At 62.8% G+C, this 55,457-nt stretch carries 55 protein-coding genes and 1 tRNA gene (2 of these 56 running past the window's edge); 28 read left to right on the top strand and 28 right to left on the bottom strand.

Annotated elements, in window-relative coordinates:
- The 4 genes in view from ACQ3C8_RS09095 to ACQ3C8_RS09080 are tightly spaced (at most 14 nt apart) and all read left to right on the top strand, a layout consistent with a single transcriptional unit that may run on beyond the window.
- Positions 1-583, top strand: the 3' portion of a protein-coding gene (locus ACQ3C8_RS09095) for a Bug family tripartite tricarboxylate transporter substrate binding protein (protein WP_428851353.1). The gene continues 380 nt to the left of window position 1, outside the view; only the last 583 of its 963 coding nucleotides appear in the window; the start codon falls outside the window, past its left edge; its stop codon occupies positions 581-583.
- Entirely contained in the window at positions 580-1,746 is a 1,167-nt protein-coding gene (locus tag ACQ3C8_RS09090) for a CaiB/BaiF CoA transferase family protein (RefSeq protein WP_428851352.1), read from the top strand. Before ACQ3C8_RS09095 ends, ACQ3C8_RS09090 begins: the two co-directional genes overlap by 4 nt.
- 14 nt (positions 1,747-1,760) lie before the next feature.
- On the top strand, positions 1,761-2,531 hold the full coding sequence (locus tag ACQ3C8_RS09085; RefSeq protein ID WP_428851351.1) for an enoyl-CoA hydratase: 771 nt from the start codon (positions 1,761-1,763) through the stop codon (positions 2,529-2,531).
- Entirely contained in the window at positions 2,528-3,466 is a 939-nt protein-coding gene (locus tag ACQ3C8_RS09080) for a LysR family transcriptional regulator (RefSeq protein ID WP_428851350.1), read from the top strand. The genes ACQ3C8_RS09085 and ACQ3C8_RS09080 overlap by 4 nt, the downstream gene beginning before the upstream one ends.
- Positions 3,467-3,521: 55 nt before the next feature.
- On the opposite strand, the gene ACQ3C8_RS09075 is transcribed toward ACQ3C8_RS09080, so the two are convergent.
- Positions 3,522-4,616: an FUSC family protein gene (locus ACQ3C8_RS09075; RefSeq protein WP_428851349.1), complete on the bottom strand. Its 1,095-nt coding sequence runs from the start codon at positions 4,614-4,616 to the stop codon at positions 3,522-3,524.
- A gap of 197 nt (positions 4,617-4,813) precedes the next feature.
- On the opposite strand from ACQ3C8_RS09075, the gene ACQ3C8_RS09070 reads away from it, so the two are divergent.
- The 5 genes from ACQ3C8_RS09070 to ACQ3C8_RS09050 all read left to right on the top strand — a co-directional run bounded on the left by ACQ3C8_RS09070 (position 4,814) and on the right by ACQ3C8_RS09050 (position 9,947).
- Positions 4,814-5,719, top strand: a complete 906-nt coding sequence (locus ACQ3C8_RS09070; RefSeq protein ID WP_428851348.1) for a LysR family transcriptional regulator — start codon at positions 4,814-4,816, stop codon at positions 5,717-5,719.
- A gap of 201 nt (positions 5,720-5,920) precedes the next feature.
- Entirely contained in the window at positions 5,921-6,769 is an 849-nt protein-coding gene (locus ACQ3C8_RS09065) for a class II aldolase/adducin family protein (RefSeq protein ID WP_428851347.1), read from the top strand.
- 192 nt (positions 6,770-6,961) lie between these two features.
- The gene (locus ACQ3C8_RS09060) at positions 6,962-7,522 is read left to right on the top strand and encodes a TRAP transporter small permease (RefSeq protein ID WP_009521268.1); all 561 of its coding nucleotides are present in this window, start codon (positions 6,962-6,964) and stop codon (positions 7,520-7,522) included.
- Positions 7,523-7,540: 18 nt separating this feature from the next.
- Complete coding sequence (locus ACQ3C8_RS09055; RefSeq protein ID WP_428851346.1) at positions 7,541-8,824, top strand: TRAP transporter large permease; 1,284 nt, start codon at positions 7,541-7,543, stop codon at positions 8,822-8,824.
- Between the two features lie 109 nt (positions 8,825-8,933).
- The gene (locus ACQ3C8_RS09050; protein ID WP_428851345.1) at positions 8,934-9,947 is read left to right on the top strand and encodes a TRAP transporter substrate-binding protein; all 1,014 of its coding nucleotides are present in this window, start codon (positions 8,934-8,936) and stop codon (positions 9,945-9,947) included.
- A 95-nt stretch (positions 9,948-10,042) separates the two neighbouring features.
- On the opposite strand, the gene ACQ3C8_RS09045 is transcribed toward ACQ3C8_RS09050, so the two are convergent.
- Both ACQ3C8_RS09045 and ACQ3C8_RS09040 read right to left on the bottom strand, forming a co-directional pair.
- Positions 10,043-11,245 carry an MFS transporter gene (locus ACQ3C8_RS09045; protein WP_428851344.1) on the bottom strand — a complete coding sequence of 401 codons (1,203 nt, stop codon included), beginning with the start codon at positions 11,243-11,245 and terminating at the stop codon, positions 10,043-10,045.
- Between the two features lie 205 nt (positions 11,246-11,450).
- Positions 11,451-12,782: a D-amino acid dehydrogenase gene (locus ACQ3C8_RS09040; protein WP_428853055.1), complete on the bottom strand. Its 1,332-nt coding sequence runs from the start codon at positions 12,780-12,782 to the stop codon at positions 11,451-11,453.
- Positions 12,783-12,839: 57 nt separating this feature from the next.
- On the opposite strand from ACQ3C8_RS09040, the gene ACQ3C8_RS09035 reads away from it, so the two are divergent.
- Both ACQ3C8_RS09035 and ACQ3C8_RS09030 read left to right on the top strand, forming a co-directional pair.
- Positions 12,840-13,337 carry an Lrp/AsnC ligand binding domain-containing protein gene (locus tag ACQ3C8_RS09035; RefSeq protein ID WP_009521263.1) on the top strand — a complete coding sequence of 166 codons (498 nt, stop codon included), beginning with the start codon at positions 12,840-12,842 and terminating at the stop codon, positions 13,335-13,337.
- An 83-nt stretch (positions 13,338-13,420) separates the two neighbouring features.
- Complete coding sequence (locus ACQ3C8_RS09030) at positions 13,421-14,533, top strand: PA0069 family radical SAM protein (RefSeq protein WP_428851343.1); 1,113 nt, start codon at positions 13,421-13,423, stop codon at positions 14,531-14,533.
- Positions 14,534-14,565: 32 nt separating this feature from the next.
- On the opposite strand, the gene ACQ3C8_RS09025 is transcribed toward ACQ3C8_RS09030, so the two are convergent.
- The 3 genes from ACQ3C8_RS09025 to ACQ3C8_RS09015 all read right to left on the bottom strand — a co-directional run bounded on the left by ACQ3C8_RS09025 (position 14,566) and on the right by ACQ3C8_RS09015 (position 16,971).
- On the bottom strand, positions 14,566-15,042 hold the full coding sequence (locus ACQ3C8_RS09025) for an NINE protein (protein ID WP_037029200.1): 477 nt from the start codon (positions 15,040-15,042) through the stop codon (positions 14,566-14,568).
- 169 nt (positions 15,043-15,211) lie between these two features.
- Positions 15,212-15,628, bottom strand: a complete 417-nt coding sequence (locus tag ACQ3C8_RS09020) for a hypothetical protein (protein WP_428851342.1) — start codon at positions 15,626-15,628, stop codon at positions 15,212-15,214.
- A 200-nt stretch (positions 15,629-15,828) separates the two neighbouring features.
- Positions 15,829-16,971 (bottom strand): PQQ-dependent sugar dehydrogenase, encoded by a 1,143-nt coding sequence (locus ACQ3C8_RS09015; RefSeq protein ID WP_428851341.1) that lies wholly within the window; start codon positions 16,969-16,971, stop codon positions 15,829-15,831.
- Positions 16,972-17,230: 259 nt separating this feature from the next.
- Here ACQ3C8_RS09015 and rpsP point away from each other — a divergent pair, with 259 nt between their 5' ends.
- From rpsP to ACQ3C8_RS08985, 6 genes are all read left to right on the top strand, one after another.
- Positions 17,231-17,482, top strand: a complete 252-nt coding sequence (gene rpsP / locus ACQ3C8_RS09010) for a 30S ribosomal protein S16 (RefSeq protein WP_009521258.1) — start codon at positions 17,231-17,233, stop codon at positions 17,480-17,482.
- 32 nt (positions 17,483-17,514) lie between these two features.
- Positions 17,515-18,189: a ribosome maturation factor RimM gene (gene rimM, locus ACQ3C8_RS09005; RefSeq protein WP_428851340.1), complete on the top strand. Its 675-nt coding sequence runs from the start codon at positions 17,515-17,517 to the stop codon at positions 18,187-18,189.
- Positions 18,190-18,288: 99 nt separating this feature from the next.
- A complete protein-coding gene (gene trmD, locus ACQ3C8_RS09000) occupies positions 18,289-19,056 on the top strand; it encodes a tRNA (guanosine(37)-N1)-methyltransferase TrmD (protein WP_428851339.1) in 768 nt (255 codons plus the stop codon).
- 112 nt (positions 19,057-19,168) lie between these two features.
- A complete protein-coding gene (gene rplS / locus ACQ3C8_RS08995) occupies positions 19,169-19,552 on the top strand; it encodes a 50S ribosomal protein L19 (protein ID WP_009521255.1) in 384 nt (127 codons plus the stop codon).
- A gap of 100 nt (positions 19,553-19,652) precedes the next feature.
- The gene (locus tag ACQ3C8_RS08990) at positions 19,653-20,333 is read left to right on the top strand and encodes a CoA pyrophosphatase (protein ID WP_428851338.1); all 681 of its coding nucleotides are present in this window, start codon (positions 19,653-19,655) and stop codon (positions 20,331-20,333) included.
- An 86-nt stretch (positions 20,334-20,419) separates the two neighbouring features.
- The gene (locus ACQ3C8_RS08985) at positions 20,420-21,391 is read left to right on the top strand and encodes a CobD/CbiB family protein (protein WP_428851337.1); all 972 of its coding nucleotides are present in this window, start codon (positions 20,420-20,422) and stop codon (positions 21,389-21,391) included.
- 153 nt (positions 21,392-21,544) lie between these two features.
- Here the strand turns inward: ACQ3C8_RS08985 and rsgA are convergent, their stop codons facing one another.
- Together rsgA and ACQ3C8_RS08975 are read right to left on the bottom strand one after the other, a co-directional pair.
- On the bottom strand, positions 21,545-22,501 hold the full coding sequence (gene rsgA / locus ACQ3C8_RS08980) for a ribosome small subunit-dependent GTPase A (protein ID WP_428851336.1): 957 nt from the start codon (positions 22,499-22,501) through the stop codon (positions 21,545-21,547).
- Positions 22,498-23,748 (bottom strand): M48 family metallopeptidase, encoded by a 1,251-nt coding sequence (locus tag ACQ3C8_RS08975; protein WP_009521251.1) that lies wholly within the window; start codon positions 23,746-23,748, stop codon positions 22,498-22,500. Before ACQ3C8_RS08975 ends, rsgA begins: the two co-directional genes overlap by 4 nt.
- Before the next feature lie 124 nt (positions 23,749-23,872).
- Here ACQ3C8_RS08975 and orn point away from each other — a divergent pair, with 124 nt between their 5' ends.
- Positions 23,873-24,514 (top strand): oligoribonuclease, encoded by a 642-nt coding sequence (orn, locus tag ACQ3C8_RS08970; RefSeq protein ID WP_428851335.1) that lies wholly within the window; start codon positions 23,873-23,875, stop codon positions 24,512-24,514.
- A 49-nt stretch (positions 24,515-24,563) separates the two neighbouring features.
- The gene (locus tag ACQ3C8_RS08965; RefSeq protein WP_009521249.1) at positions 24,564-25,445 is read left to right on the top strand and encodes an AEC family transporter; all 882 of its coding nucleotides are present in this window, start codon (positions 24,564-24,566) and stop codon (positions 25,443-25,445) included.
- Positions 25,446-25,456: 11 nt separating this feature from the next.
- Here the strand turns inward: ACQ3C8_RS08965 and mog are convergent, their stop codons facing one another.
- Together mog and yjgA are read right to left on the bottom strand one after the other, a co-directional pair.
- Positions 25,457-26,080, bottom strand: coding sequence for a molybdopterin adenylyltransferase (mog, locus tag ACQ3C8_RS08960; protein ID WP_428851334.1), 624 nt, complete (start codon positions 26,078-26,080; stop codon positions 25,457-25,459).
- Complete coding sequence (gene yjgA / locus ACQ3C8_RS08955) at positions 26,064-26,666, bottom strand: ribosome biogenesis factor YjgA (RefSeq protein WP_037029195.1); 603 nt, start codon at positions 26,664-26,666, stop codon at positions 26,064-26,066. The genes mog and yjgA overlap by 17 nt, the downstream gene beginning before the upstream one ends.
- Positions 26,667-26,737: 71 nt before the next feature.
- On the opposite strand from yjgA, the gene pmbA reads away from it, so the two are divergent.
- Positions 26,738-28,096, top strand: coding sequence for a metalloprotease PmbA (gene pmbA, locus ACQ3C8_RS08950; protein WP_428851333.1), 1,359 nt, complete (start codon positions 26,738-26,740; stop codon positions 28,094-28,096).
- Between the two features lie 289 nt (positions 28,097-28,385).
- Entirely contained in the window at positions 28,386-29,744 is a 1,359-nt protein-coding gene (locus ACQ3C8_RS08945; RefSeq protein ID WP_037029193.1) for a sigma-54 dependent transcriptional regulator, read from the top strand.
- Between the two features lie 90 nt (positions 29,745-29,834).
- Here ACQ3C8_RS08945 and ACQ3C8_RS08940 read toward each other — a convergent pair whose 3' ends face one another.
- The 9 genes from ACQ3C8_RS08940 to ACQ3C8_RS08900 form a co-directional block, all read right to left on the bottom strand.
- On the bottom strand, positions 29,835-31,076 hold the full coding sequence (locus ACQ3C8_RS08940) for a transporter (protein ID WP_009521244.1): 1,242 nt from the start codon (positions 31,074-31,076) through the stop codon (positions 29,835-29,837).
- A gap of 59 nt (positions 31,077-31,135) precedes the next feature.
- Entirely contained in the window at positions 31,136-31,894 is a 759-nt protein-coding gene (locus tag ACQ3C8_RS08935; RefSeq protein ID WP_050980995.1) for a hypothetical protein, read from the bottom strand.
- 1 nt (position 31,895) lies between these two features.
- Complete coding sequence (locus ACQ3C8_RS08930) at positions 31,896-32,588, bottom strand: C39 family peptidase (RefSeq protein WP_428851332.1); 693 nt, start codon at positions 32,586-32,588, stop codon at positions 31,896-31,898.
- Between the two features lie 79 nt (positions 32,589-32,667).
- Positions 32,668-33,507, bottom strand: coding sequence for a hypothetical protein (locus ACQ3C8_RS08925; RefSeq protein WP_009521241.1), 840 nt, complete (start codon positions 33,505-33,507; stop codon positions 32,668-32,670).
- 19 nt (positions 33,508-33,526) lie between these two features.
- Positions 33,527-34,132, bottom strand: a complete 606-nt coding sequence (locus tag ACQ3C8_RS08920) for a hypothetical protein (protein ID WP_428851331.1) — start codon at positions 34,130-34,132, stop codon at positions 33,527-33,529.
- The gene (locus ACQ3C8_RS08915) at positions 34,129-34,599 is read right to left on the bottom strand and encodes a hypothetical protein (protein ID WP_009521239.1); all 471 of its coding nucleotides are present in this window, start codon (positions 34,597-34,599) and stop codon (positions 34,129-34,131) included. The genes ACQ3C8_RS08920 and ACQ3C8_RS08915 overlap by 4 nt, the downstream gene beginning before the upstream one ends.
- Positions 34,600-34,878: 279 nt before the next feature.
- Complete coding sequence (locus ACQ3C8_RS08910; protein WP_428851330.1) at positions 34,879-35,382, bottom strand: dihydrofolate reductase; 504 nt, start codon at positions 35,380-35,382, stop codon at positions 34,879-34,881.
- Between the two features lie 70 nt (positions 35,383-35,452).
- Complete coding sequence (locus ACQ3C8_RS08905) at positions 35,453-36,247, bottom strand: thymidylate synthase (protein WP_009521237.1); 795 nt, start codon at positions 36,245-36,247, stop codon at positions 35,453-35,455.
- A gap of 143 nt (positions 36,248-36,390) precedes the next feature.
- The gene (locus ACQ3C8_RS08900) at positions 36,391-37,083 is read right to left on the bottom strand and encodes a TerC family protein (RefSeq protein ID WP_428851329.1); all 693 of its coding nucleotides are present in this window, start codon (positions 37,081-37,083) and stop codon (positions 36,391-36,393) included.
- A 661-nt stretch (positions 37,084-37,744) separates the two neighbouring features.
- On the opposite strand from ACQ3C8_RS08900, the gene egtD reads away from it, so the two are divergent.
- Complete coding sequence (gene egtD / locus ACQ3C8_RS08895; RefSeq protein WP_428851328.1) at positions 37,745-38,776, top strand: L-histidine N(alpha)-methyltransferase; 1,032 nt, start codon at positions 37,745-37,747, stop codon at positions 38,774-38,776.
- Positions 38,777-38,859: 83 nt separating this feature from the next.
- Entirely contained in the window at positions 38,860-40,119 is a 1,260-nt protein-coding gene (locus tag ACQ3C8_RS08890) for an SUMF1/EgtB/PvdO family nonheme iron enzyme (protein WP_428851327.1), read from the top strand.
- A gap of 109 nt (positions 40,120-40,228) precedes the next feature.
- Here the strand turns inward: ACQ3C8_RS08890 and ACQ3C8_RS08885 are convergent, their stop codons facing one another.
- Together ACQ3C8_RS08885 and ACQ3C8_RS08880 are read right to left on the bottom strand one after the other, a co-directional pair.
- Positions 40,229-41,989 (bottom strand): DEAD/DEAH box helicase, encoded by a 1,761-nt coding sequence (locus tag ACQ3C8_RS08885; protein WP_009521232.1) that lies wholly within the window; start codon positions 41,987-41,989, stop codon positions 40,229-40,231.
- Between the two features lie 505 nt (positions 41,990-42,494).
- Positions 42,495-43,592 carry an ABC transporter ATP-binding protein gene (locus ACQ3C8_RS08880; protein WP_428851326.1) on the bottom strand — a complete coding sequence of 366 codons (1,098 nt, stop codon included), beginning with the start codon at positions 43,590-43,592 and terminating at the stop codon, positions 42,495-42,497.
- 246 nt (positions 43,593-43,838) lie between these two features.
- Here ACQ3C8_RS08880 and ACQ3C8_RS08875 point away from each other — a divergent pair, with 246 nt between their 5' ends.
- The 3 genes from ACQ3C8_RS08875 to nhaA all read left to right on the top strand — a co-directional run bounded on the left by ACQ3C8_RS08875 (position 43,839) and on the right by nhaA (position 47,191).
- Complete coding sequence (locus tag ACQ3C8_RS08875) at positions 43,839-45,500, top strand: ABC transporter permease (protein ID WP_428851325.1); 1,662 nt, start codon at positions 43,839-43,841, stop codon at positions 45,498-45,500.
- 117 nt (positions 45,501-45,617) lie between these two features.
- Positions 45,618-45,803, top strand: a complete 186-nt coding sequence (locus ACQ3C8_RS08870; protein ID WP_009521229.1) for a hypothetical protein — start codon at positions 45,618-45,620, stop codon at positions 45,801-45,803.
- Between the two features lie 188 nt (positions 45,804-45,991).
- On the top strand, positions 45,992-47,191 hold the full coding sequence (gene nhaA / locus ACQ3C8_RS08865) for a Na+/H+ antiporter NhaA (protein WP_428851324.1): 1,200 nt from the start codon (positions 45,992-45,994) through the stop codon (positions 47,189-47,191).
- A gap of 174 nt (positions 47,192-47,365) precedes the next feature.
- On the opposite strand, the gene ACQ3C8_RS08860 is transcribed toward nhaA, so the two are convergent.
- The 4 genes from ACQ3C8_RS08860 to ACQ3C8_RS08845 all read right to left on the bottom strand — a co-directional run bounded on the left by ACQ3C8_RS08860 (position 47,366) and on the right by ACQ3C8_RS08845 (position 50,424).
- A complete protein-coding gene (locus tag ACQ3C8_RS08860) occupies positions 47,366-48,535 on the bottom strand; it encodes a tyrosine-type recombinase/integrase (protein WP_428851323.1) in 1,170 nt (389 codons plus the stop codon).
- Positions 48,536-49,148: 613 nt separating this feature from the next.
- On the bottom strand, positions 49,149-49,664 hold the full coding sequence (locus ACQ3C8_RS08855) for an HD domain-containing protein (protein WP_428853054.1): 516 nt from the start codon (positions 49,662-49,664) through the stop codon (positions 49,149-49,151).
- Complete coding sequence (locus ACQ3C8_RS08850) at positions 49,664-49,951, bottom strand: hypothetical protein (protein WP_428851322.1); 288 nt, start codon at positions 49,949-49,951, stop codon at positions 49,664-49,666. The genes ACQ3C8_RS08855 and ACQ3C8_RS08850 overlap by 1 nt, the downstream gene beginning before the upstream one ends.
- Before the next feature lie 209 nt (positions 49,952-50,160).
- Positions 50,161-50,424 (bottom strand): hypothetical protein, encoded by a 264-nt coding sequence (locus ACQ3C8_RS08845; protein WP_428851321.1) that lies wholly within the window; start codon positions 50,422-50,424, stop codon positions 50,161-50,163.
- 386 nt (positions 50,425-50,810) lie between these two features.
- On the opposite strand from ACQ3C8_RS08845, the gene ACQ3C8_RS08840 reads away from it, so the two are divergent.
- Entirely contained in the window at positions 50,811-51,476 is a 666-nt protein-coding gene (locus ACQ3C8_RS08840) for a hypothetical protein (RefSeq protein ID WP_428851320.1), read from the top strand.
- 192 nt (positions 51,477-51,668) lie between these two features.
- On the opposite strand, the gene ACQ3C8_RS08835 is transcribed toward ACQ3C8_RS08840, so the two are convergent.
- The 3 genes from ACQ3C8_RS08835 to ACQ3C8_RS08825 form a co-directional block, all read right to left on the bottom strand.
- Positions 51,669-51,743 (bottom strand) — tRNA-Arg (locus ACQ3C8_RS08835).
- 122 nt (positions 51,744-51,865) lie between these two features.
- Positions 51,866-53,068 carry a benzoate/H(+) symporter BenE family transporter gene (locus ACQ3C8_RS08830; RefSeq protein ID WP_428851319.1) on the bottom strand — a complete coding sequence of 401 codons (1,203 nt, stop codon included), beginning with the start codon at positions 53,066-53,068 and terminating at the stop codon, positions 51,866-51,868.
- A 53-nt stretch (positions 53,069-53,121) separates the two neighbouring features.
- Positions 53,122-54,420, bottom strand: a complete 1,299-nt coding sequence (locus ACQ3C8_RS08825; protein ID WP_428851318.1) for a hemolysin family protein — start codon at positions 54,418-54,420, stop codon at positions 53,122-53,124.
- A gap of 535 nt (positions 54,421-54,955) precedes the next feature.
- Between ACQ3C8_RS08825 and ACQ3C8_RS08820 the strand changes: the two genes are divergently transcribed.
- On the top strand, positions 54,956-55,457 hold the beginning of the coding sequence (locus tag ACQ3C8_RS08820; RefSeq protein ID WP_009521225.1) for an ATP-binding cassette domain-containing protein. It continues 1,430 nt past the right edge of the window; the window shows 502 of its 1,932 coding nt (coding positions 1-502); it begins with the start codon at positions 54,956-54,958; its stop codon lies off the right edge, out of view.

The following is a 55,457-nucleotide window of genomic DNA, read 5'->3' as shown; positions in this document are numbered from 1 at the left end:
GGTGCTGGTGAGCCGCCCGGATGCGCCGTTCAAGACCATCAAGGAAATGTCCGCGCAGGCCAAGAAATCGCCGCTGCGTTATGGCTATGGCAGCGGTTCGGCGCAGATCGCCGGCGCGACCTTCAGTGCCGTCGCTGACGTGCCGTCCGACGGCATCCCCTACAAGAGCCAGCCGCCGGCCGTCACCGACCTGATGGGCAGCCAGATCGACTATCTGCTGGCCGATGCCTCGGTGGTGACGTCGTTCCTGCAGGGCAAGCGCCTCAATGGCCTGGCCGTGGCCAGCCCCAAGCGCCTGGCCGAACTGCCGGGCGTGCCGACCATGGCTGAAGTCGGCTTGAAGGAATTCGATCTGGTGGTGTGGGTTGGTCTCGCGGCGCCGGCCGGCACCCCGCCCGCCATCGTCGAGCGCTGGAACAAGGAAATCAACGCCGTGCTGCAGCGCCCGGCCGTCGTCGACAAACTGACGCGCATGGGCATGGTGGCCGCGCCGAACAGCGTCAAGGAACACGCCGCCTTCACGGTCGCCCAGCGCGGCATCTGGGAAGCGCGTGCCGCCAAGGCAGGCGTCGAGAAGCAATGACCGCATCTGCCGCATCCGCCGCCCGGCCGTTGGCCGGGGTCCGGGTCCTGGACCTGAGTTCGGTCATCATGGGGCCGGCGTGCACGCAGCTGCTGGCCGACTATGGCGCGGAGGTCGTGAAGATCGAAGCGCCGGAAGGCGACGTGATGCGCCATGCCGGCGCCAAAACCGAGCCCCGCATGGGCGCCATGTTCCTGCATGCGAACGAGGGCAAGCAATCTCTGGTGCTCGACCTCAAGCAGCCTGCGGACCGTGACCACTTGCTGCGCATGCTGCCGGCATTCGATGTGTTCATCCACAACATCCGGCCGCAGGCAATGCGCCGCCTGGGGCTCGACGAGCCGGCCATTCGCGCGTTGCACCCGTCGGTGGTGTACGTGGAGCTGAGCGGGTACGCCGAGGATGGTCCATATGCCGGACGCGCGGCATTCGACGACATCATCCAGGCACAGACCGGCCTTGCCGAACTGTTCGCACGCCAGACCGGCGGCGCACCGAGCTATGTGCCTACGCTGGTGGCGGACCGCGTCACCGGCCTGACGGCTGCGCACGCCACGCTGGCCGCGCTGTATCGCCGCCAGGCGACGGGGCAGGGCGATTACGTGCAGGTGTCGATGTTCGAGACGCTGGCCGCTTTCGTGCTGGCCGATCATCTCGGCGGCGCCACTTTCGAGCCGCCTGCCGGCCCGATGTGCTATAGCCGCCTGATCACCCCGCACCGCAAGCCGTACCGCACGCAGGATGGCTACATCGCGGTGGTGGTGTACAACGACAAGCACTGGCGCAGCTTCTTTGCTGCCATCGACGCGATGGACGTGTTCGAGGCCGATCCGCGTTTCCAGACGGCGGCCGCACGCGCCGACAACTATGACGTGATCTACGGCTATCTGTCCGAACTGCTGGTCACGCGTACCAGCGCGGCGTGGCTGGCATTGCTGGAAGCGGCTGACATTCCGTGCTGCCCGGTCAACCGCGTCGAAGACCTGCTCGATGATCCGCAACTGCAGGCCATCGGCTTTTTCGATACTGCCACGCAACAGCACGGCCATACCTTGCGACGCGTCGCACCCCGCTTCCGCGCCCCGTCGGCACACGCCGCCGAGGTCGCGCCGTCGCCAATCCTCGGCCCGCATGCGGTCGGCACATTCCCTGAATCGACTTGATAGGAATCCTGGTCATGCAACTCGAACATGCAACCCTGACGATTGACGATCGTGGCGTCGCTACGCTGCAGATCGACAACGGTACGTCGCTCAACATCCTGAACACGCCCACCGTAGTCGAGCTGACGCGCGCGCTACGCGCCCTGGCACGTGACGAGCGCGTGCGTGCGCTGGTTGTACGCGGATCCGGTGACAAGGCCTTCATCGGCGGCGCCGATATCTACGAACTCGCCAAGCTGAATCCGGAAACCGCGGTGGATTTCATCACGCGTCTTGGCGGCCTGTGCGAGGCGATCCGCGATTTCCCCGTGCCGACCATCGCGCGGCTGGCCGGCTGGTGCATGGGCGGTGGACTGGAGTTTGCCGCCGCGTGCGACATCCGCGTCGGTACTACGGCCTCGCATTTCGCTATGCCTGAAGTGCGTATCGGCATTCCCTCGGTGATCCATGCCAACCTGCTGCCGCGCCTGATCGGCGAGGGCAATACGCGCTGGTTCCTGCTCACGGGCGCCGCCATCGATGCCGACAAGGCGATGCGCTGGGGCTTCCTGAACGAGGTGGTAGAGCCAGATGCGATCGATGCAGCAATTGCCCATACCGTGAGCGAGATCCTCGAATGCGGTCCGCGTGGCGTACGTGCCCAGAAGGCGCTGCTGCGTGCCTGGGAGGATCCCAACATCGAGCGTGGTCTCAAGGAAAGCATCGCGATGTTCGGCGCGAGCTATGAAACCAGCGAACCGCAGGACTACATGCAGCACTTCTTCGACCGCAAGAAGAAAAAATGAGTCGTACGTGCCGCCTGCCGGGAGGCGGCACACCCGCTATCATTGGCGGCATGAACCTCACCATCCGCGAATTCCGGGTTTTTCGGGCCGTGTACGAACTGCGCAGCTTCAGTGTGGCTGCACAGGCCATGCACATGACCCAGTCGGCCGTCAGCAAGTTGTGCCAGGAGATGGAAACCAAGGTCGGCAGCCGCCTGTTCGAGCGTTCGACGCGCAAGGTGGAGCCGACGCTGTGGGGGCATCACCTGTACGGCTACGCATGCGAAATCCTCGGCACCATGGAGGTTGCCGAGCGAACCCTGCGCGGCCTCGCCAGCCTGGATGTGGGCGAAATCAGCGTGGCTGCCTCGCCGATGATGATGCACGGCTTGCTGATCGAGCCGGTGCGTGCGCTGCACAGTCGCCATCCCGGCCTGCGCATCGAACTTCATGAACGTTCCACCGACGCGACGATCGAGCATGTCGTCAATGGCAAGGCCGATTTCGGCCTGGTGTCGCTGACCCAGTCGCATCCGAGCCTGCAGGTCGAGCCGCTGTACAACGAGCATATGCATGCAGTGTTTAGTGCAGACCATCCTCTGGCCGGCAAGCGCCGCGTGACATGGGAGCAGCTGGCACCGTATCCCCACGTCTCGCTGCATACCGATTTTGGCGTGCGTCGCACGGTCGACGGCGTGTACCAGCAGAAAGGCCTCGGCTACGTTTCCAATTTGCAGTCTGGCACCGTGCTGACGGCGCTCGGCCTCGTCAAGGCTGGCCTGGGTGTGACGGTGCAGCCGGGGTATATCGTCGGGTTCGCCAACGAGCTTGGATTGCAGACGCGCAAGTTGCCGGATGCCGGCTATACCCATCCGATTTCGCTGATCCGGCGCTGGAATGCCCAATTGTCGCCCGCGGCGGAAGCGCTCGTCGAGGCATTGAAGGCGCGGCTCTGAGGTCAGGGTCCACGCCCGGACACGTCTCCTGGATGGCGCACGGTACAGCGGTGGCCTAGGGAATGCGCCTGGCCGGGATTACGCGCCGCAGGTAGCTGCCGACTGCCGTGCGAAAACGCGCATTGTGCAGGCAGATGCCGCCGGCCAGTCCCACCACGCAACCCAGCAGGGTATCGAAGAAGCGCGCCTGGATGAGCGTCGCTGCAGAGCTGTGGCCGAGCGTGGCCGCTTCGGCGAGCAGAATGGTCATCGGGGTAATGAAGGCCGTCGCGAAGGCGTAGTGCCGGACCACCGTGAGTTCGATGATGAAGCTGAGCGCCATCATGGTCAGCGAGATGGTCCATTTGTCCAGCGGCAGCAGAAGCAATCCCCAGGCGACGAGCAAGCCGAGGCTGGTGCCGATGATGCGGTGCAGCTGCCGGTTCCACACGGCCCGCAGCGAGCTCCCCTGGATTACCGCCAGGCAGCTCACCGGCACCCAGTAGGCTTTTTCGACCTGCAGTGCCTGGGCGATGGCCAGCGAGATACCCACGAATGCGCCGATGACTACGGCATCGAACACCACGAAGTCGAAGGTCGGTGGCGGCAGCGGCATGACTGGCTTGGGCGGGCGCTTGCGAAGCACCAGCAGGCTGTAGAAAAAAGCAATCAGGCACGCCTGCAGGCAGCCCAGGGTGATGAGTCCCACCATGGTCGGCAATGCCGCCAGCGGAATGGGGGAATAGGCGCCGATGGATGCCGCTATCACGAAGAACAGGCTGCCGGGCGGGCCGAGCGCGTAGAAACGGCAGACCATCGTGACTAGAATCGTCGCAAAGACGAGCACCGGCATCATCAGCGCAGGGACGAAGTGGCTCATGATGCCAAGGGCATAGCAGGCCGCCATGCCGAAGGCGCAGGCCATGACTGAAACCATGCGGTGATACAGCGGTGTGCCGGGCAGGTAGAGAAACACCAGGCCGCCAAGCGATGCCACCAGGCCGTAGTTCAGGTGATCGAAATACGCTCCAGCCAGTAGCGGCAGGCCTGTCGCCAGGGCGGTGGCCAGCGGCATCTGCCAGACCCGGTCACTGGGCTGGATCGCGGTCAGATGGGCCAGTTCGGCCTGCAGCAGTGACTTCAGCCTGTGCCACGCCTGTGTGCCTGCCATGACGGTCGCATTCCCGGGTTGTGATGATGAAGAAATCCGGCCAGCTTCATCGATGTCGTGCGTGGCCATGCGCGATTTTATCAAGAGACCCTGTCCGCAGCTCGTCAGCCTGCGAGGCGACGCAGGCAGGGCTCCATGAACGTGCCCGCAGGCAGGCCAGTACAATACACGTTGGCAATATGACATGGCGGGTCGGCATGCGGGACGACAGACTGGTGGAAATGCGCGTCTTCAAGGCGGTGGTGGATACCGGCGGCTTTACTGCAGCGGCGCACCTGCTCGGCGTGAGCCAGCCCTTTGTCAGCCAGGCGGTGACCAACCTCGAGCGGCGCCTGGGCGTCAAGCTGCTGCACCGCTCGACGCGTACGCAGCGGCTGACGAGCGAGGGCGAATCGTTTCTGGTGTCGAGCAACCGCATCATGGAAGAGATCGAGCAGGCCGAGGCACAGATCAAGTCGCCTGAGCCGACCGGCGATCTGCGCGTGACGGCACCGCTCGGTTTCGGCATGGACCAGGTCGTGCCGAGCCTGCCGGCATTCATGGTGGCCTATCCCAAGATCACGGTGCATCTGTCCCTGTCGGATGCCATGGCCAATCTGCTGCAGGATAATTTCGACGTGGCGATCCGCATGGGCCGTCTGCAGGATTCGTCGCTGATGGCGCGCAAGCTGTGCAATCTGCAGCGTATCGTGGTGGCCTCGCCGCGCTATATCGAAAAGCACGGCCAGCCGGTGACGCCGCAAGGATTGGCGCGGCACAACTGCCTGCGCTGGGAAGGCCCGCTCGATCATCTCAACCGCTGGCCGTTCATGATCAACAACCGGCGCCAGGAGCTGCCGGTCGAGGGTAATTTCCACAGCGCCGATGGCACCACGCTGTTCCAACTGTGCATGGCAGGTGTCGGCATCATGCGACTGGCGGAGCATCTGGCCCTGCCGGCCATTCGCAGCGGGGCACTTGTGCCGTTGCTGGCCGACTATCAGGCGCAGGACGACACGGCAATTCACGTCCTCTATATGCGCGAACGGCAACTGGTGCCGCGCATCAGGGCATTCGTCGACTACACCGTCGAGGTCTTCCGCAATCCGCCCTGGGTTGCCTGAGCCGTTTCCCCGAGGTGTTTCCCCTGTGGCCTGATCACGCTTCGGCACGCGAGGCAGGGGCATTCATTCCAGCATTTCAGGGTCATCATTTATTGCGGGTGGTGATAAGTCATATTGCAGCCACGGTATTGGTCGACCCTGCATGACGGGCTATCTTTCGTCCCACAGCAAGGTAACACCGTTGACCACAAAGGAATAACAATGCAAGAGACGATCAATCGCGCGCCTGAGCAGAGCGGGGAGACTGCGAAACAGCGGGTGTCGATCTACCAGCCGGAACAGGAAGGCCTGATCTACCCGGAACTGCCCACCTTCGCAACCCACGCTGAACACCGCCAGCACCTCAAGGAACGCCTGGTCGCCGCCTGCCGCGCCTTTGCCCTGCAAGGCTTCGACTATGGCTTTGCCGGCCACCTGACGGTGCGCGACCCGGAATTCCCGGATCTGTACTGGACCAACCCGATGTGCGTGCACTTCTCGCAGGTCAAGGTCTCCAACCTGATCCTTGCGGATCACGAAGGCAAGGTCGTCGAAGGCCAGTACGCCATCAACCGTGCCGGTTTCGTGCTGCACGCCGCGGTGCATGAAGCGCACCCCGACATCGTCGCCATGTGCCACGCCCACACCACCTACGGCACGGCCTTTGCCGCGCTGGGCAAGCCGCTCGACCCGATTTCGCAGGACGCGGCGGCGTTCTACGAGGACCACGTGGTGATCAAGAGCGAAGCCGGCCAGGTGGCGGTGGAGAAGAAGGCTGGCCCGAAGGTGGCCGACTGGTTCAAGGGCGTGAAGGCGGCGATCCACCAGAACCACGGCCTGCTGACGGCAAGCCGCCACAGCATCGAATCGGCGGCGTTCTGGTTTATCGCGCTGGAGCGTTGCTGCCAGCAGCAGCTGATGGTGGAAGCCACGGGCAGCAAGCCGGTGTTCGTATCGCCGGAACGTTCGCGCTACAGCCGCGAGCATGTGGGCAGCGAGTACATCGGCTGGCTGCACTTCCAGCCGATCTGGGATCAGCTGGTGAAGACCCAGCCGGATATGTTCGATTAAAATTGCGGCCCTCATACCGGCCTCACTCGTGCGAGTGGGGCCGGTGTTTTCGTTTGTGCAACACGAGTATCGCGCGCAGGCGTCGGTGCTTGCAGTGCAGGCGGTCAGGGCAGGGCAACGATAAGAGCGTTCTCGGGACAGCGGCCAACTTCCGTTGGCCACTCCCTGCTGTGACGCCCGCAGGAGACATTCATGCAAAAAGCTGTCGAAGCTTATTTCCAGTTGCTGAAGATCATTATGGTCATCTGCCTTGCCGGTATGGTGGTTCTGGTGTTCGGTAACGTCGTTCTACGTTACGGATTCAATTCGGGGATCACGATTGCCGACGAAGTGTCGCGGCTGTTCTTCGTGTTCCTGACCTTCCTCGGTTCCATCGTCACCATGCGCGAGCATGCGCACCTCGGTGTCGACTCGCTGGTCAAGCGCCTGCCGGTGCTCGGCAAGAAATTCTGCTTCGTGGTGAGCCACGTGCTGATGCTGTTCGCGACCTGGCTGTTCCTGCAGGGCAGCTGGCTGCAGGCCGAGATCAACATGCATGTGAAGTCGCCGGTGTCGGGTTACTCCATGGGCCTGTTCTATGGCGTGGGCGTGCTGTTTGGCATTTCGGTCGGCGCGATCCTGGTGGTCGAGCTGTACCGCGTGATGACGGGCAAGGTAACCGAGAGCGAACTGGTTGCAGTGAAAGAGTCCGAAGAAGCAGCTGAGATCGAGCGGATCGAAGCGGAAAACAAGATGCAGGCAAAAGCCCTGTAAGCGACTCAGGAGACAACTGTGACGATTACCATTTTCATCACTTCGCTGCTGGGCTCCATGGCGCTCGGCATGCCTATCGCGTTTGCGCTGCTGCTGTGTGGCATGGCGCTGATGTTCCACCTCGACATGTTCGATGCGCAGATCATCGCGCAGAACGTGCTCAACGGCGCCGACAGCTTTGCGCTGATGGCCGTACCGTTCTTCCTGCTGGCTGGCGAGATCATGAACTCGGGCGGCCTGTCCAAGCGCATCGTCAATGTTGCGCTGGCGCTGGTTGGCCATATCAAGGGCGGCCTGGGCTATGTCGCGATCCTGGCCGGCTGCGTGATCGCCGCCTTGTCGGGCTCGGCCGTGGCCGATGCGGCTGCGCTCTCGGCGTTGATGGTGCCGATGATGGTGGCGGCCGGACATAACCGCAATTCGTCCGCCGGACTGGTGGCCGCTGCCGGCTGTATCGCTCCGGTGATTCCACCGTCGGTGGGTTTCATCGTGTTTGGCGTCGCAGGTGGCCTGTCGATTACCAAGCTGTTCCTCGCGGGGATCGTGCCGGGCCTGCTGCTGGCCGGCGGCCTGGTGGTTGCATGGTGGTGGGTGGTTCGCAAGGAAGATGCCGCGCCGGCGCCCCGCCTGCCGCTGAAGGATCGCCTGCGTGCCGTTCTGGATGGCTTCTGGGCGCTCTTGCTGCCGGTGATCATCGTGGTGGGCTTGCGGATGGGCGTGTTTACGCCGACCGAGGCCGCCGTGGTGGCGGTGGTGTACTCGCTCGTGATCGCTGTGTTCGTGTATCGCGAGCTGAAGATCCACCAGCTGTACGAGCTTTTCCTGACTTCCGCCAAGACCAGTGCAGTCGTGATGTTCCTGATGGCCGCGGCGCTGGTGTCCGCGTGGCTGATCACGATTGCGGATCTGCCGTCGCTGGTGATCGAGGTACTCGAGCCGTTCCTCGGCAACAAGATCCTGCTGATGTTCATGATCATGGTGCTGGTCGTCGTGATTGGCACGGCCATGGACATGATCCCGACCATCCTGATCCTTACCCCGGTGCTGCTGCCGGTGGTGAAGGCCGCGGGTATCGATCCGATCTACTTCGGCGTGCTGTTCATCATGAACTGCGCCATTGGCTTGATTACGCCGCCGGTCGGCACTGTGCTGAATGTAGTGGCAGGCACATCGAAGATCACCATGGACGACATCATGAAGGGCGTGTGGCCGTTCCTGCTGGCGCAGCTGATCGTCCTGTTCCTGCTGGTGATCTTTCCGGACCTCGTAATCGTGCCGGCGCGCTGGTTCAGTGGCGGTTGAGATCGCTCCCTTCCTGTTGAACACGATGGACTGGCGGGCCGGGCAGGCGCCGCCAGCCGCATGAAACTGCTGCCCTTAAAAGATCCATATCAATCAAAGGAGATTGGAAATGAGAAAGCCCATGAAGAAACTGCTGCTGGCCATGATCGCCCCGGCACTGCTGATGTCCGGCGTCCAGGCCATGGCTGCGGACATCAAGTCGCGCACGTTCAAGTTCTCGCACGTGCAGCCCAAGGAAAGCCACATGGGCTTTGGCGCTGAAAAATTCGCTGAACTCGTGTCCAAGAAGAGCGGCGGCAAGATGAAGGTCCGCACGTTCCCGAACGGTACGCTCGGCGGCGACCTGCAGACCGTGTCGGCCCTGCAGGGCGGCACCATCGAACTGACCACCATGCCTCCGGGCCTGCTGGTGGGCCTGAACAAGGAATTCGGCGCGTTCGACCTGCCGTTCCTGTTCAATGACTTCAAGGAAGCCGATGCCGTGCTGGATGGCCCGGTTGGCCAGAAGTTCATGACCAAGCTGCCCAAGGGCCTTGTGGGCCTGTCGTACTGGGACCACGGCTTCCGCAACGTGTCGAACAGCAAGCACCCGATCGCCAAGGCCGAAGATTTCCAGGGCCTGAAGCTGCGCGCCCTGCAGGCGCCGCTGATGATCGATACGTTCAACACGCTCGGCTCGAACGCCATCGCCATGGCCTTTACCGAGCTGTACACGGCACTGGAAACCAAGGCGGTGGACGGTCAGGACAACCCGATCGTGGCTTTCGAAACCAACAACTTCGGTGAAGTGCAAAAGTACCTGTCGCTGACGCGCCATGTGTACAACCCGCTGATCGTGATGATGAGCCAGAAGGCCTGGGACCAGTTGTCGGCCGACGAGCGCAAGGTACTGATGGATGCCGCCAATGAGACCCGTCTCGAGCAGCGCCGCGTGTCGCGCGACATGGAAGCCAAGGCCATTGCCAAGGTCAAGCAGAAGGGTGTGACCGTGACCGAAGTGTCGGCGCAGGAACGTGCCCGCATGCGTGACAAGGTGAAGCCGGTGACCGAGAAGTACACCAAGGAAATCGGTGAAGGCCTGGTCAAGGAGTTCTACGCCGAGATCGACAAGGTGCGCAAGTAAATGCCACTTCCGCCCGGCGCGCCGGGCGGTGCTGCTGAGACCAGGGGGATGCGGGTGACCGCATCCCCCTGTTGTTTTTGGGTTGCGATCGTCGTTTAGTGCGCCGCGCTATCGTGGCGGTGTGCGGGGAGTGCCAGCAAGGCGGCGAATGCCAGCAGGCCGATGCCAACGGACAGCCACAGCGCCTGTGTCCCCCAGCGCTCCAGTCCGAGACCGAACAGGAACGGCGCGAACGCCTGGGCGATGCGTGCTGGCACCATCAGCCACCCTTGCCGCGCGCCGTAGCCCGCCGATCCGAACAGGGCCAGCGGCAGCAGTCCCTTGGCGATCGTCAGGATGCCATTGCCGAGGCCGTGCAGGATGGCGAACAGCGGCGCGAAACCAGCGCCGAGCAGCAGCAGGATCACTGCGCCCAAGGGATGCGCCGCGGCCGCGAGGCGCGCGGAGAGCAAAGGGTGGACGCGTCGCAGCAAGCCAAACTCCAGCAGCCGGCCCACCACCTGTGCTGGCCCGACCAGCGCGGCGATGCCGACGGCAGCGGCGAGTGTCAGGCCGCTGCCTTGCAGCAGCCGTGGCATATGCGCGCCCATGGCGGTGCTGATGAACAGGGTGGTGGCAAAGACCAGGGCGAGCAGCATCAGGATGCGGCGTACCTCGGAGGGGGCCGGTCCGGATGCGGTATGCGCTGATGCTTCGCCGGCCGCCGGCGTGCTTGCACGGGGCATGGCCAGCATGGGCGCCCGCGGGAGCAGCGCATTCAATGGCAGCCCGAGTCCCAGATGCAGCCCGGCCCACACAAGGCAGGCGCCGCGCCATCCCAGTTCAGCATTGAGCCATCCCGACAGCGGCCAGCCCACCGTGCTGGCCAGGCCGCCCAGCAGGGCGATACCGGTGATGGCATTACGCGCCTGGTGGCCGTATAGCCAGACGAGCGCAGCGAAGGCGGCTTCGTACAGGCCGCAGGCCATGCCGAGCCCGAGCACGAGCCAACCGGCGAGGAACAGCAGCGGACTCTGCGCCGCCGCGAGCATGGCAAGGCCAATAGCGAACAGCAGGCTCGATGCCAGGAGTACCGGTCGGCCGCCGAAGCGGTCAATGGCCTTGCCTGCGGCCGGACCGGCCAGCGCCGTGATGATCAGTGCGCCGGAAAATGCCGCGAATACCGTGGCCACGGACAATCCCAGCGACTGGGCCATGGGTACGGCAAGAATGGCTGGTAGATAATAGGTGGAGGCCCAGGCCAGTGTCTGGGCGGTGCCAAGGATGGCGATGAGTGCGACCCTGCCCGGAGGGGCCATGGTGTGTCTTCCCGATATTGTTATTTTGGCCGGCGGGGTACGGCACCCGGAGAGTCAGGTGGGCCGGCTGCGCCAGTATACCGGGCGCTGCGTGATCGGGTTGCCGGTCGGAAGGGCTGCGGGCAGCGGGCGACTGCGTTTGTGGAAGGACAGGCGAGGCCGCGCAGCCAGACACGCGGGCTCGCTTGTCAGCGCGCGTGGCGGTTCAGGCGTATGCCGGCCGCAACGCGCCATCCGCTTGCGGCTGATAGCGGGCGAGCGAAAGGTCGTCGGCGCGGATGGCTGGCGTGATGCCCGAAACCAGGTCGGCCAGTAGCTTGCCGGAGCCGCAAGCCATGGTCCAGCCGAGTGTGCCATGGCCCGTATTGAGCCATAGGCCGGGCACATGGGTTGGCCCGACGATTGGCGTACCGTCCGGCGTCATGGGCCGCAGGCCGGTCCAGAACGTGGTTTCGGCCAGATTGCCGGCGCCTGGGAACAGATCGTTGAGCACCATCTCCAGCGTCGCACGCTTGGCTGGTTCGAGGCGCGTGTCGTAGCCGACGATCTGCGCCATGCCGCCGACGCGGATACGCTTGTCGAAGCGGGTGAGGGCGACCTTGTAGGTTTCGTCGAGCACCGTCGAAACCGGTCCGCGTGCCGCGTCCATGATCGGTACCGTAATGGAGAAACCTTTGAGCGGGTAGACCGGAATCTTCACGAGGCCGCGCAGCAGCGGCGTCGAGTAGCTGCCGAGTGCAACCACCACGAGGTCGGCGCGATGCGGTACACCATCGAGAATCGCGCCGCGTACCGCACCGTTTTCCACCAGCAGGCCACCGATATGGGTGTTGAAGCGGAAGCGGGCGCCAGCCTGCGTGGCCAATGCCGCGAGCCGCGACGTGAACAGCTGGCAATCGCCGGTTTCATCATTGGGCAGGCGCAAGCCGCCGGCAAGCTTGTGATCGACATGCGCCAGCGCCGGTTCGGCCTGCTGCAGCGCTTCGCGCGTAAGCAGTTCATAAGGCACGCCGGCATCGTCGAGCACGGCGATGTCCTTGGCGGCCGCGGCGAGCTGCTGTTCCGTGCGGAAGATCTGCAGCGTGCCCTGCTGGCGGCCTTCGTAGGCGATGCCGGTCTCCGCGCGCAGCGTCCGCAGGCAGTCGCGGCTGTACTCGGCCAGGCGCACCATGCGTTCCTTGTTGACAGCGTAGCGTGCGGTGGTGCATTCGCGCAGCATCTGCCACATCCACTGTAGCTGGAACAGCGTGCCGTCGGGGCGCACGGTCAGCGGCGCGTGCTTCTGGAACATCCACTTGATGGCCTTGAGTGGCACACCCGGCGCGGCCCACGGCGAGGAGTAGCCGGGCGAGATCTGGCCGGCATTGGCAAAGCTGGTGCCCAGGGCGACGGCGTCGGCCTGTTCGGCGACCGTGACCTCATGGCCGGCCTGCGCGAGATACCACGCGCTCGACACACCGATCACACCCCCACCCAGGACAAGAATGCGCATTGCCAACTCCGTTTCAGATTCGCTTGATCTAGTAATACCTGCTATCGTATTTAAATAGATGCAGTAATAGTTACTGTATTTTTCTCCAAAAAATAAAAAACGATGAGAACGAGCCGAAATCCCCAGCGCGAACTCGACAAGTTGGACCGCAAGATCCTGGCGTTGTTGCAGGCCGATGGCCGCATGTCGATGAAAGACCTCGCGGAGGCCGTCGGCCTGACCATTACGCCGTGCATCGAGCGTGTGCGCCGGCTGGAGCGCGACAAGTTCATTCTGGGTTATCACGCACGCCTGAATCCGGCATTGCTGGGGGCGGGGCTGCTGGTGTTCGTGGAGATCAGTCTTGGCAGCAAGGCCGGCAATATGTTCGAGCAGTTCCGTCGTGAAGTGCTGCGGATTCCGGAGGTGCTGGAGTGCCACCTGGTGTCTGGCGATTTCGACTACCTGCTGAAGGCCCGGATCCGCGAGATCGGCGAGTACCGTCGCCTGCTGGGCGACATCCTGCTGCAGTTGCCAGGTGCAGTGCAGTCGAAGAGCTATGTGGTGATGGAAGAGGTCAAGGAAACATTGGCAATTGCGGTGGACGAGCGACAGGCTTAGGCACTGGCGTGCTTCGTGGCGGCGCATGAGCGTGCTCGGCGAAGACATCTTCGGACCTGCCGGAAATTCCGTATGATGGGGGCATGAGCGCGGAACATTCCTCCGGCAAGCCGCCTGGCATGCCCCGCAAAGGGCGCGGCGCCGTCACTAATCTGCAGGGCCGTTACGAGAAGCACGACCGGGAGACGTTCGACGACGGCTGGGCGGCAGAGGCCGATGCAGGTGCATCGCCGCAGCCGCTGGCCACCCATGTCACGCTCGAGCAGGCGCGCAGCATCCTGACGCGCAATGCATCGCCGGATATTCCCTTCAACGTATCGCTCAATCCGTATCGCGGGTGCGAGCATGGTTGCGTGTACTGTTTCGCGCGGCCGACGCACAGCTATCTCGATCTATCGCCCGGACTCGATTTCGAAACGCAGTTGTTTGCCAAGGTCAACGCAGCCGGGCGCTTGCGCGAGACGCTGGCGAAGCCTGGCTACCGCTGCGAGACCATTGCCCTCGGCGTCAATACGGATGCCTATCAGCCGATCGAGCGTCGCCATGGCGTGACGCGCGAGATCCTGCAGGTGCTGCACGATTGCGACCATCCGGTAGCGCTCATCACCAAGTCCGCCCTGATCGAACGCGATATCGACCTGCTTGCGCCGATGGCGGCGAAGCATCTTGCTGTCGCGGCCGTGACTATCACGACGCTCGATGCGCCGCTGGCCCGCCTGCTGGAGCCGCGCGCCGCAGCGCCGGCACGGCGCCTGCGCACGATCCGGACGCTCACCGACGCTGGTATTCCCGTCGGCATCAGTATTGCGCCGGTAATCCCGTTCCTGACCGATGATCATCTCGAACGCATTCTCGAGGCCGCGCGCGAGGCAGGGGCGGTGTTTGCCAACTACATCGCGTTGCGTTTGCCGTGGGAAGTTGCGCCGCTGTTTCGCGAATGGCTGGAGACGCATTATCCGGAGCGTGCTGCCCGGATAATGCATCGCGTGCAGGAGATGCATGGCGGCAAGGACTACGACGCCAGGTTCGGGGCCCGCATGCGCGGTGCAGGCATCTGGGCAGACCTGCTGCGGCAACGTTTTACCAAGACCGCCGACCGGCTGGGTTACCGCTACAACCGGTTCGAGCTCGATGCCAGCCAGTTCCGGCCACCGCGGCCGGCAACCCCGCCTGACCCGCAGGGCAGCCTGTTCTGATCCGCGTTATTGAGCTGCATTACTGGGCCGCATTACTGCGACAGCGCGCGGGCCGCTTCGACCTGCGACTCGAAAAAGGACTGGAAGCTGAAGGCCAGCACGGCCATGAGGATCCCGGTGCCGATCATCAGCGACAGGATCAACAGAATGACGACCGGCCAGCCGGAGCGCGTGGGTTCGCCATCCGGGTTGTACTGGGCATCCCATTTCTCGTCGGGGCGCAGGCCGAACACGAGTGCCGCGAGAAAACCGCTCACCAGCGAGGTGGCGCCGGCCAGCGCAGTAATCCAGCCGAAAGCCGAGTTGAAGTCGGTGGCGTACAGCACGGTCGCACCCATGATCCCCAGCACGGTGCTGAGAAGATGAAGCCAGGCGCCTATATCCAGGAGGCCCTTCAGGTAGAAGCGATGGGCCCCGAGCGCGCCTGCGACGAAGGCCAGGAAAACGGTCAGGAGCTTGGATTTCTTGCGGGGGCGGGAAGCGGTAAGGGAGGAGGTCAGCGTGGTCATGCGATAGAGGGGGAGACGCGGACAGGCCGCAGCCGGATGCACCGGCGAATGCGCTCGAACAGTGTAGCGCAGCGATCAGCGATCAAGCAGGCGTGCCGCTCAGGGCGGCGCACCTGCCTATTTTACGCTACCTGATAGGACAGCGGACGCAGCCGCCGGTTCGCTTAACTCAACGGTCGCGGCCACGGCCGCGCGGCTGGTCGTAGCCACGCGAATCACCGGAATCGTTGCGGAAATTATTGCCCACATCATTGCCGCGACGTTCTTCGCGGCGATCGTCACGCCGGTCATCGAACCCGCCCCGGCGTGCTCCGCTGAGCCGTTCATCGGCTCGCGCCCGTGCTTCCATCCGCTCGATCTGCTCACGTACGCGATCCTGGTCCTGCTGGTTGTGGCGAGTGCGCGTGACGGTCCAGGGAATGGCATCGAAGGGATTGGCTTGTGCGGGGGTGACCAGCAACAGGCTTGTCACGACCAGGAAAACAGCTGAGAGCCCCGCTTCGAAACGTGCGCGCCGGACCGCGCGCCGGCGGGAGGCGGCCGGCGCGAAAGGCAGTGTCAGGAGGGCTGAAGGCGCACGTCTCATGGCTCCATGCTACGTCGCTCAGCGGGCCTGGTGTAGCGGCAAAGGGTTACCAATGTAACTGGATGTTTCGCCCGTTGAGCGTGTGTGGGCAAGGGCCTGCGCGGTTTTCCTGCTGTCCGCTGCGGCCCCTGTCCACGACGCCGCGTGGAGTCTCGTCAGGTCTTATTGTGCAGCGGGCGGCGTTCGATCGGGAGGCGGTTTTACGGACGGTAGCTGATCCGGTAAATGACACCCGCCATATCGTCGCTGACGAGCAACGCGCCATCCGGCATCACCAGGACATCAGCCGGGCGGCCCCAGGGTGTTTCACCCTGCAGCCAGCCCTCGGCAAAGATTTCCTGACGCACGAGTTTGCCAGCGTCGTCGACGATCACGCGCTTGACGCGGTAGCCAATGCGCTTGCTACGGTTCCAGCTGCCATGCTCGGCAATCAGGATATTGTTGCGGTAGTCCGCTGGAAACTGCTTGCCCGTGTAGAAACGCATGCCAAGTGGCGCCACGTGCGGGCCCAGCTTGGTGATGGGAGCGACGAATGCGCTGCAGGCTCGGCCCTTGTTGAACTGTGGATCAGGCACGCCGGCATGGCAGTACGGAAAGCCGAAATGTTGGCCCGGCTGGGTCAGGCGATTCAGCTCGCAATCGGGAAGATCGTCGCCCATCATGTCCCTACCGTTGTCGGTGAACCACAGTTCGCGCGTGACCGGATGCCAGTCGAAGCCGACGGTATTGCGCACGCCGCGCGCCACGACCTGGAGATCGCTGCCATCGGCTTTCATCTTCATGATGGTGGCGTAGCGGTTCTCGTGGCGCTCGCACACGTTGCAGGGCGCGCCGACCGGCACGTACAGGTAGCCGTCGGGCCCGAAGGCGATGAATTTCCAGCCGTGGTGGGTTTCCGTCGGGAAACGGTCGGTCACCACCACTGGGGCTGGCGGATTGTCCAGGCGCCGTTCGATATCGTCGAGACGGACAATGCGCGAGACTGACGAAGCGTACAACGCACCATCGCGAAAAGCCACGCCGGCAGGCATGTTGAGGCCGCTGGCCACGACCCGCACCGGTTCGCCCGGCCGCAGTGCATAGACCTTGCCCTCGGCGCGCGAGCCAACGAACAGGGTGCCGGAGGGCGAGAGGGTCATGGCCCGCGCGCCGGGTACCTTGTCACTGTAGACTTCGATCTGGAAGCCCTTGGGCAGCTTGATGCGATCAAGTGGCAGCGCGGCGCGGGCCGGATGCGACGATGTGATGAACGCAATACATAATGCGGCCGCCACGGCCTGGATGGGGCGGATCTTGGCAAATGAGCGGAGGATCCTGGCATAAGGGGTCAGAAGGGCTCGCATCTTGGGTTTCCACTAAAGAAGTTGCAGCCTGGCCGGCCTGCGGGCCGACTCAGGCCCCAAGGAACATGGCGGCCGCGCGCATCGCCTCGGACCACCGGAACGCATGCGATCTGGGTTGCCAGCTTCATCGCCGGACAGATCCGGACGGGAAGCTCCCTCGCTTCACGTCGATAGCGCCTCTAAGTTTATGTTTTGCCTGAAAAATACGTTATAATTTCCGGCTTTCGTGTTCGAACACCCGCTTTTCAAGGAAAAACCCATGGTCGTGATCCGTCTGGCACGCGGCGGCGCTAAGAAGCGCCCGTTCTTCAATATCGTTGCAACCGACTCGCGCAATCGCCGCGACGGCCGTTTCATCGAGCGTATCGGCTTCTACAATCCGGCTGCTGGCGAAGGCGCCGAAGCTCTCCGTATCGCTCAAGACCGTCTGGCCTACTGGCAAGGCGTTGGCGCCCAAGTGTCGCCGACTGTTGCTCGCCTGGTCAAGCAAGGCGCCAAGGCCGCAGCCTGAGCCTGAGCGGCAGCGTCCGGGTAGACCGCGCTTTGAGTAGCAGCACCCGCAAGCCTGCCGGGCTGCAGGGAGCGTTTCGTCCCCGCCGGACGTCCGCAACTGCAACCGCGCCGGGTCAGGCCGTCAAGGCGGTCCCTCCTGGTGGTGATGCCTTCCGTCACGAGCCGCCGCCGGATGATCTGGTGGATGTCGGCTACATCAGTGGCGCGCATGGTGTACGTGGCTGGCTGAAAGCGCAACCGCACTCCAGCGATGCCGCAGCGATGCTGGCGGCGCGTACGTGGTGGCTGAGGCCGCGCGCGGCAACCGGGCAACCGGGACAGCTGGCGAGTGCCAAGGTCCTGCAGGCGCGGGAGCATAGCGGCAGCGTCGTGGTGCAGTTGGAACAACTGACTGACCGTACGCAGGCCGAGCAGTTCAAGGGACATGTCGTAGCGGTGCGCCGTGCCGATTTTCCGGCGCCAGCCGACGACGAGTTCTACTGGGTCGATCTGATCGGCGCCAGTGTCGTGAATCTGCAGGACGAAGCGCTGGGCGTGGTCGAGGGACTGCTCGACAATGGCGCGCAGCAGATCCTGCGGGTGGTGTCCCCGGCCGTTGCCGGGGGGTCGCAGGAAGAGCGGCTGATTCCGTTTGTGAAGACGTATGTGCACAGCGTCGATGCAAAGGCTGGCCGGATCGTGGTGGACTGGGGGCTCGATTACTGAGCAACGCTCGGGGGATGGTACCCGCGGACGCCGTCCGGGCCGTTTCGGAGTCATCCTGTGAGTCACGGGCAATGCATGGGTCGGGCAGAGGAGAGCGCGATGCAGTTCGATGTCGTCACGCTGTTTCCGGACATGTTCAATGCCCTGCGGGACTGGGGTATTACCAGCCGCGCGGCCAAGCAATCGCGCTATGTCTTGCGGACCTGGAATCCACGCGATTTCACCACCGACAATTACCGGACGATCGATGATCGTCCCTACGGCGGTGGGCCGGGCATGGTGATGCTCGCCAAGCCGCTGGAAGCCGCGCTGGATGCCGCTGGTGCCGCGCAGGCCGAGGCTGGCGCGAACGCCGGGCCTGTCGTACTGATGTCGCCGCAAGGCCGGCCGCTGACACACCAGCGAGTGATGGAACTGACGCGCCTGCCGGCACTGACGCTGCTCTGCGGCCGTTATGAGGCCATCGACCAGCGGTTGATCGACCGGCGTGTCGACGAAGAAATCAGCCTCGGCGATTTCGTGCTGTCAGGCGGGGAGATTCCCGCGATGGCGCTGATCGACGCGGTGGTGCGGCAGTTGCCGGGCGTGCTGGGCGATGCCCAGTCAGCGGTGCAGGACAGTTTCGTGAACGGGCTGCTCGATTGCGAGCACTATACGCGGCCCGAGGAATACGAAGGCATGCGCGTGCCCGAGGTCTTGCTCGGTGGCAACCATGCCGAGATCGAAAAATGGCGGCGCCGGCAGGCGCTGGCCAATACGGCGCGCAAGCGTCCCGACCTGATCGGGGCGGCGCGCCAGCAAGGTTTGTTGAGCAAGGCCGACGAGCAGTACCTGTCGACCCTGCCGGCAAAAGACGCGCAGGCATAGTATGATGCCTGCGGTTTGAATATCCATCCTCTGTCGGGGCCGGGTATGCATTGCGATACACCGCGAGGCACGCCACGGTATCAACGTCGGCATGATGGCAACGGAGAAAATGATGAATATCATCGAAGCACTTGAGAAAGAAGAAATCGCCCGCCTGACGGCCAGCAAGTCGATCCCCGAGTTCGCTCCGGGTGACACCGTGATCGTGAGCGTGAACGTCGTCGAAGGTACCCGCAAGCGCGTCCAGGCCTACGAGGGCGTGGTGATTGCACGTCGCAACCGTGGCCTGAACTCCTCGTTCATCGTGCGCAAGATTTCGTCGGGTGAAGGCGTGGAGCGTACGTTCCAGCTGTACTCGCCGCTGATCGCCGGCATCGAAGTCAAGCGTCGTGGCGATGTCCGCCGTGCCAAGCTGTACTACCTCCGCGAGCGTTCGGGCAAGTCCGCGCGTATCAAGGAAAAGCTGACGATCAAGGCGCCGCGCAACGCCGCTTAAGCTGTGATCGTACGGAAAAAGGCACCTTCGGGTGCCTTTTTTGCCATGGACGTATCATGCAGGTATTCCATGGCTGGAATGACAGTCTCCGAGTCTCTGCATGCGTCCCGTTTTTGATCCCGAACTGCTGCCCATCGTTGCCGACCGCTCCGGATTGCCCGCGATTCCAGCGGAGCAATTGACGGCCACCTTCATCCGCCAGCGCATGCTGTCGCCGCCAGGGTGGGAGCCGGAGCTCACGGACGAATCCCGCATCTACGATCGCAGCCGCGGCTTGCGTGATGCCGCCGTACTGGTGCCGATCATCGCACGTACGACGGGTTTGTCCGTGATGCTGACCATGCGGACGGCGCATCTGACCGAGCATGCTGGCCAAATCAGTTTTCCCGGCGGGCGGTGCGAGGCAGTGGACGAAAACGCCATCGCCACGGCCTTGCGCGAAACCAACGAGGAAATCGGCCTTGATCGCCGGTTTATCGACATCCTGGGCTGCCTGCCGGATTACATTACCGGCACCGGCTATCACGTCCGCCCGGTCGTGGGATTGGTCAGCGAGGGCTTCACGCTATCACCCGATCCGAGCGAAGTGGCGGAGGTATTCGAGGTCCCGCTGGCCTTTCTGATGGATCCACAACACCACGAGCAGCGCATCTACCGCTGGGAAGGCGGGGAGCGCCGTTTCTACGCCATGCCATATCCACGTGTCTCTTCCGGACGACACTTCATCTGGGGCGCGACGGCCGGCATGTTGCGCAATCTCTACCATCTGCTGGCCGCCTGACGTCCAGAGCCCGCCTGCTGTTCCGGAGCAGGGGTACGCTGTGCTATTGTTGCCACATCCGTGATCCCTTCCCGCCGCGACCTCACATGACCTTCTTCGCCGTTCTGTTTGCACTGGTGATCGAGCAGTTCCGTGCTCTGAGCCACGACAACCCGGTGCATGAGATGGTCCGCGGGCTGGCCCGGCGTTCGGTGCGCGCCTTCGATGCCGGCAGCCGGCGCGATGCGATCTTTGCGTGGTGCGCCGTAGTGTTGCCGCTGGTCCTCGGCGCCTGGATCATCGACGCGATCCTGGCCTCCGCCGGCTTTGCTCTGAGCTTCCTGTGGAACGTGCTGCTGCTGTACCTCACGCTCGGGTTCCGCCAGTTCAGCCACTATTTCACCGATATCCACGACGCGCTGAACCGCGATGACCTGATCGCCGCCCGGGCCCTGCTGCGCGAGTGGACCGGCCTCGATACGGTGGACATGCCGGTGCGCGAAGTGTGCCGGCATACGCTGGAGCACGCCATCATCGCGGTGCATCGCCATGTGTTCGGCGTGTTCTTCTGGTTCCTGCTGCCAATCGGTCCGGCGGGGGTGGTGCTGTACCGCGTGGCTGAATACCTGGCGCGCCACTGGTCGGTATCCGCGCCCGAGCACAGCCCGGTACTCGGCGAATTCGCCGCGCGCGCCTTTTATGTGCTCGATTGGGTGCCGGCCCGCCTGACATCCATCGGGTTTGCCATCGTCGGCAATTTCGAGGATGCGATCTACGCATGGCGCAACCATGTGCGGCGCTGGGACGATGCCGTGAATGGCATCCTGCTGGCGAGCGGCGGTGGCGCGCTGGGCGTGCGGCTTGGCATTCCGCCTGCCGAGCCGGATGTGCAAATGGTGCTCAGCAACGATTTCGGTACCGACTTCGATGCCGAGCCGGCACCCGAAGTGCAGCCCCAGGAATTCACCCAGGAGCCGACGCCGCGCACCCTGCAGTCCGCCGTGGGACTGGTCTGGCGTGCAGTGGTGCTGTGGATGGTCCTGCTGGCGATGCTGTCGCTGGCGGTGTGGCTGGGCTGATACGGGCTGCAGTCACCGCCGTTCAGGCAGGCGAGGTACAGCGCGCGGGGATGGGCCCTCGGCGCTCTATCGTGTCTGTCCGACGCAGACGCCATCATCCCCTTCCACGCTGGCCTTCGGCCGTGCGAACGGCATCCGGCCAGCGCAGCCACGTCAGCGTGGCACTTCCTGATTGGTCTCGTGGACCAGCTGCGCGTACAGCGCATGGCGCTTCGGGGCGATCTCGCCACGTTCGATCGCCGTCAGCACGCCGCAGCCCGGCTCCTTCAAATGCCGGCAATTGTAGAAGCGGCATTCGGCCAGGCGCGGGCGGAACTCCGGAAAGGCGCGCTCCAGCATGCCTTCGCTCAGATGGTACAAACCGAATTCCTGGAAACCCGGCGAATCGATCAGCATGCCGCCATCGCCCCAGCTGTCGGGCAGATGGTAGAGCCGCGTGAAAGTGGTGGTGTGCTTGCCCGAATCGAGCTTGTCGGAAATCTCGCGTGTGCGTGCCGCCACCCCGGGAATCAGCAGGTTGAGCAACGTCGACTTGCCCATGCCGGATTGCCCGATGAGGATCGAGGCACGCCCCGCGAGGTGCGGGCGCAGTTGCGCCAGCGTGGCCTCCTCCTGCGCGCTGGCGGAGACTTCCAGCACCGTGTAGCCGAGATCGCGGTAGAGCTGCAGGCGCTCGCGTGCCTGTGGCAGACGCTCGGCGAGGTCGGTCTTGTTCAGGACGATCAGCGGGTCGATTCCCAGCGCTTCCGCCGCCACGAGCGCGCGTCCCAGCAGGTCTTCGGAAAACCCCGGCTCGGTGGCCAGCACGATCAGCACCTGATCGATATTGGCAGCCAGCAGTTTCGACTTGAACTGGTCGGAGCGGTAGAGCAGGTTGTGCCGCGGTTCGACGCCGGTCACCACGCCCTGGTCGGCCGAGGCGCGCTCGATGCGCACCACGTCGCCCACCGCGCATTCACTCTTCTTCCCGCGCGGAAAGCAGTTCTGCAGCGTGCCATCGGGCAGTTGCACCAGATAGTGACGCCCGTGTGCCGCGATGATGCGGCCGCTCAGCGCTGCGGCAGGCGCGCTGGCGGATGGCGCCTGTCCGGGACTGCGGCGAGCCTTCATGCGGGGCTGGCCTCGAGGCGCGCGATGCGCTGCGAGGCAGGCGGATGCGAGTAATAGAAGGCGGAGTACACCGGATCGGGCGTCAGGGTCGATGCGTTGTCCTTGTACAGCTTAACCAGTGCCGACACGAGGTGATTGGCATTGGCGATGCCCGCGGCATACGCGTCGGCCTCGAATTCATGCTTGCGCGAACTCAGGCTGGCGATGGGGCCGAGCAGGAAGGTGAACACGGGCAGCGTCAGGAAAAACAGGATCAGCGCCAGCGCGTTGTTGTCCGTCATCAGGTTCGGCTCCACGCCGAGGCCCGTGTAGAACCAGGGCTTGCCCGCCAGCCAGCCGAGCATGGCCAGCACGCCGAGGCTGATGGCAAAGGTCACGACGATGCGCTTGAGGATGTGGTGGCGCTTGAAATGACCGAGTTCGTGCGCCAGCACGGCCTCGATCTCATCGGCATCCAGGCGGTTCAGCAGGGTATCGAAGAAAACGATGCGCTTGGAGGCGCCAAAGCCCGTGAAGTAGGCATTGCCATGCGCGCTGCGCCGGCTGCCGTCCATCACGAACAGGCCCTTGCTGGCGAAGCCGCAGCGCTGCAGCAGGGCCTCGATGCGCTGCTTTAGCGAGAGGTCCTCGAGCGGTTCGAACTTGTTGAACAGCGGGGCGATGACGGTAGGGTAGAGCACCAGCAGCAACAGGTTGAAGCCCATCCACACCACCCAAGTCCACACCCACCACAGGTCGCCCATGCGCTCCATCAGCCAGAGCACCGCGACCAGCAGCGGCAAGCCCAGGGCTGCGCCGATGAGAGTGGATTTGACCAGGTCCGCGAAATACAGGCGCAGCGTCATCTTGTTGAAGCCGTAGCGTTCCTCGATGCCAAACTGGCCGTACAGAGAGAAGGGCAGTTCGACCAGGCTGCTGATCAGGACCACGCTGGCAATCAGCGCCACGCCGTAGGCATAGCCCGGCCCGAAGGTTTCCAGCCAGAAGAGGTTCAGCCACTGCAGTCCGCCCAGTAGCGTAAAGCCGAGCAGGACGGCCGCACTGACGCCGATGTCCAGCATCGACAGGCGCGTCTTGGCCACCGTATAGTCGGCCGCCTTCTGGTGGGCATCGAGCGTGATCGTGTCGGCAAAGCGCGCCGGCACGGCCTGGCGATGCCGGGCGACATGCCGGATCTGGCGCGACGCCAGCCAGAGCTTGACGATCACCATGGTGATCAGGGCGAGCAGAAATAGATAGGTCAGCATAGAAAGGGCGTGGAAGCGACGTGGGGACACGGCGCCGGTTGGGCTGAAATGGGGCCGAATGTGCGAGAATTATAGATCGACCACCCGATTGACACCTGATCCGCTCAGGAATTCCATAGCGACGATGACCACGACCCCTGCAGCAAGTCCCGCCTCAACCGCGGCCGCCAGGCCCGCCAAGAGTGAAAACAACCTGATCTGGCTCGATATGGAGATGACCGGCCTGTCGCCGGACACCGACCGGATCATCGAGGTGGCCGTCGTGATCACCGATTCCGAACTCAATGTGCTGGCGGAAGGTCCGGTGCTGGTGGTCCATCAGGCGGATGAGGTGCTCGATGGCATGGACGCATGGAACAAGGGCACGCACGGCCGTTCGGGCCTGATCGACAAGGTCAAGGCCTCGACCCTGACGGAGGCACAGGCCGAAGAAACCTTGCTGGCGTTCCTGCGGAAATGGGTGCCGACCGGCAAGTCGCCGATGTGCGGCAACTCGATCTGCCAAGACCGCCGTTTCATGGCGCGCCACATGCCCAAGCTGGAAGCCTTCTTCCATTACCGCAACCTTGACGTCTCGACGCTCAAGGAGTTGTGCAAACGCTGGGAGCCGCTGATCCACAAGGGCTTCCACAAGCGTCAGTTGCATACCGCAATGGCCGACATCATGGAATCCATCGAGGAACTGCGCTACTACCGCACGCACTTCATCCACAATCCCTCTGCGGCAACCAGCCCTGTGGAAGCTGCCGCGCCTGCCGGCAGCTGAGCGCTGCACTGCCGACCGACTGATCGCCTGACGCCTGCCAAGCACCATCATGCTGATGCGCATTCTTGCCATTGTGACGCCAGTCGTGCTGGTCATCGCGATCGGCTGGCTGTACGGCCGCAAGGCACGGCCCGACATGCGTGGCATCAACCAGGCGCTGCTCGATGTCATCACGCCGCTGCTGGTGGTTTCCGCCTTTGCCAGCAAGGATTTTGCGCTTGGCGAACAGCTGCCGCTGCTGGCAGCCTGTGTACTGGTGGTGCTGGGCTCGGGCCTGCTGGCCTGGCCCGTGGCCCGCATGGCCGGGTTGCAGCCGCGCACCTTCGTGCCGCCGATGATGTTCAACAACAGCGGCAATATGGGACTACCGCTGGCGATCTTTGCGTTTGGTGAAGCCGGGCTGGCGCCGTCGGTTATCCTTTTTGCCGCCAGCAACCTGCTGCACTTCACGGTCGGCGTGAAGATCGTCAACCACCGCGCCTCGCTGTTGCAGATCGCGCGCAGCCCCATGGTGATCGCCACTGTCATCGGGCTGGCGCTGTCGATGATCAAGCCGTGGTGGGTGATGCCGGAACCGCTCTACCAGTCGATCAAGCTGCTCGGCGACGCCACTGTGCCGCTGCTGCTGTTTTCACTCGGCGTGCGCATGGTGGATGCCAATCTGCGCAACTGGTCGGTGGGTTTGCTCGGGGCGGTGGTCTGTCCGCTCACCGGCCTGCTGGTGGCGTGGCCGGCATCACTGCTGTTTACGCTGACGCCGCTACAGACCGGCCTGCTGTTCGTCTATGCCAGCCTGCCGCCGGCTGTCCTGAATTTCCTGGTGGCCGACCGCTATCAGCAGGAACCTGATCAGGTGGCGTCCATCGTGCTGCTTGGCAACATGGGCGCCATCCTGTTCGTTCCGCTTGGGCTGTATCTCGGCCTGCGCTGAGGGGGCGGGGATCAGCCCTTGCTTCGGATCGCGTGCTTGGGCCGCCACGCCTTGACCACGCTTTCGTCGGTTTCCATGTAAGGCCCGCCGATCAGGTCGATGCAGTAGGGCACGGCCGCGAAGATACCGTTGACCGTGACGCTACCGTCGTCGCCACGCAGACCTTCCAGCGTTTCCTGGATGGCGCGCGGTTGGCCCGGCAGGTTGATGATCAATGCGGCGCGACTTGGCGTCTCGCGAATGACCGCAACCTGGCGCGAGAGAATCGCGGTCGGCACGAAATGCAGGCTGACCTGCCGCATCTGCTCGCCGAATCCCGGCATTTCCTTGGTGCCCGCCGCCAGCGTGGCTTCCGGGGTCACGTCGCGCCGGGCCGGGCCGGTGCCGCCAGTGGTCAGCACGAGATCGCACCCGGCAATATCCACCAGGTCGATCAGGGTCTGCGTGATGGTCGGTTGATCGTCGGGAATCAGGCGGTCGACCGATTGCCATGGCGAAGTCAGCGCCTTGCCTAACCACGTTCGCAGCGCCGGAATCCCCTGGTCGTCATAGGTGCCCGTGGAGGCGCGATCCGAGATCGAAACCAGTCCCACAATCAGTTCATCGGGATGCGAGCGGTTAATCTTCTGAGTCATCGTCTGGGCTCCTGTCATGGGTGGGGGTGTCGCCGGCTGCAGCATCGAGCACGGCCTTGACCATCTGGAATATCTCGCGGGAAGCACGTGGCGGCTTCTGCATCTGCGCTTCGCGGCGCGCGTTGCGCACCAGCGTGCGCAAGGCCTGCACATCCGCGTCAGGATGCTCGGTGCAGAATGCCGTCATGGCGCCGTCATCGGCCAGCAGCCGGTCGCGCCAGCGTTCGATCAGGTGGAGCCTTGCCGTCTCAGCCCGGCTTGCCCCCTTGAAGGTGTCGAGCACACGGCGGATCGCGGCCACTTCGGCCTCATCGAGCGAACGCATAACCTTGCCGACATACTGCATCTGCCGGCGCTTGCCTTCATGGTTGCTAATGCGGCGGGCCTCCAGCAGGGCTTCGGCTACATGCTCGGGCAGCGGCACGCGCTTGAATTTTTCCTTGGGCAACGCCTCGATCTCGGCGCCGAGATCCTGCAGCGCCGTCATTTCACGCTTGCGCTGCGACTTGCTTTTCGGGAGGTCCTGGTCGTCCGTGTCGTCCGGACTGTCCATGGCCTGGGAGGGGAATCGGGAAGGTCGCGTCATGCCGGCATTTTATCTTGCTATGATTCCACTTTGGCATTTTGCCCACGTACTGAATTGATGAAAGCCCAACGATGACCGATCCGACCCGTTTCTTTGCCCATACCCAGGATGAACTCAAGCAGATGGCTGCGGATGTCCTGCGCATGGCCCGTGCGCTCGGCGCGACCGATGCCGCCACGGAAATTTCCGAGGGCGGCGGCCTGTCGGTCTCGGTACGCAAAGGGGAGATCGAGACTATTGAGCAGAATCGCGACAAGGTCGTGGGGGTGACGGTCCTGATCGGCCAGCGCCGCGGCAATGCCAGTACCTCCGATTTTTCGCCCTCCGCACTGCAGGCAACGGCCGAGGCTGCCTACAACATCGCGCGTTTCACCGCCGAGGATGACTGCGCCGGCCTCGCTGAAGAGGAGTTGCTGGAGCAGCAACCGCCTGAACTAGACTTGTTCCATCCCTGGACCATCGATGCCGAGGCCGCCGTGGAACTGGCGCGCCGTGCCGAGGCAGCAGCCATGGCCGTGAGCCCAAAGATTCGCAACAGTGATGGCGCGAGCGTCTCGGCCCAGCATTCGCAGTTCATCCTTGCCACCACCCGGGGATTCTCCGGGGGCTATCCATATTCCCGCCATTTCATTTCGGTGGCGCCGATTGCTGGCTCGGGCAATGGCATGCAGCGTGACGACTGGTATACCTCCAAGCGTGCGCCGGACGACCTGGCTGATCCCGAAGCCGTGGGTCGCTATGCCGCTGCGCGTGCACTGGCGCGCCTGAACGCCCGCAAACTGGCCACCCGCAAGTGCCCGGTACTGTTCGAGGCGCCGCTGGCGGCGGGCCTGCTGGGTGCCTTCGTGCAAGCTGTGTCGGGTGGGGCACTATATCGTCGCTCGACTTTCCTGCTGGATTCCCTCGGTCGTGAAGTCTTTGCTCCGCATGTGCAGATCGAGGAAAACCCGCACGTCTCGCGCGGCATGGGGAGTGCCCCGTTCGACGAAGAAGGCGTCCGCACGCGCCAGCGCGCGGTGGTGCGCGATGGCGTCGTGGAGGGATATTTCCTGTCGACCTATTCGGCCCGCAAGCTCGGCATGCAGACGACCGGCAATGCCGGTGGATCCCATAATCTGACACTGCGCAGTACGCGTACCGCGTCTGGTGACGACTTCGCGGCCATGTTGCGCAAGATGGGTACTGGCCTGCTGGTCACGGAACTGATGGGGCAGGGTGTCAATTACGTGACGGGTGACTATTCCCGCGGGGCGTCGGGGTATTGGGTGGAGAATGGCGTGATCCAGTATCCGGTCGAGGAAATCACCATCGCCGGAAACCTGCGCGACATGTTCCGCGACATCGTCGCAGTCGGCGCGGATACACTGGTGCGCGGCACCAAGGAAACCGGTTCGATTCTGATCGGCCAGATGACTGTTGCCGGCAGCTGATCAACGGTTTCCCGTCACAACCATTCCCCGGTCACCAGGTCGCGTTCGCTGTTTTGGTGCACCATCGCCGATCTGCCAGTGGCTGTGGCAGATCGCATAAATACGCGTTGACTGTTGCCCATTCTGATCTATGCTCTCAGAGCGGGCCTTAAGAATTTTCCCCGTATTGCACGTACTCGATCAGAAGAACGACCGGTTCTTCGGGATGGCAACGGACCGCAGTGTCCGGTGCGTGAAATATCACGCGTGCCTGCCACCCGGATAAAAAGGAGAGGCGGCTGTGGCAGGGATGACGGGATGGACGGCGTTGATCGTTTCGCCGTCAGACAATTGTGGTATCGACGTGCCTGTCCTGGGTGCCGGCTGGAATGTGATCCACGCCAACTCGATCCACCAGGCTCAGGAAGTGGTGCGCCAAGGCCACTGCATGGCCGCCTTGCTCGATTGTACGGGCGGCGTCACCTCGGCCGATCTCGCGTTGATGGAACGCATGTTGCCCCAGCCGCACGTCGGCTGGGTGGTCGCAGCGCGGACCATGGAACTGGAAGATCCACGCTTGCGACGCCTGATCCTCGACTACTGTGTGGACTACGTGCAGGTACCGTTCTCGTGCGACGAGGTGGCCTATTCATTGCGCCACGCCTATGGCATGGCCAGGCTGCGTGCGTACGAGCCGCCATCTCCGCTGGAAAGCGGCCCGATGTTGGGGCGCAGCGATGTCATGAAGCGTTTGTTGCGCACCATTGGCAAGGTGGCGCGCAACAATGCGCCGGTATTCATCTTCGGCGAGTCCGGAGTCGGCAAGGAACTGGCTGCGCAGTCGATCCACCATATGTCACGCCGACGCGACAAGCCTTTTATCGCCATCAATTGCGGGGCCATTCCGCCCAATCTCATCCAGTCAGAACTGTTCGGCTATGAGCGTGGTGCGTTCACCGGCGCGAACCAGCGCAAGATCGGCTGGATCGAGCAGGCCAATCATGGCACGCTGTTTCTCGACGAGATCGGTGACTTGCCGCTGGAAAGTCAGGTCAGCCTGCTGCGCTTTCTCCAGCAAGGCACGATCACGCGGCTGGGTGGGCATGAATCGATCGAGCTCGATATTCGCATCATCTCGGCGACGCATGTCGACGTGGGCGCGGCGCAGCGTGAAGGACTGTTCCGCAGCGACCTTTATCACCGCCTATGCGTGCTGACACTGGAAATCCCACCCCTGCGCGAGCGCTCCGAGGATATCCTGCTGCTCGCGGAGAATGTCCTGCGTCAGCATCAGGGCGAAGCCCAGCGCAAGATCCGCGGCTTTTCGGCATGTGCCATGCGAGCGATGATGAGTTACTCCTGGCCAGGCAATGTGCGAGAACTCATCAATCGTGTCCGCCGCGCGATCGTCATGTCCGAAGGGCGTACCCTGACTGCAGCCGATCTCCAGCTTGTGGATCACAGTGCCTCCGATCCCATCACACTCGAAGGGGCGCGGCAGCAGGCGGAGCGAAATATCATCCGGCAGGTGATCGCACGCAATGGCAATCACGTTTGTCCGGCGGCACGCGAACTGAACGTGTCACGCGTCACGCTGTATCGGCTGATGCAGAAGCATGGCATCCGCGCCGATGATCGGCTCGAATCCATCGAAAAATACCTGCCATAAAAAAGAGGCCCGATCTGGCGATGGGCCTCCAAGTCGCACACGATATCAGGCTCGAACCTTGTGGATACCGTGTTCTCCCCCCTTTATGCGTCAAAACGTGTAAGGGAATCGCAAGCCGAACACATAGTTCGGTGCGTCCGGTGTCATACCCAGCGCCAGCGAAGCACTGATCGAAAGATTCTTCGTCAGGACGTGATTCAGGCCGAAAGTCATCGTTGCCGCATTGGTCTTGCTGCCGATCACCGATTGCGTGCCCGTCGCCGTGGTGACCTTGGTGGCGCGCGAAAACACGTTGCTGTATGCCATTGACAGCGCGGTCCGGTCGTTCAGCGCAATGGCGAGACCACCACCGACGTTGATCGAGTCGCCGAGCTTGACGCGGCCAGGCGTGACAACGCCCTGGACCGACGAAATATCGGAGAAGGACTGCGGCTTGTTGTACGTATAGCCGAGGCTGGCAAACAGTACGATCGGGTCATACGTTTTCAGGAACGACAGGCCGAGGGTGCCGCTCCAAACGCCATTACCAGTCGGCAGGCTTTCCTCGATATTCAGGTTAGTGTTGGTCGCATCGGCCTGCACCAGCTTGATGCCGAACGGCGCCTTGCCAGTCGGCGCGCGTACACGCAAGCTTGCTACCACGTCCGGCACGCCGGCGGCTTCCTTGATGAGCTGATAGTACAGCCCGACACTGACGTCGCCGATATTGGTAGACGATTTGCTGGCTTCGCTGACCACCGTCGCCGCGCCGCCCGCACCGCCCGAAAAGAATGAGCTGTTGCGGTAGACGAACGGCACGTTGGCATCGATGCTGAGGCGGTCCGTGAGCCCGTAGCGGCCAGTGACATCCCAGGTAAGGGTGCTCGACTTGGTCTGGTCGAGATTGATGGTGCCGAGGAAAATCGCATCCAACGCCAGGAAGCCGCTCAGTGCCAACCGCCTTCGATCGTAGTAGCTATAACTGAAACCGGCGTCGATGGTAAAGCGGCGCTCGAACAGCGGGGCGTGCTCGGTCTGGTAGATGAGGTCCTTGCTCTGTACGCGCGCCTGCTGCTGGGTATCGCGTGCCTCCGAGCCGATGGTCACTTCCGGCGTGCGGCTGTCGCCGCCGGCTTGTGCCAGCATCGGCCCATCGGTACCTCGGCCCCGCGTCTGGCGCATCTCAAGTTCATTGAGCCGGTTTTCGAGCGCCTGGATCAGAGTTGATTGACGCTCGATCTGGCGCATCAACTCCGGAACGCGTGGATCCTGACCGATGACTTCCTGACTGGCGGCGGCGATCGGCAGGAGTACACCTACCAGAGCTGTCGCCCATTGACGCTTGCTTGACATGGCTGTTTCCCCCCGGAAAAAAGCCAGGCACTTACCTGTTCAAACCAGTGAGCGCATGGCTAACGACGCAACATCGAAACTGCCTCCAGTGCTTGTCCGATACCGATCTGCGACAACTGGCTGGCACTCATCGACCGGATCTGGAGCTGCACCGACATCTGGTTAACGACTTGTTGTTGATGGCCGACGATCTGCGCCGTCTGCATCAGGTTGCCCGCTCCACCGGTATTGACCGAATGAGCGCGGGATTGAATTGCCTGGGTTGCGACCCCATTGGGTGTCGCTACGCCAATCAGCAAGGTATTGCCGGCGATGGCGGCGTGGGCACGATAGCCGGCCGCAGCCGCATCGCTTGTCGTGGTGCCGCCTGGCCCAGCGCCTGGCAGCGGCTCACGCTGGAAGGCGATGGTTGTGACATTGGCCATGGTGTTGCCATCGCCAGCGATCTGCGAGATCTGCCCGAGCCCGCTGATCTGCAGACCGGCTACACCGGCAGGCGCGGGGGCAGAAGAAGCCTGCGCCGACGCATTGACGTTTGCGGCGGTATTCACAGAGACTTCCGGGTGGCCGCCGCGATCGAGACCGGCAGCGGTCAGGCGCGCACTTGCCGTGGCAAGCGCTTCATGATTGAGCCATTGCGTCGCCATTTCAACCATGAATCCTGTTACGACGAACTGGCCGAGGTATTTGCCGCGCGCGGCAGCAAGTTCACCATCATCGACCAGCTCGACCATCACGGGCTGGACCGGCGCGGCTGACCAGGCTGGCGTGCCACATGCCAGCAGGGTCATGGGAAGAATCCAGCGAGCGTTGTTCATGTCAGAAAAAATCCATGTGCGCCAGCCCGAAATCGACTGACGGCGCCCGCGCGCCTGCACGCATCGCCGCGTCGGTGCGCTGGCGGAGTACAGGCGCGTCGGCCTTGAGCAGCTCTGACGTTTGCGGGAAAGGCTGGCCGATCACGGCAAACACGAGGTTGTTCCATGCTTCGGCAAATTCATGCTCCGGCATGATGCGGTTGCCCAGCGCAGGGTCGGAGACGAATACCCGTCCTTCCGCCGCCTGGCGTACCACGACGAAATGCTGGTATCCCTTGATGTCCAGAAGGACGATCACGGGAATCCTGAGTTGCCGCAGCGCGCTCAGTTCGACACGGAATCCTGTGCCACGAAAGCCGAGCGTCTCGACATAGTTGCGCATGTCCAGCATTGAAAATCCGCGCCGCATGACTTCCTCGGCGTCCGATATCTTGAGCATGTCGCTGATGATGCGGCGTTCTTCGATATCGACCCCATAGCCATACCGCAGCAACGTACCGAGCGCTGCCGCGCCGCAACTGAAATCCAGTTCCTGGCGCATCACATTGCGGTAACGCATCGCGGCCAGGCTCGTCACGCGCTTGGTGATTGCCGGCTGCCCGTCGATCTGCAGCGGCACGGCCGTCTGCGCGGCCACGCCACTGCACAGGAGCCATCCTGTCAGAGGTGCGGCGAGGATCGTATAGAGGCGCATGGCGTGTCTCGTCATCCCAGGGCGGTGGCCATCCGTGGACGGCCACCGCGTGCGGCACATGGTGCCGTGAAACGGACCATCAATTCCGCGGCGCAGTCGCCGTGGCAATGGCCAGACCGTTGTGCTGCAGGTTGCCAGCGCCAGCCGTCAGGTTCAGACCGATGTTGCCGGTCGCCCCGCGCAGTGCATTGCCGGAAACCACGGCGCTGTTGACCGGATCGCAGCCCAGCTCAAACAGCACGTTGCCGAACGATGCCTGGGCATTGGACGACGTGGCCTTCGCCAGCGTGCCAGAGCTGTTGGTCGAACCGGCCATGCCATTGTTCTGCAGGTTGCCGGCGCCCGATGCGATGTTCACGCCGATATTGCCCGCCGCATTGCGCAGCGCATTGCCGTTGAGGGATGCGACGTTTTCCGCATTGGATACCATCGCGAGGTTCGACTTGCCAGTCTGCGACGAGAACACCTGTGCCGCTGCAAATACGGCTGCCGCATCGTTGTCCTTGTGATCCTTGCGATATCCGTTGCTATGCGACGAGCCGCCGCCATCCACTGCGGTCAGTGCCGCGTCGTTGGCCTGGGCATTGCCCGCGCCAGCCGACACGTTCACACCGATATTGCCTTCCGCGCCGCGCAGCGCATTACCACCAAGGCGTGCCTTGTTTTCGCCACCGAAATTCATCGTCGTGCCGAACATGCTGATCTGATCGCTGTTGACCGTGGCGGCCGATTCCGCGCCGAACTTGATCAGACCCAGTGCCAGCCCGTATCCGGCGACATGGATGTCATTGGACAGATGCGTGTAGTTGTAGATATCCGCATCATCCGGCTTGTCATGCGACCCATATCCCGACCCGGCAAAGACGACGCCGGAAGACAGCGTGGCCAATGCTGCCAGTGCAACAAGTTTTGCTTTCATGACATTCTCCTGCCTTCACTTAGAAAAAAGTGCCCGCCGGGGGACGGAGCACAAAAACGTTGGATGCGACATTCCCCGATCCTGCCGCCTGATTCACCTGGACGATGCCATTGGCACCGGCGAAGGCATCCGGGTGAACCGTTGCCTGGCGGTGCGATGGCACGACAACGGGTGCATCGCTGCGACTCCTGTGCGCGGTGGTGGACTGCAGCATGCTGTCCGCAACCGTTTCGATCTCGACGGCCTGTGCGACCGCGACGGTATTGCCCTGCAGGTTGCCGTAGCCACTTGCCATGTTGAGGCTGAGCAAGCCATTGGCGTTCTGGAAGACATCGGCGCCGATATGGCTCGACGCCGCGCCCGGTCCGGCCTGGATGCGCGCCGCCTGGTTCTGGCGCACGACGGCGACGCCGTCTGGCGCCAGAACAGCCGTGTTGGATTGGGCGTTCCCTGCGCCTGCCGCCACGTTCACGGCGACGCGGCCGCGCATGTCACTGCCTGCTGCATCATCGATCCGTGTCGACAGGCTGGCGGGCAGGGGAGCGATGCTTTGCGCCTGAGCCGGGCCGAACCACAGCATGACGAAGATGGATAGCCAGGCGAATGCACGCGGATTGCGGTTCATCGCGCGCCTCCGCTCAATGGGGCAAGCGCCTGGCCCACCGCTCCGGAAATCATGCCGGTGGCCTGTTGCACGCGATCTGCAATACCACCACCACCGTCGCGCCGGCCACCTCCGATCAGCGCGTCGCTCAGCAGCGATCCTGGCTGGGCCATGCTGGTGGCCGGATTGCCGATGGCGATCTGTGCCTGGACAGAGCGCAGCGGTCCGGCCTGAGCACGGCCGAGTTCAAGGTCGGTCGCCTGGGCAAACTGCTGCTGCGGGAAGGTATCAATAACGGTGTGTTCGGGGATTTCGTTGCGCGGTAGGCCCCGGTAGGCCACGCGTGGTGCCACCTCGCGCAGGACCACGATATCCCCGCTGTCAGCCTGGGCAGGCATTGCTGCGAGAACGGCGGCGGCACACAGCATCATCAGACACAAGATGCGCGCAGGCTCCCCCCGCCAGACGTATGTAGTTGTAGGCGTCATGGCTTTCTCCCTCGCCCACACCATAGCGACAAGCGTGCCACGGGCGATGTGCCCCGCAGGCTGGCGGTGTGGCGGAGAGGATGCGCGAGATGACTGGAAAACGTCGCGATATCGGTTTCAGGCGTGAAACCGATATCGCGTGGCAGCGGGGTGGAGAAGGGGCGCGCAGCGGTATGTCAGGTGCCGGACGCCGCGGCTGGCAACGGGCTGCGCCGCACCGGCCAAAAGTGTATCAGCCGTGATACAGGCGCACGGCTGGGCAGGACTCGGGGTTAGCCCTCACTCGGCCTGGGATGGCAGGCGCTCGTAGGTGACGAACGCAAAGGAAAAGGTATTTGGCGGTGCCGCCCGATGTGTTTCGCGCGCGGTTTCCCGCCATACTTTCCGGTCGATGGGTGGAAAAAACGCGTCACCATCGATCTCGATATCCACTTCGGTAACGATCAGCCGGTCCGCGCTGGGCAACGCCTCGGCATACAGCTGCGCACCGCCGACGAGGAAGATTTCCTCCACACCGATGCAGAGCAGTTGCGCCTCTTCAAGCGAATGCGCGACTTCGCAACCTGCGATGACCAGATCCCGGTTACGGCTGATGACGATATTGCGCCGGCCCGGCAGAGGACGGCCGATCGACTCGTAGGTCTTGCGGCCCATCAGGATTGGCGCGCCCATGGTCGTGCGGCGGAAATGCGCGAGGTCCTCGGGGAGGCGCCACGGCAGCGTGTTGTCACGGCCAATGACGTGATTGCGGGACTTGGCGACGATCAGGGTCAGGATGGTCACAATGCGGATCTTGGATCAGTAACCGGCCGCAGACCCGATCGGGTGATCGATCATGCGGTCGATTGGATGTTCAAACGGCAACCGGGGCCTTGATGGCCGGATGGGAGGTGTAGCCGGCAATATCGAAGTCCTCGAAACGGTAGTCGAAGATCGAATCCGGCTTGCGTGTGAAGTTCAGGGTCGGCAGCGGCATGGGCTCACGGGCCAGTTGCGTGCGGACCTGTTCGAAATGGTTGCTGTAGAGGTGGCAGTCGCCGCCGGTCCAGACGAAATCACCGACATCGAGATCCGCTTGCTGGGCGATCATGTGCGTGAGCAGGGCGTAGCTGGCGATGTTGAACGGCACGCCCAGGAAGATGTCGGCACTGCGCTGGTATAGCTGGCACGACAGCTTGCCCTCGGCCACGTAGAACTGGAAGAAAGCGTGGCACGGCGGCAGTTTCATGCGCGGGATATCGGCCACGTTCCAAGCCGATACGATCAGGCGGCGCGAATCGGGATTGCTGCGCAACTGGTCCATCAACTGGCTGATCTGGTCGATGTGGCGGCCATCCGGCGCCGGCCAGGAACGCCATTGGTAACCATAGATCGGCCCCAGTTCGCCGCTGGCATCGGCCCATTCATCCCAGATCGTTACGCCGTGCTCCTGCAGCCAGCGCGCATTGGTTGCGCCCTGGAGAAACCACAACAGCTCATAAATGATGGATTTCAGATGTAGCTTCTTGGTCGTCACCATGGGAAAACCCTGCTGCAGATCGAAGCGCATCTGGTGGCCAAAGACCGAGCGTGTGCCGGTACCGGTCCGGTCCGATTTTTCCACGCCATGCTCATACACGTGGCGCATCAGGTCGAGGTATTGTTTCATTCGTGAGAAAGGAGGTTGCGCGGCAATGCCCAGACAGCAGTACCGCCACATTATCCCATAGAGCCGCTACCGGGGTGGTGGCGGCCAACAGCATGCAAAAAGGCCCCCGGAGGGGCCTTTTCTTGAGGGCGTAAGCCGGAAGGTCAGGCTGCGGCGGCAGCGCGACGCTTCTTGACCAGGTAGCCACCGAGCAGCACGATGCCCAGGCAAAGCGCGAAGGTGGCCCAGTACAGTACCGGATAGGCTGCGATGGTCGGCTTGACGATCGGCTCGCTGACGATCATCTTCGCAGCGGTAAAGGCCAGCACGCCTGCACCGATGTAGATGATCGACGGATAGCGCTCCATGAGGCGCAGCACCAGCGAGCTGCCCCACACCACGATGGGGATACTGATCAGCAGGCCGAGCACCACCAGCAGGAAGCTGCCGTGTGCGGCGCCGGCCACAGCCAGCACGTTGTCCATGCCCATCACCGCGTCGGCGATGATGATGGTCTTCATGGCGCCCCACAGGGTGTTTTGTGCGGCGCCGTGTTCGTCGTCACCCGAATCATCGGTGAGCAGCTTGTAGGCGATCCACACCAGCGCGACACCGCCCACCAGCAGCAGACCCGGGATCTTGAGCAGCCACACGACGGCAAGCGTCATGGCCGAGCGCACGACGATCGCGCCGATGGTGCCCCAGACGATGGCTTTCTTTTGCAGGTGAGGCGGCAGGTTACGCGCTGCCAGCGCAATCACGATGGCATTGTCGCCGGCGAGCACCAGATCGATGATGATGATCGATACCAGTGCTGTCAGGAACTGCATCGTAAACAGATCAGTCAACCACTCCATGAATTTTCCTCGGACAGTTTAAAAGTCGAAAAGACCCTCGGAAGACTGTCGAATGGAGCGCGTAGGGACGCCTTTGCGGACCATTGGACAGGTCGCAAAGGTCTCGCTCGGAGACGCACACAGCAGGTGCGCAACCAGCACAACCGGAGACGGACGTCTCGTAATGACGATTGTGCTCAGGACCAGGTCCCGGAGCTACTCCCCTTTGGAGGGACGCTTATCAGCGTTGGGCGGATTATAAGGCAAAAAAACCGGCTAGCGGCAATTCATTGCTGTGCATTGCAATAATCGGGGCTGGCAGGAGGCGGCCCGGATTTTCAAGCTGCGTGGCGTAGGCGGTGTCAACTTTACAATCGTTGTGCAAAAAAATGCAGAGGAGCAGACACTTGCAGCCATTAGCCACGTATGCGTCACGGGATCGCTACGCATGTCCCGTATTTCGTGGTGGCCGTATCACATATGCGGGAGTAAGATGAGTCCCGACGCTGGCGGCCGTCCGCTTCATGCAGGAGACGACGGCGGCTGTCATCGCCTTGCCACTGATATGGTCCGGGTAGTGTCCGGTGATGCACGGCCATCGCATCTGCATGTTTATCCCGCGAGGCTGCGCTGGCTGGCATGGTCACTGCTTGAGGTCCGTACCCACCAAGGAGGAGCAAGCATGCCAGGAGTCCTGTCGTCGCAATCGTCACCGCCTGAAGTCCGGCCAGCTACCCGTCCCGCATCCGTTCGTCCTGACCGTGCACGCAGTGCATCCCGCGCAGAGTTCGCCAAGCACCCCGATGCCGCATGTGCCGAAATCACCGCCAGCCTGACGGCGCCGCGTGCATGGCTGTCGCCCAAGTTTTTCTACGATGGACTTGGCTCGCGCTTGTTTGACACGATCACTGCCTTGCCCGAGTACTATCCGACGCGCGTCGAAGCAGAGATTCTGGCGACACACCAGCACGATATCGCGAGACGGATCGGCGAGCGGCCGGTGATGATCGACCTGGGGGCCGGCAATTGCCAGAAAGCGGCGCGGCTGTTTCCTGCCTTGCGACCGGCGCAGTATGTCCCCGTGGATATCTCGGTGGAGTACCTGCGCGATACGCTCGAAGGATTGCAACGCCAGTTTCCCGAGATCGCCATGCAGGCGGTCGGCGCCGACCTATCGACGCCATTCGATTTTCCGTCCACGGTGGGACGTGACAACCGACTGTTTTTTTACCCCGGATCGAGCATCGGGAACTTTACGCCGATCGAAGCCTTGGCGCTCCTGCAGCGCATCCGTGCGGCAAGCGCGCGGGGCGACGGAGTGCTGATCGGGGTTGACCTGCTCAAGTCGGTGGAGACGCTCGAAGATGCGTATGACGATCCGCTCGGCGTAACGGCGGCCTTCAACCTCAACATCCTGCGACACGTCAATCGCCTTGCCGGTGCGGATTTCGAGGTGGGGGACTGGCAACACATCGCCCTGTTCAATGCCGCACACAACCGCATCGAAATGCACCTGCAGGCCCGGCGCGATGTAACTGTGACCTGGTCAGGCGGAACCCGCCGCTTTCTGCATGGCGAGCGTATCCATACCGAGAGTTCATACAAATATCGCGACGAGGATTTTGCCCTGTTGCTCGAGCAGGCTGGCTTCGATGACATCTGTGTGTGGCACGACCGTCAGGACGCCTTCGCAGTATTCCACGCGCGCGGCTAGACGCAGCTCATGGCAGGGCGTGCGTGTGCAGGCCGGCGGCCGACGATGCCATAATGAAGGTTCCTGATCCGAGGACTCATTTCATGGCGGGGTTCTTCATGTTGCCGGACCTGTATTTCACGGGTGCCGGGGATTCCTGGCACGACGCGCGCACCATGCCTCGTCAGGGCATTGCACACGCGCTGGTCGACGCACGCAACCGCACGTTGAGCTTGCTGGCCGCATTTGGCATGCATGAGCGCAACTGGCGTCTGATGCCCAGCCATGAGTTTTCTCCGCCGCAGTGGACGCTCGGCAACCTGGCCTGGTATGGCGAGAAATGGTGCCTGCGCGATCCCTCCGAAATCCGCGGCCCTGCCGGTTCTCTCTGGGAGCCGGCCGCGCCCACCTTGCTGGATGGCGCTGATGCGTGGTTCGATGCCGACCGGATTCCGCCTGACACGCGCTGGGAAGTCACACTTCCTGAGCTGGCGGTCATCAAGGCCTATGCGGCCAACACGCTTGAACGCATCCTGGCGCAGCTCACAAACCTGCATGATGATTCCGACGAGGCCCTCGAACCTTTTCGCATGACCTTGTTCCGCGAGGTGCTGGAGGCGGAAGGCTTGATCGCCATTCTGCAGGCGCTGGGCCGCCCCTTGCCCGGTGGCATGGCCCGCGCGCCATGGCGTTGCGAACCCGGGACGCTTTCGTTTACCGGTGGACGCATGACACTGGGCCGGGATGCGGGCCAAGGACTCTCGTTCGACAACGAACGCCCGGCGCAGCGCACCTATGTCCCGCCCTTCGAGATCGACGCAGCGCCAGTGAGTCATCGCCAATTCCTGGCATTTGTGGAAGATGGTGGTTACGACAACCCGGCCTGGTGGAGTGCCGCCGGTCAGCAATGGATGATGTTCCAGGAACGCTCCGTGGCGCGCTACTGGTCGCGCCAGCGCGAGGGGGGGCGGACAGTGCGCTGGCATATGCAGCGCTTTGGCAGCGATATCGTGTTGCCGCTGGATGAGCCGGTCTGCCATGTCAGCCTGTTCGAGGCGGAAGCATGGTGCCGTTGGGCGGGTCGTCGTTTGCCGACCGAGGATGAGTGGGAGATGGCCGCAACCCGCAATGGCACTTTCCAGTGGGGCAGCGTACGCGAATGGACCGGTTCGGTGTTCGAACCCTACGATGGATTCCTGCCGGGGCGTGACGATACCTGGAGTTTGCCTTACTTTGGCGTGTACCAAGCGGTACGCGGGGCGGCGTGGATGACGCCGCCTGCATTCCGCAGCGCCTGTTTCAGAGGGGCGGCGGAACCCGGTGCCGACCTTGGCTGGATCGGGTTCCGCTCATGCGCCGTGTGATCACGCTGGCGTGATGCGCGGCTAATCATGCGCAACGGAGGCTGGCATTGTGATCGCAGCCGGCGAGTAAACCCGCCGGGGCGTGCGATGCCAATCGATCAGCAGGCGATCAGCGGTCGTTGAAGCGCGACCGGCCGCCAGCACGGAAGCCGTCGTTGCTGCGCGGGCGCGCCGCGCCGCGATAGTCACCGTTGCGGTTGCCGAAGCCGTTGCCCGCACCATCGCCGCGATAGCGGTCGCCGGTGGCTTGGCCACGGTAGCCGCCATCGTTGCGGCGCGTGTTGGCCCACGGGTTGGTGTTCACATTGGCGCCTTCCACATTGCCGCGGTTGTCCGCGTTGCCGCGGAAGCCGTCCGGTCGGCCACCGGGTTTGCCACGGTAGCCGTCTGCGCGGTAACCATCGTGGCGCGGGCCGTCGTTGCGGAAACCGTCACCACGGAAACCTTCGCTGCGTCCGCCACCATATCCGCCGCCATTGCCACCCGGACGTCCCTGGCGCGACTGGCCAGGACGGCCCTCGAAGCGCGGCTTGCCCTTGGGTGCACTGCGGGCAGCGCTGCGCTTGGGTTCAAGACCGGCGATGACCGTGGCGTCCAGGCGACGGTCGATGAAGCGCTCGATGCGGCGCCACTGGAACACTTCACCGTGGTTCACCAGGTTGATGGCGATGCCGGCGCGGCCGGCGCGGCCCGTGCGGCCGATACGGTGCACATAGTCCTCGGCCTGCTTCGGCAGGTCGAAGTTCACCACGTGCGTGATGTCCGGTACGTCGATGCCGCGAGCGGCTACATCGGTGGCCACCAGCACCTGGATGTTGCCGCGCCGCAGGGCGGTCAGCATGCGGTTGCGCGCACCCTGGTTCATGTCGCCATGCAACGCCCCAGCGGAAAAGCCCGTGTCGGCCAGGCGTTCGGCGAGCGAGTCGGCGTCACGCTTGGTGGCGGTGAAGACGATGGCCTGCTTGAGCGACACGTCGCGCAGCAGATGGTCGAGCAGTTGCTGTTTGTGCGACAGGTCATCCGCATAGTGCAGGCGCTGTTCGATGTTGTTCGCCGTTACCTTCGCCGCGGCGATTTCGATGCGCTGCGGATCGCGCAGCATGCGCGCTGCCAGGCGGGCGATGTTGCCGTCCACGGTGGCCGAGAACATCAGCGTCTGGCGCGTTGCCGGCGTGGCGGCGACGATAGCGTCGATGTCATCGGTGAAGCCCATGTCGAGCATGCGGTCGGCTTCGTCGAACACCAGCATGTCCAGCTTGGACAGGTCGATGCGGCCCGAGGCGATATGGTCGAGCAGGCGGCCCGGCGTGGCGACCAGGATGTCCGGCATCTTGGCCAGCATGGCCAACTGCTTGGGATACGGCATGCCGCCAAGGATGCTGGCGCAGAAAATGCGGCGCAGGTGCTTGCCGAACTGCAGGGTGGCATTGCTTACCTGCAGCGCCAGTTCGCGCGTGGGCGTCAGCACCAGCAGCGAAGGTTGCGCCGGCTGCGGACGCGGGCGCTTCCCCTTCATACGCTTGACTGGTTCGTCAGAGTGCGGACGGGCAGGGGCCGGCTTCTCGCTGATCAGTTGCAGTGCTGGCAGCATGAAAGCGGCCGTTTTGCCCGAACCGGTCTGGCTCGAGACCAGCAGGTCGCGTCCGGCCAGCGAGGCAGGGATCGCCTTGGCCTGGACTTCGGTCGGCTGGGTGAAGTCGATTTCCGCGAGAGCGCGTTGCAGATTGGCATTGAGGCCAAGCGCGGCGAAGGGGGAGTCGGTGGCCTGCGGTGCGGTAGCGGCGGTATCGCCGGCGTGCAGAATGGCTTCGAGTTTTTCGATCGGGCTCGGCACGATAGGCTGAGTCGTTTCGTTCAGTTGCTGTGTCATATGGTTCTTTCAGAAAAAGCAGCGCCCTTCCGGTTGAGCGGAGCGGCGGTATGCAGCGTCGTCGTGGGCGTCGGCGCCAATCAATGAGACCGTAGGGACAGCCAGGCTGGCTACGGTGGCAGGCTGGGGACAGGATCGGCGACCAATCGCTCGGACTGGCTAGCTGACACATTTCCCGGCAGGCGGGCAGTTTCATTGCGCACACAAGCGGCGCATGCACTGCCTTAACAGGATCGGAGGCGAAGCATCAGGTGAGATTGCTTCTGCGGAGGTCTGTGGCCGGCAAGCCGGACAGTGGACGGTAATGCAGAGATGGGAGCGGGTGCGGGCAGGGTGGCGCAGGACAGCAACGCCGGAAAAACATCCTCGCGGGGCTCGCATGGCGAACTCACTGGCGCGCAGTATAACAGACGCCCTGAAAAATTGTTGCAGTGCATCGCAAATCTCTTGCCGGACCGGAACTGCGTTGTGGATCCGGGACAGCGGAATCCACTAGCCGCTGGATTCATGCGCTTGCGCGTGCCGGAAATGTCACCACATGGTCGGCCACGAGGCGAATGCCGATCATCTCGCCAATGGCATGGTCATGGTGGCTGGGCACGTAGGCCAGTACCTCGCGCCCGGATGGCAGCCGCAGCGTGTACAGGAAATCGGCGCCGCGAAATGCCTTGCGCACCACCTGGGCCTTGAGCGGGCTGTCGTCGTCGTGCAAAACATCGTCGGCCCGGAGAAGCACGTCGACACTGTCCCCACCGTTAGCCAGATGCTGCTCGGCGATCTCGCAGGCCGAGAGCGGCAACTGCCCCAGCTCGATATCGACATGTGCCTCGCCGTCCGCTTCCGCCACATGGCGGCCAGGCACGAACACGCCACGGCCGATGAAGTCGGCGACAAAGCGCGTGTGCGGTTGATGATAGAGATTGTATGGGTCGTCCCACTGCACGATGGTGCCATTCGACATCACACCGATCTCGTCGGCGATGGCAAAGGCCTCGAACTGGTCATGCGTGACCAGGATGGCCGTCGCGCCCGCATGCTTGATGATGTCGCGCACCTCGGTCGCAAGACGCTCGCGCAGATCGACATCGAGGTTCGAAAAGGGCTCGTCCAGCAGCAGCAGTTCCGGCGCAGGCGCCAGGGCGCGGGCCAGGGCGACGCGTTGCTGCTGGCCGCCGGACAGTTCGTGCGGATACTTGCCGCCGGCCTGGGGCAGGCCGACCAGTCCCAGCAGCTCCTGCACGCGTGCTTGCCGCGCATCGCGGGGCAGCTTGCGCAGGCCGAAGCCGATGTTGTCGGCGACGGACAAATGCGGAAACAGGGCGTAGTCCTGGAACACCACGCCGACCTTGCGTTTCTCCGGCGGCATGCTGTACCGGGCGTCGCTGACCGTGACGCCGTGCAGTGTGATGGCGCCGCCCGACAGGGGCTCGAAGCCGCAGATGGCGCGCAGCACGGTGGTCTTGCCGCAACCCGATGGCCCCAGCAAGCAGCCGATCTTGCCCTTGGCCAGGGCCAGGGACAGGCCGCTGATGACTTCCTGGGCACCCGTCGGGGTGTCGTAGGCAATGTGGATACGGTCGAGTTGCAGGTGTGGCTGCGTCATGAAGCGGCAGGTCGGACCGCAAGAGGGCTGGCAGGGTAGCCAGTCCGGTGCGGTCAGGGCGACATCGGTAATGGTTAAGCGAATGAGTATAATTTGCAATGCGCGTGCGCGGCAATCCGCCAGCCTGCCGCGCTACCCACGCAGACCAGCCTCGATGTTTTCGGTGGTGGTGTCGTGCCGCCATCCCGGACGGTATCCGGTTCAACATTCTGTCTTGCCTGCGCCATGCCCGACCAAGCTGCTCCCATGGATACCGCTCCCGCTGTGCGGCCATCCCGCCGTTTAGGGGCGGTGCGCCGCTATCACACATGGATGCCCTGGATCGCGCTGGCTCTGGCAGCCGTCGTGGCCGTGCCGGTACTCGGCCTGCTGGCGACGGTGCTCGACCCGAATGCCGCGTCGCGCGACATCCTACGCCACCTGCTGCAGACGGTCATGCCGTCTTACATCGGAACCACGCTGATCCTGCTGGTTTCGGTCGGTCTCGGCGCCGCGGTCATCGGCATCGCCGTGGCGTGGATCGTGGCGGCCTACGATTTTCCGGGCAAGCGCCTGTACGAGTGGGCCCTGATCCTGCCTTTGGCGGTACCCACCTATGTGATGGCCTACGCCTTCACCGATTTCCTGCAGTTCTCCGGTCCCGTGCAGAGCCTGCTGCGTGAACTGACGGGTGAGCGGCGCCTGCCCTGGTTTCCCGAGATCCGCTCGACTGGTGGCGCGGCGCTGGTGTTCATCTTCGCGCTGTATCCCTATGTCTACCTGCTGGTGCGGACCGCATTCATCGAGCGCAGCCCGCGCTTGCACGATGCCGCGCGCACACTCGGCAGCAGTCCGGCGCAAGCGTTCTTCCGTGTGGTGCTGCCGCTGGCACGCCCGGCCGCAGCGGCCGGCGTGGCGCTTGTGCTGATGGAAACGCTGGCCGATTACGGCGCCGTTGCATACTTTGGCGTGCAGACCTTCACCACCGGTATCTACCGCGCCTGGTTGTCGATGAGCGACCGCGTCGCCGCGGCACAACTGGCATCGGCATTGCTGCTGTTCGTCTTCGTGCTGCTTGTGCTCGAAAAGCGCAGCCGTGGGCGCTTGCGTTTCTACGGCGTCGGCCAGCGCTTCCGCAAGCCGGAAGCGCGCCGCCTGTCGGGCACAGCTGCGGTGGTCGCCAATGCAGTGTGCATGTTGCCGCTGCTGATCGGCTTCGTGCTGCCCACCTGGATCATGCTGCGTCTGGCGCTGCGCGATGTCGAGACATTGAATGTCGAACGCTATCTGCTGTGGCTGACCAACACGCTCAAGCTGGCCTCGCTGACGGCAGTGCTTGCCGTGGTGTGTACCTTGCTGCTGGCCTATGCCGTACGTCTTGCGCCGGGGCGGCTGAGCCGGCTCGGCAACGATATCGCCAGCCTCGGTTACGCCGTGCCGGGCGCAGTGCTGGCCGTGGGCATTCTGATTCCGCTGACGCGCCTCGATCACTGGATGTACGCACAAGGCTGGTTCACCGGGCTCGCGCTGACCGGCACCATCTTTGGGCTGCTGTATGCGTATCTTGTCCGCTTTCTCTCGGCGGGCCTGCAGACGGTCGAAGCTGGTCTCGCCAAGATCACGCCTGCCGTCGATGCGAGTGCACGCAGCCTGGGCGCGTCCAACTGGGAGTTGCTGACCCGGATTCACGCGCCGCTGCTTCGGCGCAGCGTGCTAACGGCAGCTTTGCTGGTTTTCGTGGACGTGATGAAGGAATTGCCGGCAACACTGGTGCTGCGTCCGTTCAATATGGATACGCTCGCGGTCATCACCAATCAGCTGGCCGCCGACGAACGCCTCGGTGAAGCAGCAGTGCCGGCGCTGACGATCGTGCTGGCCGGATTGATCCCCGTGATCCTGCTGGCGCGCGCAATCTCGCGCAAGGAGTGACAGGTACCGAACCTGCACACAGTGCAGGTATGCCGACAGGCCGCGCGCCCGTATTGCATCCCGTCCTGTACCGCCTATACTGAAAGCGCCAGTGCAACACTGGTAGCGGAGGCGGACATGGATTTTCCGACCACCTTCTTCAGCATGTATTTGTTGGTGACTGTCAGCCTAGCCGGTGCGATTGCATTCAGCACCGTGCCAGCAACGATTCGTTCCGTCCGGATTGGATGGCGGATCCTAGGGTCGATTCTCGGATTGATATTCGGCCTGTTGATGTTGGATGTGCTGCCAGACTTGACGTGAAGGTGCGGAGCGTCCGCAGCCAGCCCGCCCCCCCGAGGGCGGGCTTTTTCATGTCTCGCCGCGACACGTTTGCCTGGGCGGGACGCAGCAGGTAAAATGGTGGCACATGGCGTGTGCTGCGTGCGCCCGGGTCCGCTGCAAGGACTCGAATACGGAGAACGAGATCAACCGTTTTCTGGAGCACACGCATGTCGATCGCCCATTCCCGTCCGCAACATGCCCACGGCCGTCCGGCCAAACGTTTCCAGATCCTTTTTCAGCATCCCGCCGCGGGCGGCATGATCCTGATGCTGGCGGCTGCGCTCGCCTTGCTCGTGGCAAACTCGCCATGGGCCGGGCATTACACGGCGGCGCTGGCTTATTCGTTGGGCGGCCTCTCGATCCTGCACTGGATCAACGATGGTTTGATGGCGGTGTTTTTCCTGCTGGTCGGGCTCGAAATCAAGCGCGAAGTCATCAACGGGCAATTGTCCACCTGGCACCGGCGCATTCTGCCCGGCGCCGCGGCACTTGGCGGCATGGCCGGGCCAGCGCTGATCTACCTCGCGCTGAACCAGGGCGCACAGGGCCAGCCCGCCGGATGGGCCATTCCTGCCGCCACCGATATCGCCTTTGCGCTCGGCGTGCTTTCACTGCTCGGCTCACGCGTGCCTATTTCGCTCAAGGTTTTCCTGACGGCGCTGGCCATTCTGGACGACCTGGGTGCCATCCTGATCATCGCCTTCTTCTACACGAGCCAGCTCCAGGTGAGCGCGCTGATTGCCGCGGCTGCCGTGCTTGCACTGCTCGTGGTAATGAACCGGCTCGGTTGCCGGCGTTTGCCCTGGTACCTGCTGGTGGGCCTCGTGCTCTGGGTTGGTGTGCTCAAATCTGGCATTCACGCGACGCTGGCGGGTGTGCTGCTGGCGCTGACCATTCCGCATGATGCTGATGATTCAGCGAAGTCAGGCGCACCGACATCGCCGTTGTTGCGGCTCGAGCACGCCATTGCGCCGTGGGTCGGCTTTCTCATCGTGCCAGTGTTCGGTTTCGCCAATGCCGGCGTCACGTTTGCCGGCGTGTCGCCACAGGCACTGCTCGCACCGGTTCCGCTCGGCATCGCGCTGGGCCTGTTCGTGGGCAAGCAAGCCGGCATCTTTCTGGCCGCGCTTGCCACCATCCGCCTCGGCTGGGCCCAGTTGCCGAGCCATGCGTCGTGGCGCCAACTCTATGGCGTGGCGCTGTTGTGCGGCATTGGTTTCACCATGAGCCTGTTCATCGGACTGCTGGCATTTCCGGATGATGCCGCCTTGCAGAACGGCGTGAAGCTGGGTGTCTTGCTCGGGTCGCTGGTCTCGGCGGTGGCGGGTGCGGTTCTGCTGCGTAGCGTGCCTGCGCGTTCGAAGTGAAGCGCACGGTGGCTCAGGAGGGTAGTGAAGAGGAAATGGAGAAGGTGGAGGAGGTGGTCCCGCCGACAGGAATCGAATTTGTAAAAGCCCAAATTCAAGGGAATTCATGGGCGCAAACCGTTGATCTCTCGTCAACTGTTTCCCATGATTTACCTTGTTCTGTCACAAAAACTGTCACAACGACTTTGCCCCGTGCGACTGAGAAAAAAGCGCATCCAACTTCGATATCTCCCTGTCATTGGCTTGGCCGTCGATCCACTTAGAGTACACCTCAAAGAACATGCGCGTGTCAATGTGGCCCATTTGCCGTGCCACATAGGCGGGATTCATTCCGGCGTGCAGGCACATTGTGGCAAAGGAGTGCCGGGTCTGCTTGGCGTCACGGTCCCGCAGGCCGACTGCCTTTAGGGTAGGCCGCCAGCAGTCCTGTACGGGTGCCCCTGTATCGAAGAATCTTAGGCCTGTCGCTGGATTATGAAACACGTGCTCGCCAGCCATAAACGTATGTGCTTTCTGGCGCTTCAGCGCAGCAAGCGCCCGACTCTGTAAATCCACATCGCGTGAACGGTGGGTCTTGGCGTCCTTGTCCACAGCGCGTACCCTGGCGCTTTCCACTGTTACGCGCTTGCGGAGGAAATCGACGCTACTCCATTTAAGAGCGATAAGTTCGGACGGGCGCAACCCAGTAAAGAATGCGAACTCGAAGTAATTTAGCCACTGGCTGCTGTCGCGTTTTCGTAGGTGATCTAATACCAACTCGATCTCATGCACTTCCAGTGGATCCGGCTTCGCTTTCTGGTGCTGCCGCGCAGGGATTTCTAGTGTCGGATCGATACTGATACGCTTGGTTTTAAGGGCGTAGGCGAATACGCCACGCACAGGCGTCATAATATTGTTGAACGTTTTCCCACTGCGAATCTTTTTCGCCGCTAAATGCAACGCAAGTTCCTCGTAGCTAATTGAAGCAATCTGGCGCTGGTCGAAATCCGGCTGAAAATGGCGCGCCAAGGTATTGCGGTACTCCTTGACAGTGGTCGCAGCCAGATCCTGGCCCACCACTGTTAACCAATTCTCGACAACGACTTCAAATGTAGCCCCGACTGGACCGCCTACCTTGCGCAGGTAGGCCGAATCAGGAAAGTGCGTGGCAAAGTCGTCGAGCGTGAATTTGTCGATCTCAATGGCTTTGACAATCTGGTCTCTCAAGCGGGCAGCAGCGCGGAGATTTGCGGTGGTTGGCGCAATGGCGAGTCGCTCCCTATGGCGTCGCCCTTCCCAGTGGAAACTGATGAGGATCGACGCCTCCCGCGCGTAGACCCCTTCGAATTGCTGGTTGCCACCCATTTATCGTATTCCTCAAGGTTGAAGTGTCGCCTGTTGTCCGGTGACCATTTCCAGTGAATGCCTTCCACGAGACGGCCATCCGCAACCAAGTGATTAAATGCGCTCTCCGAGCGACCCGTCAGCTCTGATATTTTTTCGACTGTAACCCACGTCACTGGGCGGTAGTTGAACGTCATATCTTAATCCCTCCGAAAATCCCACTTCCCATTGCTGTCTAGTGATCATCAAGATCTTTGCTAGCGCCTCTCTCATTCCATCTGCAGCTATCACAGGCTGAGTCTGCTGTACTTCTTTGATAAACACAATCTCTCGAATTTACGTTTGGGATCAGGCGCATCAGCCGCCCATGCTCTGTCCAGCCATCCTGGACAGCTAACACGTTGCTCAATGGCTTCCGGTCATAGCAGCCGTGCCGCTTCATCGCTTCGGCCCGCAGAGCGCCAGCACTACGGCCACAAAGCAGAATGCCGTGATACTGAATAGCACGCGGCCATCGTTTGCGCCGATCCATTGCAGAAAGTCAGTCATTTCCATAACCTCCGTTTAGCCCGCTTCCACCCATCCCCTGCCAAGAAGAGCATGGATAGCGCCCAGTAGTGCAAGCCTTTGCGCATCACTGTTCCTCCTGCACGGCTACGGTGACGCGGGCAAGCTCCCGCAGGCGCGCATCCGCTTTTGTCAGCACATCAAGCAGCAAGCGCTTTTCCTCGAGATAGACCTCGGCGAACTTGGGGTCGTGCATGACAATGCTCGACGTGTTGCTGATCAGGTCGGCGCATTTGATGGTCTGCACCCATCCCGGCGCGGCGGCGAGCCGGGCGCGGCTGGCGGCCTTGCGCTCGGCGCGGTTGCCGGTTTCGAGGTCGGACAGCAGGACCACGCCAGTCATGACTTGGATTCCAAACAGCCCCGCCAGAACCTCATGCTGTACACCTTGATCCTCAATGCAGTCATGCAGCCATGCGGTCGCGATCATCAGGGCCTGCATCTGCATCGACTCTACGGCGACGGTTGCCACGATGCCCGCCACCTCGGCCAGATGGTCGGTGTATGGGTTGTTGGTGTACTTCCGGCGCTGATCCTTGTGGACCTCGCGGGCGAACATCATTGCTTCATAGGCAAGGCTCATCACTCACCTCCCTTGCTGGCGCGCATGGCCTGTTCCAGATACTTGCGCAACGTCATTGGGGCGCGATCCACATCAACGTAGTTGGCCCACTCGTCAGCAGCATCAAGCAGCGCCTCAATCAGGTCCGCATCCCCTGCTGTAGCGGGATGGGCGGGTGCGGCTAGCGCGGCTCTCGCTTCATCGATGCGCGACCTGATGATGGATACGACGTCGTCTGCAGTCAGGCTTTTGTCGAGGACCCGGCCTATCAGATAACCTGCGTCGGCATGCAGGCTGTCCAGCGGCACGCGCAGGGCGTCTGGTATCTGAGCCACTACCGGGGGAGTTAGTTCTCCGCAGCTCATTGTGGGTTGTCCTCTTCGTCAAACGTTATTCCAATGTCATGCGGGACACCGTCGTGCACGATCACGCCGTCCACCACTGGCAGAGCGCGTCGACAGAAGATGCACCAGTACTCAGACCTGGTGGCCGTCGCGTCGTATGTGACTGTGCGCATTTACTTGCCCTCCTGCGGTGCGGGTGGGAGGGGCATCCAGTGGGTTGGTTGATCAGGAGACGGGTCAACATCCGCCATGAGTTCGTCTGACCAGACCCACAGCGCCCAATCGGTTCCTTCTGACCAGATCATGCGGCCCTGCTCTCCGTTGTATGCCCAAATTTCTTCGGTCAACGGCGCCGTCTCGATTGGTTTCCACCGCTCCGCATCCTCCTTGTCCTGTGGCGCACCGTATTGGGCGAGTAGGGCGCTCTTTGCCAGCATGCATACCAGTGCTGCGGCCTGTCTGGTAGCTGGGCCGAGGTCGGATAGCGATGCCTCGAATCGGTCGATGTGATCCGCTGTCAGGTCGCTCGGCACGCTCTCGTCCAGAAGCCGTCCGATTAGGTGTGCATTTTCATTTGAAAATTCATGGACGCACACATGGACTGTGTGGCATTCATCGCAACACATGTCTGCACAGGTATCTGAGAAGCAAGGGTGATGGGCTGGCAGCGTGAAGGCCAGTACGCCATAAAGAACGGACGCTGGGCGATAGCCAAGTACACCGTAGGCGACAAGGCGAGATACGTTCTGTGGCAGGACAACGGGCCGGATAACAGGAAGTGGGTAGCAGGGCCGTTTGATACGGCGGACGAGGCGAAAGACGAATGGCAACGAGTCCAACCCAGCGCACGCTAGCCCTTCTCAGGAAGGAGGGCTACACAGCAGAGGTAACAGAGCACTGGAACGCGTTTGCAGGCATCCGGCAAGACCTGTTCAACGTCATAGACGTGCTGGCGCTGGGTGATGGGGAAATCCTAGGGGAGATCGAGAAGGCCGCCAGAGGCGCAAAGCTGCACTGGACGTGGGGTAACCATGACCTGCGCTTTACGACGCGCCTATCGAGCCTTGTGAGTGAATATGAGGGCGTGCCGGGCTTCGACTTGCGCGATCACTTCCCGCACTGGCGATTTAGTACGTCAGTGATGGTCAACGGCCATACGATGATCAAGCACCGGCAAGCGAATGGGGTGCATGCCATATACAACAACGCCCTGAAATCCGGCGTGTCGATGGTTACCGGGCACCTGCACAGCTTGAAAGTAACGCCATGGACCGACTATACCGGCACCCGTTATGGTGTTGATACCGGGACTCTCGCGGCTGTGGATGGCCCGCAATTCACCTACGGCGAGGACGGCCCAGCCAACCATCGCTCAGGCTTTGCTGTTCTGACTTTCCATAATGGGAAACTGCTTCCTCCAGAATTGGTGGAAGTCATCGACGAGGATGCTGGGTTGATCTGCTTCCGGGGGCAGGTGGTGAGGGTGTAAATATTCCGCTGAAATGCGCCTCAAGGTGTTGGAATATTGGCTTCCTCATTTGCTCATCAAGATGCTGTATGCATATACAGTTCGATGGGCAAAAATTAGTGGGGAATTTTTTGACCAAACATGGGCAAAACGGGTGGAAATCGCCAATCTGGCACAGATTTGTCACAGACAGTCTGGAAACCCGCATGAAACTGGTCCCGCCGACAGGAATCGAACCTGTATCTCAGACTTAGGAGGTCCGCGTTCTATCCATTGAACTACGGCGAGACACGCTGCAGCGGTGTGCCGTGCAGCACGCGCATTCTACTCCACTCGCGTGCCAATGCAGAAGTCGCTGCGTATCGCCATCTGCACAGGCGTAGGGATCGAGGGGAGGCGCAGTGCGAAGCTCAGCGCGACCGCTGCCGCAACAGAAGCAGGGCCAGCAGTCCGCCGACCAGTCCCCAGAAGGCTGAGCCGATACCGAACAGCGTCAGGCCCGAGGCCGTGATCATGAAGGTGAAGAGGGCGGGTTCGCGCTCTTGCGGGTCGCTCATGGCGCCGGACAGGCCGTTGGCGATGGAACCCAGCAGGGCGAGTCCGGCAATCGATAGGATGAGCGCCTTCGGGAAGGCGCCGAAGATGCTGGCAATCGACGCACTCAGCGTACCGCCGATCAGATAGAAAACACCGCACGCTACCGCTGCCATGTAGCGCCGCGACGGATCCTCGTGGGCGCTCGGGCCGGTGCACATGGCGGCGGTAATGGCGGCGAGGTTGATGCCGTGGGAGCCGAACGGTGCTGAGACGAGCGAGGCGATGCCGGTGGCGCTGATCAGCGGAGAGGCGGGCAGGGTGTAGCCATCGGCACGCAGCACGGCCAGTCCGGGAATGTTCTGCGATGCCAGCGCCACCACGAACAGTGGAATGCCGATGCTGATGCACGACTGCATCGAGAAAGCGGGTGTCGTCCACACGGGCAGTCCGAACGCCAGCGTGACCTGCTCGGTATGCAGGTCGCCATGCGCGGCGGCGAGCGCCATGCCAAGCACCAGCACGGTCAGTACCGCATAGCGCGGGATAAAGCGCTTGGCGAGCAGGTAGGCAGCCACCAGCGGCAGGATCAGCGAGGTCTGGCTCTGTGCCGACACGAACATGTCCATGCTGATGCGGAACAGGATGCCAGCGAGCAGCGCGGCTGCAATCGATGCCGGCAGTGCGCGGATCAGTTTGTCGAACCACCCGGTGACGCCCACGATGATCATCAGCACCGCCGCGAATAAAAAGGCGCCGATAGCTTCTGGGTAGGGCACCGTGGGCAGGCTGGCGATCAGCAGCGCCGCGCCGGGTGTGGACCATGCGATGCCGATGGGCGTGCGCGTGGTGAGTGACAGGAAGATCGACGTGATGGCCGTACCGATGGAGGTGGCCCAGATCCACGACACGATCAGGTCCGAGCCGAGGCCGGCAGCCTGACCGGCTTGGATAATCAGGACCAACGAGCTGGCGTAGCCGGTGAGCGTGGCGACGAAACCGGCCACCACGGCGGACAGCGACAGATCGGAGAGCGGGGAGCGGATCGCGGGGCGGTCGGAGCGGGCAGTCGGCGGCATGGGCTTGCGGATTCAACGGCCGGCCCCGATCAGCAGTCGGTTCGGCCCGGCTATCAGAGTTCGGGTTCTTCGGGCGGTGGCGTCACCAGCATCTTGTCGACACGGTTACGATCCATGTCGACGATCTCGAAAGTAAAGCCCCCGCGTTCAAAGCGGTCCGCCACGGCGGGAATACGGCCGAGGTAGTGCATGGCAAAACCGCCCATCGTGTGGAAATCGTCGCCGCGGTCGTTCTCGAAGCGATCGATATTCATCAGTTGGCCGAAGCGTTCCAGTGTCATCGCGCCGTCGATCAGCCACGTGCCGTCTTCGCGGCGCACGGCGTCGGCGGCTGCCGCTTCGCTGTCGTTCGGCAGATCGCCGACGATGGCCGTCAGTACGTCGGTCAGCGTGACCAGGCCCTGCAGGTCACCGTACTCGTCGACGATCAGGCCGAAGTGCAGCCGCGCACGGCGGAAGCTTTCGAGCATCTGCGTGGTGGTGATCGTTTCCGGCACGTATAGCGGAGTGCGCAAGACGCTTTCCAGCGAAATCGGCTGGTCGGTGAGCAACTGCTTGGTCAGGTCGCTGATCTGCAGGATGCCTTCGATGTTCTCCAGGCCGTGGCGGCAGACCACGATGCGCGAATAGGGGCTCTCCAGCACCGCGGCCCGGATTGCGTCGCGGTCGTCCTCGAGGTCGATCCACACGATATCCTTGCGCGGCGTCATGATGGCGCCGATGCGCTGTTCGTCCAGCCGCAGCACATTGGAGACGATGGCCTGTTCGCTGGCATGGAACACGCCGAACTCCGCGCCTTGCTCCATCAGCGTCTTGATCTCCTCGTTGGTCACTGGCGGCTCGTCCGGGCGCGACGCACGCAGTAGCTTCAGGATGGCCGAACTGGACCACGACAGCGCAAAGACGATCGGACGGGCAATAACCGATAGCCAGGTCATCGGCCGGGCAATCAGCATGGCGATGGTTTCCGGAGCCAGCAGAGCCAGGCGCTTCGGCACCAGTTCGCCGACGACCACGGAGAGGAAGGTGATGAAGGCGATGACCAAGGCAAAGGCCAGGCCGTCGGCGTAGGGCGCGATGGCCGGGAACTCGCGCAGCCATTCACGCATCGGCATGGCCAAGGCATTTTCGCCGATGGCGCCGCTCAGGATGCCGATGGTGGTGATACCGACCTGGACGGTCGAGAGAAATGTGGAGGGTTCGTTGTGCAGGGCGAGGGCGGCTGCCGCATCGGCCCGACCCTCCTCCATCAGCCGTTGCAGCCGCGTCTTACGCGCGGATACGACGGCAATTTCAGACATGGCAAAGATGCCATTGCAGAGAATCAGGAAAAAAATTAAGGCTATGTCCATTGAGAGTGCGCGCACGGTCCGCCCGGCCGGGCCGGGACCCGTTCGACCGCCATGCGCAAAGCTGCGGAGCTAAGACTATACCCGCAATTCCGCGCAGTTACCGAAAATTGCGCCGCGCAAGTGGCCCATCGATCTCCCGGCGAGTGCGCCGAGATGGTGCGAAAGTCAGGCGAAAGAGACGCCGATGGAGGGATGCCGGATGCGCATGCGCATTTACCCTTACGTAAAACTCCGACTTCAGCGGCACCCCACGGGTGTACTACACTCCGTCCATGCTTTGTTCGCAAGGCATTCAGGAGAGATTTGGGGCCCGCATCTGCGGGCCTTTTTGTTGCCTGCCGGTTTTCCCGCGTGGCCATCCTGTTTTTATCGAGCCGCCTGTGTGCTTTGGCGGTCGCCGCGGGCGTTTGCTCCGTAGCGTACAAGGCCCATCTTACGACCCGCTACAATACGCGTCTTTGCGTTGCCACGCCGTGTGCCCCTGGAGGTTCGCGGGGCGGTTTCAGCGCGTTCGTCTTCCCCTCATCTTGTTGCCATGGCCATTTTTTCGCTTTCTGACGCCCAACTTGCCTTCGGGCATGTGGCCTTGCTGGACCACGCCGATTTTGCGCTCGAAGCCGGCGAACGCGTCGGGTTGATCGGCCGCAATGGCACCGGCAAATCCTCGCTGCTGAAGATCATTGCGGGGCAGGCGGCATTGGACGATGGCCTGGTTTCCCGGCAGAACGGCCTGACGACAGCCTATGTGGCGCAGGAGCCGGATTTCGACCCGCAGATGTCGGTCTACGATGCCGTCGCGCAGGGCTTGGGCGAGATCACGCAACTGCTGCAGGAATACGATGCCGCCACCGCTGCGCTGGAGCACGACCACGGCGATGCAGCCATGGCGCGCCTTCACGCGCTGCAGACTGCCATCGACGCTGCCGATGGCTGGCAGGTGCGTACGCGCGTGGAGACTACGCTCAACCAGCTCGGCCTGGCGCCGGATGCCCGGCTCGGCGCCTTGTCCGGCGGCATGCAGAAGCGTGTTGCGCTGG

This window comes from Imbroritus primus (assembly GCF_964332355.1).
GTDB classification, from domain to species: Bacteria; Pseudomonadota; Gammaproteobacteria; order Burkholderiales; family Burkholderiaceae; genus Imbroritus; species Imbroritus primus.
Note: the sequence above shows the minus strand (reverse complement) of the source record. Positions and strands in the feature narration are given on the sequence as shown.

Bases quoted from the DNA above. Each gene is read 5' to 3' on its own strand.
- ACQ3C8_RS09090 (WP_428851352.1), top strand. From the start codon at position 580: ATGACCGCATCTGCCGCATCCGCCGCCCGGCCGTTGGCCGGGGTCCGG.
- ACQ3C8_RS09085 (WP_428851351.1), top strand. From the start codon at position 1,761: ATGCAACTCGAACATGCAACCCTGACGATTGACGATCGTGGCGTCGCT.
- ACQ3C8_RS09080 (WP_428851350.1), top strand. From the start codon at position 2,528: ATGAGTCGTACGTGCCGCCTGCCGGGAGGCGGCACACCCGCTATCATT.
- ACQ3C8_RS09075 (WP_428851349.1), bottom strand. From the start codon at position 4,616: ATGGCAGGCACACAGGCGTGGCACAGGCTGAAGTCACTGCTGCAGGCC.
- ACQ3C8_RS09070 (WP_428851348.1), top strand. From the start codon at position 4,814: ATGCGGGACGACAGACTGGTGGAAATGCGCGTCTTCAAGGCGGTGGTG.
- ACQ3C8_RS09065 (WP_428851347.1), top strand. From the start codon at position 5,921: ATGCAAGAGACGATCAATCGCGCGCCTGAGCAGAGCGGGGAGACTGCG.
- ACQ3C8_RS09060 (WP_009521268.1), top strand. From the start codon at position 6,962: ATGCAAAAAGCTGTCGAAGCTTATTTCCAGTTGCTGAAGATCATTATG.
- ACQ3C8_RS09050 (WP_428851345.1), top strand. From the start codon at position 8,934: ATGAGAAAGCCCATGAAGAAACTGCTGCTGGCCATGATCGCCCCGGCA.
- ACQ3C8_RS09045 (WP_428851344.1), bottom strand. From the start codon at position 11,245: ATGGCCCCTCCGGGCAGGGTCGCACTCATCGCCATCCTTGGCACCGCC.
- ACQ3C8_RS09035 (WP_009521263.1), top strand. From the start codon at position 12,840: ATGAGAACGAGCCGAAATCCCCAGCGCGAACTCGACAAGTTGGACCGC.
- ACQ3C8_RS09030 (WP_428851343.1), top strand. From the start codon at position 13,421: ATGAGCGCGGAACATTCCTCCGGCAAGCCGCCTGGCATGCCCCGCAAA.
- ACQ3C8_RS09025 (WP_037029200.1), bottom strand. From the start codon at position 15,042: ATGACCACGCTGACCTCCTCCCTTACCGCTTCCCGCCCCCGCAAGAAA.
- ACQ3C8_RS09020 (WP_428851342.1), bottom strand. From the start codon at position 15,628: ATGAGACGTGCGCCTTCAGCCCTCCTGACACTGCCTTTCGCGCCGGCC.
- ACQ3C8_RS09015 (WP_428851341.1), bottom strand. From the start codon at position 16,971: ATGCGAGCCCTTCTGACCCCTTATGCCAGGATCCTCCGCTCATTTGCC.
- rpsP (WP_009521258.1), top strand. From the start codon at position 17,231: ATGGTCGTGATCCGTCTGGCACGCGGCGGCGCTAAGAAGCGCCCGTTC.
- trmD (WP_428851339.1), top strand. From the start codon at position 18,289: ATGCAGTTCGATGTCGTCACGCTGTTTCCGGACATGTTCAATGCCCTG.
- rplS (WP_009521255.1), top strand. From the start codon at position 19,169: ATGAATATCATCGAAGCACTTGAGAAAGAAGAAATCGCCCGCCTGACG.
- ACQ3C8_RS08990 (WP_428851338.1), top strand. From the start codon at position 19,653: ATGCGTCCCGTTTTTGATCCCGAACTGCTGCCCATCGTTGCCGACCGC.
- ACQ3C8_RS08985 (WP_428851337.1), top strand. From the start codon at position 20,420: ATGACCTTCTTCGCCGTTCTGTTTGCACTGGTGATCGAGCAGTTCCGT.
- rsgA (WP_428851336.1), bottom strand. From the start codon at position 22,501: ATGAAGGCTCGCCGCAGTCCCGGACAGGCGCCATCCGCCAGCGCGCCT.
- ACQ3C8_RS08975 (WP_009521251.1), bottom strand. From the start codon at position 23,748: ATGCTGACCTATCTATTTCTGCTCGCCCTGATCACCATGGTGATCGTC.
- orn (WP_428851335.1), top strand. From the start codon at position 23,873: ATGACCACGACCCCTGCAGCAAGTCCCGCCTCAACCGCGGCCGCCAGG.
- ACQ3C8_RS08965 (WP_009521249.1), top strand. From the start codon at position 24,564: ATGCTGATGCGCATTCTTGCCATTGTGACGCCAGTCGTGCTGGTCATC.
- mog (WP_428851334.1), bottom strand. From the start codon at position 26,080: ATGACTCAGAAGATTAACCGCTCGCATCCCGATGAACTGATTGTGGGA.
- yjgA (WP_037029195.1), bottom strand. From the start codon at position 26,666: ATGACGCGACCTTCCCGATTCCCCTCCCAGGCCATGGACAGTCCGGAC.
- pmbA (WP_428851333.1), top strand. From the start codon at position 26,738: ATGACCGATCCGACCCGTTTCTTTGCCCATACCCAGGATGAACTCAAG.
- ACQ3C8_RS08945 (WP_037029193.1), top strand. From the start codon at position 28,386: ATGACGGGATGGACGGCGTTGATCGTTTCGCCGTCAGACAATTGTGGT.
- ACQ3C8_RS08940 (WP_009521244.1), bottom strand. From the start codon at position 31,076: ATGTCAAGCAAGCGTCAATGGGCGACAGCTCTGGTAGGTGTACTCCTG.
- ACQ3C8_RS08935 (WP_050980995.1), bottom strand. From the start codon at position 31,894: ATGAACAACGCTCGCTGGATTCTTCCCATGACCCTGCTGGCATGTGGC.
- ACQ3C8_RS08930 (WP_428851332.1), bottom strand. From the start codon at position 32,588: ATGCGCCTCTATACGATCCTCGCCGCACCTCTGACAGGATGGCTCCTG.
- ACQ3C8_RS08925 (WP_009521241.1), bottom strand. From the start codon at position 33,507: ATGAAAGCAAAACTTGTTGCACTGGCAGCATTGGCCACGCTGTCTTCC.
- ACQ3C8_RS08920 (WP_428851331.1), bottom strand. From the start codon at position 34,132: ATGAACCGCAATCCGCGTGCATTCGCCTGGCTATCCATCTTCGTCATG.
- ACQ3C8_RS08915 (WP_009521239.1), bottom strand. From the start codon at position 34,599: ATGACGCCTACAACTACATACGTCTGGCGGGGGGAGCCTGCGCGCATC.
- ACQ3C8_RS08905 (WP_009521237.1), bottom strand. From the start codon at position 36,247: ATGAAACAATACCTCGACCTGATGCGCCACGTGTATGAGCATGGCGTG.
- ACQ3C8_RS08900 (WP_428851329.1), bottom strand. From the start codon at position 37,083: ATGGAGTGGTTGACTGATCTGTTTACGATGCAGTTCCTGACAGCACTG.
- egtD (WP_428851328.1), top strand. From the start codon at position 37,745: ATGCCAGGAGTCCTGTCGTCGCAATCGTCACCGCCTGAAGTCCGGCCA.
- ACQ3C8_RS08890 (WP_428851327.1), top strand. From the start codon at position 38,860: ATGGCGGGGTTCTTCATGTTGCCGGACCTGTATTTCACGGGTGCCGGG.
- ACQ3C8_RS08885 (WP_009521232.1), bottom strand. From the start codon at position 41,989: ATGACACAGCAACTGAACGAAACGACTCAGCCTATCGTGCCGAGCCCG.
- ACQ3C8_RS08880 (WP_428851326.1), bottom strand. From the start codon at position 43,592: ATGACGCAGCCACACCTGCAACTCGACCGTATCCACATTGCCTACGAC.
- ACQ3C8_RS08875 (WP_428851325.1), top strand. From the start codon at position 43,839: ATGGATACCGCTCCCGCTGTGCGGCCATCCCGCCGTTTAGGGGCGGTG.
- ACQ3C8_RS08870 (WP_009521229.1), top strand. From the start codon at position 45,618: ATGGATTTTCCGACCACCTTCTTCAGCATGTATTTGTTGGTGACTGTC.
- nhaA (WP_428851324.1), top strand. From the start codon at position 45,992: ATGTCGATCGCCCATTCCCGTCCGCAACATGCCCACGGCCGTCCGGCC.
- ACQ3C8_RS08860 (WP_428851323.1), bottom strand. From the start codon at position 48,535: ATGGGTGGCAACCAGCAATTCGAAGGGGTCTACGCGCGGGAGGCGTCG.
- ACQ3C8_RS08855 (WP_428853054.1), bottom strand. From the start codon at position 49,664: ATGAGCCTTGCCTATGAAGCAATGATGTTCGCCCGCGAGGTCCACAAG.
- ACQ3C8_RS08845 (WP_428851321.1), bottom strand. From the start codon at position 50,424: ATGCTGGCAAAGAGCGCCCTACTCGCCCAATACGGTGCGCCACAGGAC.
- ACQ3C8_RS08840 (WP_428851320.1), top strand. From the start codon at position 50,811: ATGGCAACGAGTCCAACCCAGCGCACGCTAGCCCTTCTCAGGAAGGAG.
- ACQ3C8_RS08830 (WP_428851319.1), bottom strand. From the start codon at position 53,068: ATGCCGCCGACTGCCCGCTCCGACCGCCCCGCGATCCGCTCCCCGCTC.
- ACQ3C8_RS08825 (WP_428851318.1), bottom strand. From the start codon at position 54,420: ATGGACATAGCCTTAATTTTTTTCCTGATTCTCTGCAATGGCATCTTT.